Here is a 56469-nt window from a genome sequence, read left to right on the forward strand (position 1 = left end):
TCGGCCTCGGTGACCTCACGTTCTTCAGCAAGGTCGGTTACGGCGGCGGCGGTTCCTGCGCCACCGTCGCGCACCTGGCCGCCGCCATCGCCGCCGGGCAGGCCACCGTCGGCGTCGCCTGGCGGTCGCGCAAACGCGGCTCCGGCCCCCGCCCCTGGAAGAACACCACCGTCCAGCTCCCCACCCCGGCGCAGTGGACCCGCCCGTTCGGACTCCTGCGCCCCGCCGACGAGATCGGCATGCTCGCCCGCCGGTACATGCACGAGTACGGCGCCACCCGCGACCACCTCTTCAACGTCGCCCTCGCCTGCCGCAACCGCGCCAACCAGAACCCCGCCGCGATCATGTACGAACGCCCGCTCACCCGCGAGATGTACATGACCTCCCGGTGGATCAGCGAACCGCTCTGCCTCTTCGACAACTGTCTGGAGACCGACGGCGCGCTGGCCTGCGTCCTGGTGTCCGCCGAACGCGCCCGCGACTGCCGCACCCGGCCCGTCTACGTCCACTCCGCCGCCCAGGGCCTGCCCGCCCAGCACCACGGGATGGTCAACTACTGGAACGACGACCCGCTCACCGGGCCCGCCTGGACGGCCGCCCGACACCTGTGGAAACACGCCGACTTCACCCCCGAGGACGTCGACGTGGCGCAGATCTACGACGCCTTCACCCCGCTCATACCGCTCTCCCTGGAGGGCTACGGATTCTGCGCGCGGGGCGAGGGCGCCGCGTTCACGGAGGGCGGCGCGCTGGAGATCGGCGGGCGGCTGCCGGTCAACACCGGCGGAGGCGGGCTCAGCGAGGCGTACGTGCACGGCTTCAACCTCATCAACGAAGGGGTGAAGCAGCTGCGCGGCACGAGCACCGCACAGGTACCCGGGGCCGCGACCTGCCTGGTCACCGCGGGGGAAGGCGTCCCGACCTCCGCCCTTCTGCTGAGGAGCTGAGATGTCCGACAGCCTGCTCTCCCCCGTGCCCGACGACGACGGCGCCCCCTTCTGGCAGTACGCCGCGCACGGCGAACTGCGCGTCCAGGCCTGCGCCGACTGCGACGAACTCCGCTTCCCGCCCCGGCCCTGCTGCCCGCACTGCCACTCCTTCGCGAGCGAATGGCGCAGGATGAGCGGCCGGGGGCGCGTGTGGTCGTACGTCGTCCCGCACCCCCCGCTGCTGCCCGCCTACGCCGAACAGGCGCCGTACAACGCGATCGTGGTGGAGCTCGCGGACGCTCCGCGGATCCGTCTCGTGGGCAATCTGGTGTCCGCCCCCGACGCCCCGCTGAACTCCGTCCCCGCGCAGCGGCTGCGGATCGGTGCGCGGGTGCAGGCGGTCTTCACCGAGGTCGACGGGGTGTCCGTGCCCCGCTGGGTCCTGGAGCGGCCGTGAGCGGCGGCGGACTGCGCGTCAGCGCCGACAAGGACACCGGTGTCGCCGTCGTCACCATCGACCGGCCCGCCCGGCTCAACGCCATCGACCTCGGCACCGCCGCCGAACTCTCGGCCGCCTGGCGGGACTTCCGCTACGACGACGGTGTGCGGGCCGTCGTCGTCACCGGCGCCGGGGAGCGGGCCTTCAGCACCGGGATCGACCGGGACGCGGCGGTGCCGCAGCCGGGCTCCCCGTTCATGGTGGACGACCCCCTCCTCACCATCGGGCCGAAGGCCAACGACCTGTGGAAGCCGGTGATCGCCGCCGTCAACGGGATGGCCTGCGGCGGCGCCTTCTACCTGCTGGGCGAGGCGGAGTTCGTGGTCGCGGACGAGACGGCGACCTTCTTCGACCCGCACACCACCTACGGGATGGTCAGCGCCTACGAGTCCGTCCACATGGCGCAGCGGATGCCGTTCGGCGAGGTGGCGCGGATGGCGCTGATGGGGACCGCCGAGCGGATCTCGGCGCGGCGGGCCCACGAGGTGGGCCTGGTGTCCGAACTCACCCCGCCCGGTGCCGCGCTGGACGCGGCCGTCGAGTGCGCCGCCGTCATCGCCTCGTATCCGCCCGAGGCCGTGCAGGGGACCGTACGGGCACTGTGGCTCGCCAAGGAGGCGGCCCGCGCGCAGGCCCTCGCGCACGCCCCGCAGCTCGTCTCGCTCGGCAATCTGCCGACGGAACGGCAGGCGGGGCTCTTCACCGGACGAAGGCCGGGGTTCCGGCTGCGCTAGCCCTTCTCCCGGGGGGAGTCGGCGTCGCGTGGCGGGGTTCCCGGACCGGGCGTAGCGTCTGCTGCGACGGCCGCCGTCCGGACTCCCTTCCGTGCCCGGCACGACGGCCGTCACCGACCGCCGGGCCCGGCGCGCGCTACGTCGTGCGGGCCGTGCCCGTCCCCTTCTCCGCGTCCAGGGCGTACACGCAGCGGTCCTTGCTGCAGGCGTAGACGACCCCGTCCCTGACCACCGGGGCGCCGGTGATCTCGCCGCCCGTGGCGAGCTTCCAGCGCAGCCGGCCGTCGTCGGCCTTCAGGGTGTACAGCAGATGGTCGGTGGAGCCGAAGTGGATCCGGCCCTCGGCCACCGCCGGGGCACCCACCAGGTCGCCGCCCGCCTGGAACCGCCACTTGGGCGTACCGGTGACGGCGTCGAGGGTGTACAGGCCCTTGCCGCTGCCGACGTGGACGTGGCCGGCGGCGACGAGCACCGGCTCGACGGAGGCCCGGGACTCGGTGGCGATACGCCAGCGGTCGCGGCCGTCGGTGGCGTCGAGGGCGTAGACCGTGCCGAGGTAGTCGGCGAGGTAGACGCCGCCTCCGGTGACCGCGGGGCCGGGGGCGAAGGTGGGCGGGCAGAGGAAGACCGCCGGGGCCTCGAAGTGCCAGCGGACGTGTCCGCCGGCCACGTCGACGGCGAGCACGCGGGTGCCGGCGCAGACGTACACGTAGCCGTCGGGGGCCTGGGTGATCCGGACCGGTACGCCGCCGCAGGAGGCCGCGTCGCCGACCGGGTAGGACCAGCGCTCCTCACCGGTGCGGGCCTCCAGGGCGCGCAGCCGCGCGTCCTTCCAGACGTAGACCGTGCCGTCGTGGAGGGCCGGTCCGGCCTCCGGGGACTCGAAGTCGGTCTGGGCGCCGGTGATCTCCCACAGCTTCTGGCCGCTGGACGCCTCCCAGGCCTGCACGCCGCCGCCGCGGGTGCCGGTGACGACGGTGCCCCGGTCCGCCTTGAGGGAGTACACCCAGGCGTCCGTCGACAGGCGCCACAGGTCGCCGCCCTCGCGGGCGTCGAGCGCGAACAGCGTGGGCCCGTCCGAGGCGTGGATACGGCCGTCGGCGACCGCCATGGACCAGGCCACGTCCCGGGTCTTGAACCGGCGGCGCCCGGTGGCCACGTCCAGCGCGTGGACCTCGAAGGAGGTGACGTAGACCAGGTCGTCGGCGACCGCGGGCGTCCCCCACACGTCGTTGGACATGCGGAAGCGCCAGGGCCGCCAGCCCGAGGCCGACTCGGCGGGCGGGGCCGGCGCCACGGTGGGCACGGGATCGGCGCCGTTCACCCCGGCGTGCGGCCGGGACCAGGACGCGGCCAGGCCCGCCTCCGGCGGCGGCGCCTTGACGGCGGCGGCACGGGCGTCGGCGACGCGCGGCCCGGGGCCGATGGGCACCTGGGCGCCCGCGAGGCGCACCGGACCGGTGTCGGGCGCCCCGACGGGCACGGGGGCGTGCGAGGGCGGCGCGGGCACGGCGGAGCGGCCCCCTGCGCTGCGTCCGCCGCCGGTGGCGGGCTTGGGGGCCGGACGACCCCCGCGGCGCGTCTCGATGAGGCCCACCGCCCGCTCGGGCAGCCAGGCCGACGCGGTACCGCTGTCGTCGGAGCCGGAGCCGAAGAGGTGGGGGGCCAGCTGGGCCTGGAGGTCGGCGGGGTTCGGGCGTGCCGTGGCCTCCATCTGCATGCAGGACTCGATGAGGGGGCGCAGTTCGTCGGGCAGCCCCTCCAGGTCCGGGCCCTCGCGCAGCAGCATGAAGACCGTCTCGACGGGGTTCGCGCCGTGGAAGGGGGCGTGGCCGGTGGCGGCGAACACGAGCATCGAGCCGAGCGAGAAGACGTCGCTCGCGCCGGTGACGCTGCGGGAGTCCTTGGCCTGCTCGGGCGACATGTAGGCGGGTGTGCCGACGGCGACGTTCGTCATGGTCAGGCGGGTGTTCGAGACGCCGGACGCGATGCCGAAGTCGATCACGCGCGGCCCGTCCTCGACGACCAGGACGTTGGAGGGCTTGAGGTCGCGGTGGACGAGACCCGCGCCGTGGATGGACTGGAGGGCCTCCGCGACGCCCGCCGCCAGCCAGCGCACCGCCTGGGCCGGGAGCGGCCCGCACTCGTTCACTATTTCTTCGAGGGAGGGCGCGGGCACGTAGGCCGTGGCCAGCCAGGGCACCGCGGCGCGCGCGTCGGCGTCCACGACGGCCGCCGTGTAGAAGCCGGACACGGCGCGGGCCGCCTCGACCTCGCGCGAGAAGCGGACCCGGAACAGCTGGTCCTCGGCGAGTTCCGTCCTGACCGTCTTGATCGCCACGCGCCGGCCGGACGCCGAGCGCGCGAGATAGACCAGCCCCATGCCGCCGGCACCGAGCCGCCCCAGCACCTCGAACGGCCCGATCCGCCGCGGATCGTGCTGCGTCAGCTGATCCACCACTTGCCTGCCACCTCCCCGTACGGGCCGCGCCGTCCACGTATGAACGCGACCCCCGTGCAGCGTCTCACCACCGCACCGCCGCGGCGGCACGCACCCCGATTCTTCCTGGCCGAGCCAAAGGTTGCGAACCAGGGGGCGAATCGGGGTGTCTCATGATGTATCAGGACAAAGGGGCAGGGTTTTCCGGTGGTGGACCGCCGCGCCACCCGCGACCGGTGGCCGATTCACCTCTCCAGTAGGGCGAAGGAGGCCCCCTGGTTGTCCGTGACCACCGCCACCCGCCCGTACGAGGTCTCGAAGGGCGCGGCCTGGACACGGCCGCCGAGCCGGCTCACCGTCCGCAGTGCCGCGTCGCAGTCCTCGACCCCGAAGTGGACGAGGAAGTGGGGTGGCATTTCGGCCGGGAAGACGTCGGAGACCGGGGCCCGGCCGAAATCGGGGGTGGCGTCGGGGCCGAAGAGGGCGTCGTGGAAGAGGGAGCCGTAGAACCGGTCGACGGTCGTGGTGTCCCGGGCGTACAGCTCGGCCCAGCAGAAGGAGCCGGGCTCGTGGCGCCGCCCGAAGCCGGGATGCGTGCCGGTCTGCCACAGGCCGAACACGGCGCCTTCCGGATCGGTCGCCAGAGCGGCGGTGCCCAGGGTGTCGACCGGCTCGGGGGCGGTGATGAGCCGCCCGCCCGCCTCCATGACCTGGCGGGAGAGCGCGATGACGTCCGGCGCCGCGAAGTAGATCGTCCACACGGTGGGCATCCGGCCGTCCCGCTTGGGCGTGAGGGCCGCGACGGCCTCGCCGCGGAGGCGGGCCCAGCCGGCCGGGCCGTACCCCTCGGCGAAGGTCCAGCCGAAGAGCTCGCCGTAGAAGCGCTTGCCCGCGCCCACGTCGGGGAGCTGCGCGTCGACCCAGCAGGGCACGCCCTCGGAGAAAACGGCTGATTCGGCCATGCGGCCAAGCTAACGGCCCTCCCCGCATCCCGCAGAGCGGGCGCGCCCACCCCCGTGAACTCCCGTGGCGGGCCCCCGCACCCCATTTGCAGTCGGCCGAATCGCGCTCCGATCACCCCTCGGTAAGCTGACGGCATGACAGGACAAGTGCGTACCGTCGACGGCCGCGTGGCCGGACGGCGTGGGCAGGCGACCCGGCAGAAGCTGCTCGACTGCCTCAGCGAGATGCTCAGCTCCTCGCCCTACCGGGACGTCAAAGTCATTGATGTCGCCCGGAAGGCGGGCACGTCGCCGGCGACCTTCTACCAGTACTTCCCGGACGTCGAAGGCGCCGTCCTGGAGATCGCCGAGCAAATGGCCGCGGAGGGCGCGGCGTTGACCCAGTTGCTCGAAGGACGTTCCTGGGTCGGCAAGGCCGGCTGGCAGACCGCCCAGGAGCTCGTGGACGGCTTCCTGGAGTTCTGGCGCAAGAACGACGCGATCCTGCGAGTCGTCGACCTCGGCGCCGCCGAGGGCGACAAGCGGTTCTACAAGATCCGCATGAAGATCCTGAACTCCGTGAACAACTCCCTTACGGACACGGTCACCGAGCTCCAGTCCAAGGGCAAGGTCGACAAGGACGTGAACCCGGCGGCGATGGCCGGCTCCCTCGTCGCCATGCTCGCGGCGGTGGCCTCGCACCAGAAGGGCTTCCAGTCCTGGGGCGTCAAGCAGGCCGAACTCAAGCCGAACCTGGCGCTGTTGGTGCACCTCGGCGTGACCGGGAAGAAGCCGACGAAGTAGCGTCTGCCCTTTTCTCGCTCAGATTTCCTGCTCAATTCCTGTCATGCGGGCGGCAGTCCACCGGTGTGGGCTGCCGCCCGCTGCGCTGTGCGCGCCCCTGTGCCGGGCGCTACGAGGGCAGCGGGCGGTCCGTGACGACGTGCTTCATCACGAGCGTCGACGTCAGCCGCTGCACGCCCGGCAGCGTCGCCAGCCGGTCGTCGTAGAGCCGCTGGAAGGCCGCGAGGTCGGCGGTCGCGACCCGCAGCAGGTAGTCCGGCTCCCCGAAGAGCCGCTGCGCGTCCAGGACGTGGGGGATGTCCGCCAGCGCCCGCTCGAAGTCGGCGACGGTGTCCCGGTCCTCCTGACGCATCGAGACGAAGACCAGCGCCTCGAAGGTGAGACCGACGGCGGCCGGGTCCACGACCGCGCGATAGCCCCGGATGGCGCCGGACCGCTCCAGCTCGCGCAGCCGCCGGTGGCAGGGCGAGACGCTCAGCCGCACCCGGGCGGCCAGCTCGGTGACGGTCAGCCGGCCGTCCTGCTGGAGCTCGGCAAGAATTTTCTGGTCCACGGCATCCATGAGGCAGATTCTTCCCTCAAAGGCGCGATCATGAGCAAACTTCGAAAACACCTTTGGGGCGATCGCGCCTAATGTCCCTCTTATGGATTGGGGACTGGTCACGGCGTTTCTGGCCGTGGATCTGCTGCTGGTGTGCGTGCCGGGCGCCGACTGGGCGTACGCGATCTCGGCGGGGCTGCGGGGCTCGGTGCTGCCCGCCGTCTCCGGGCTCGTCGCCGGATACGCACTGCACACACTGCTCGCGACGGCCGGGCTCGCGGTGCTGGTCGCGGGGTCGCCCGCGCTCCTCACCGGGCTGACGGTGGCGGGGGCGGGCTACCTGCTGTGGCTGGGCTGGGGCGTGCTGCGCAGGCCGGCGACGCCGGGAGCGGCCCAGGACGCCCCCGCGGCTCCGCCGCTGCGCACGTTTCTGCGCGGGTCCGCCATCAGCGGTCTCAACCCCAAGGGCCTGCTGCTCTACCTCTCCGTGCTGCCGCAGTTCCTGCGACCGGGCGGGGTTCCGGTGGCCGCGCAGACCGGCCTGCTCGGGGCCGTCCACATGGCCGCCTGCGCCGCCGTCTATCTCACCGTCGGCCTGCTGGCCCGTGCCGTGCTGCGGGCCCGCCCCGCCGCGGCGCGTGCGGTGGCCCGCACCTCCGGCGCCGCGATGCTCGGCATCGGCGGGTTCCTGCTGGTGGAGCGCCTGGCCACACTGTGACGCGGGGCCCCGCCGACGGGTGCGGTCAGCGCGCGGGCGGGCGGCGCTCGATCCGGAACAGCCGGATCTCCCGGTCGACCCGCGCCTGATAGGTGGCGTACGGCGGCCAGAACGTCAGCGCCGCCTTCCAGGCCGCGGCCCGCTCCTCCCCCGCCAGCAGACGGGCGGCCACGGGGATGTCCTCACCCTTCCAGCTGATCACGGCGTCGGGATGGGCGAGCAGGTTGGCCGTCCAGGCGGGGTGGCCTGCGCGGCCGAAGTTGGACCCGATGAGGAGCCACGTGTCGGGACCGGGCCCCTCCGGCATGCACGCCAGCGGAGTACGCCGCTCCAGCCCGCTCCGGGCGCCGCGCGCGGTGAGCACGACCCCGGGCAGCATCTGCGCGCTGAGCAGCACCTTGCCCCGGGTCAGCCGGTGCACGGCGCGGTCGAGGGCGGGCACCACGTGCGGCGCGACCCGGGCGAAGGCGCGGGTCGAGGACACCTTCTGCACCAGCCGGACGCCGGGGACCCGGCGCGGCCCCTGCCCCTGCCCCTGCCCCTGCCCCTGCCCCTGCCCCTGCCCCTGGGTCGTCATACCGCCACCTCCCCGCCGTCGAAGAGCCGTGCCGCGTCCGCCGCGTGCCCGCGCAGCCGGTGCACGGGCCCGAAGAGCAGCTCGTCGCCGGACGCCCGCTTGAAGTACAGGTGGGCGTCGTGCTCCCAGGTGAACCCGATGCCGCCGTGCAGCTGGATCCCCTCCGCCGCCGCGGTGCGCAGTGCTTCCAGGGCCTGCGCGAGGGCCAGGGGCCCCACCCGTTCCCCCTTCGCCGCGGCCCAGGCCGCGTAGTACGCCGCCGAGCGCGCCGCCTGCACCGCCACGTAGACGTCCGCGAGCCGGTGCTTGACCGCCTGGAACGATCCGATGGCCCGCCCGAACTGCTCCCGCTGCCGCACGTACTCGACGGTCCGTTCCAGGGCGCGGTCCGCGGCGCCCACGGCCTCGGCGGCCAGCACGGCGGCGGCCGTGTTCCCGACGGCGGCCAGCGCGCCCGGAACCCCGGAGCCGGCCGCGCCCCGCCGCTCGCTCCCGGTCTCGTCCCCGCCCAGCAACTCGGCCTCCACGTCCCGCAGTTCGACGCGGGCCTGCGGCCGGGTCTCGTCCAGCGTGGTCTGCCGCGCGCGGACGAGCCCTTCGGCCCCCGCCCGGACGAGGAACAGCAGCGTGCGCGAGCGGGCGAACCCGCCCGTGTGCGCGGCCACCACGAGCAGCCCCGCGCTGTGCCCGTCGAGCACCTGTGCCGCCTGCCCGTACAGGCGCCACACGCCGTCGGCCCGGCGCGCCTGCACCCCGCCGGCCCGGCCCCCGCCGGACCAGTCGCCCCGGTTGTCGCCCACCAGGCCGAGGGCCGTCGCCAGGGCCGTGCCCGGCACGGCGAGTGCGGCGGTCAGCTCACCGGAGGCGAGGCGGGGCAGCAGCGCCGTGCACTGCGCCTCGGTGCCGAGCGCGAGGACGAGCGGCGCGGCGAGCACCGCTGTCGCGAGCAGCGGGCCGGGGGTCAGCACCCGGCCCGACTCCTCACAGGCGAGGGCGAGTTCGGTCACCGAGCAGCCGACACCGCCGTACCGCTCGGGGAGGGCGAGTCCGGGCAGTCCCAGCTGCCGGCCGAACGCCTCCCAGAGCGCCGTGTCGTACCCGGCGGGTGTGCCCACGGCGGCCCGCAGCTCCTCCGGGCCGCAGCGTTTGTGCAGCAACTCCCTGAGCGTGCGGCGGATCTCGTCCTGTTCAGCGGTGAAGCTGGCGTCCATCGGCGGGCTCCTCCTGCGGCGGCCACGTGGCCTCACGGGACACGCGTATCCGACGGGCCCTGCATGAAAGACCCATCTGACGGCCCGTCATGTTAGGGCGGAGGGGGTCGAATGCACAGGCCCGCGACGACCTCCCTTTCCCGACCCGATCTGATGTACCGTCAGATTCATGACGCCAGGGAGCCGGAAAGTCGCCGTCGTCGGCGTGTCCCTCTCGGACTGCGGGCGCGTGGACGGCGTGACGCCGTACGCGCTGCACGCCCAGGCCGCACGACGGGCCCTCGCCGACGCGGGGCTGGACCGCGGGGCCGTCGACGGCTTCGCCTCCGCCGGCCTCGGCACGCTCGCCCCGGCCGAGGTGGCCGAATACCTCGGCCTGCGCCCGGACTGGGTCGACTCCACCTCGGTGGGCGGCTCCACCTGGGAGGTGATGGCCGCCCACGCCGCCGACGCGATCGCCGCAGGTCACGCCAACGCCGTCCTCCTCGTGTACGGCTCCACGGCACGCGCCGACATCAAGGCGGGCCGGCGCAGCGGGAACCTGTCGTTCGGGTCCCGCGGCCCGCTCCAGTTCGAGGTCCCGTACGGCCACACGCTCATCGCCAAGTACGCGATGGCCGCCCGCCGGCACATGCACACGTACGGCACGACGATCGAGCAGCTGGCGTCGGTGGCGGTGCAGGCGCGGGCGAACGCGGCGGCGAACCCGGAGGCGATGTTCCGGGACCCGATCACCGTCGACGAGGTACTGGACGGACCGCTCATCGCGGACCCGTTCACCAAGCTGCACTGCTGCCTGCGCTCCGACGGGGGCGCCGCGGTCCTGCTGGCCGCCGAGGAGTACGTACGCGACTGCCGCACGGCTCCGGTCTGGATCCTCGGCACCGGGGAGCACGTGTCGCACACCACCATGTCGCAGTGGGAGGACTTCACGGTCTCGCCCGCGGCGGTCAGCGGGCGGCACGCCTTCGCACGGGCGGGCGTCCGCCCCGAGGAGGTCGACCTCGCCGAGATCTACGACGCCTTCACCTACATGACGCTGGTGACGCTGGAGGACCTCGGGTTCTGCGCGAAGGGGGAGGGCGGCGCCTTCGTCGAGAAGGGCCGGCTGACCCTGTCCGGCGACCTTCCGGTGAACACGGACGGGGGCGGCCTGTCGGCCCAGCACCCCGGCATGCGCGGTCTGTTCCTGCTGGTGGAGGCGGTGCGACAGCTCCGGGGGGAGGCGGACGGGCGGCAGGTGCGCCGCCGGGACGGCACGTTGCCGCGGCTGGCCGTGGCCTCCGGCACCGGCGGCTGGTTCTGCTCCTCGGGCACGGTGGTGCTGGGGCGCGACTGAGCGGCCCGCCGTGTCCGGCCGGGGCCTGGCGCGCGATCAGGGTGCGACGGTGACCAGGGCCGAGTCGTCGGTGGGGTCCGGGTCCCGGCGGTCCGGCCGGCCGACGTCCGGCCCCTCGATGCTCCGCAGCGCGATCCTGCCCGTCCCGGGCTCCCCGAGGTGCAGGGTGAAGTCGAAGGCGCGGCTCTTCCCCGGCGCGAGCTCGCCGACGTCGCAGATGTACGTGGAGTCCTTCTCCTCGCAGTAGGGCTCGAAGTAGCCGTCGTCGACCTCCGCCATGGGCTGCTTCACCACACCGGAGCCGGGCGGGGGCTCGAACACCAGCCGGGCGGACCGGCCGGGATCGCCGGGCCCTTCGTTGTGGACGGTGAGACGCACCGTGCGCTCGTCCCCCGGGTCGCCGTGCACGGTGACGTCGGAGAGTTCGTAGTCGGCGCGGGTGTCGAGGCGGACCTCGGTGCTCACGATCCGCTGGGCGAACCTGCCGTGCCCGCCCCGGACGGTCTCGGCCCGCAGGGCCGGCCCGTCACCCGGATCGCCGCCCTTGGGATAGCTGCCGTACTGGCCCGGTCCCATGTCCAGAGCCCAGGCCTCCTGGGTGAAGTAGCCGTACATGGACGCGGCCGAGGCACGCATGCGCAGCGCCGGGCGCAGGACGACGGTCTCGCCGGGGGCGATGCGCAGCCGGGGGAACCGGCAGACCGCGGTGTGCCCGTGATGGGTCTCCGGATAGCGGCAGTTGGAGTAATGCCGCGTGAACTCCTGTGTTCCGGAGCCGATTTCGAGCCCGAGTCCGACGACCGGCACCTCGCCGGCGTTGTGCACGACGACCGGCGCGCTGATCTCGGCACCCGGGCGGACGTCCTCCAGCGGCGCGGCGGTGCGCACCTCGACCACGGGCTCCCCGACCACCACCCGGGTGCGGGCGGAGAGTTCCTTCCCGTCCTTCGTCGTGTAGGTGACCCGGACGGTCCCGGTGTCGCCGGGCCCGCTGCCCTCGGCGGCGACCGGCAGGACGCGTTCGCCGTTCACCCAGTTGTTGTAGGAGGAGTCCACGTCACAGGTGACGTGCAGGGTGTCGCCCGAGCAGTGCCCGTGCCTGCGCAGCCGGACCGCGTGCTCGGAGCCGGGCAGGACGTCCACGGTCAGCCGGCGGGCGCCCGCTCCCGTGTCGTTCCCGACCGTCACGTGGTACGGCTCCTTGTCCTCCGGGCCGGACCGGTCGCCGGTGGGGCGCACGTAGAAGAGGCCGGGCGCCGAGAGCGTCGGCTTCGGGGGCTTCTCCAGGGGGCCGCACCCGGCGAGCCCCAGCAGCAGGGTGCCGCCGAGGGCGGCGGCGCTCACGCGCCTCACCGGACGGCCCGGCCGTCCGGGCGGACCGCGCCCCCGAGGCGGCCCCGGACCGGCCGGCGCGAGGCCGCCCCGGACAGGACCCTTCGGAACAGGGCCGGTTCGGTCGCGCGCACGGATCCCCCGCCCTCCCCTCGCTGAGCTCCGGCAGGCGGCCCAACCTACTGCCGCCGGGCACGGGGGCGATACTCACAGGCATGGAACCGGATCTTCATGAGCTGCTCAGGTCGCTGCGGGTGTGGGACACGGAGCTGCCCGGCTTCGCGCCGGACGAGGCGCCCGAGGAGCCGCTGCCCCTCTTCGTGAGCTGGTTCGCGGAGGCGGTGGCGGCCGGTCAGCCCGAGCCGCACACCATGTCGCTGGCGACGGCGGACGAGGAAGGGCTTCCGGACGTGCGGACCGTGATGCTGCACGGCGCGGACGCCGACGGCTGGGCGTTCGCGAGCCACGCGACGAGCCGCAAGGGCCGCCAGCTCGGGACCCGCCCGTACGCGGCCCTCGGCTTCTACTGGCCTGTCCAGGGCCGCCAGATCCGGCTGCGCGGGCCCGTCACGGCGGCCCCGCCCGAGGAGGGCCAGGCGGACCTGCACGCCCGTTCCACCGGCGCGCTGGCCGCCGCGCTGGTGGGCCGCCAGAGCGACGTACTGCCCTCGTACGAGGAACTGGAGCGCGCGTCCGACGCCGCCTGGGACCGGGCCGGCCGGGAGCCGGACGCCCCGGCCCCCACCTGGACGCTGTACCGCCTCCGCCCCGAGGAGGTGGAGTTCTTCCAGGGCGACGCCCGTCGCCGCCATGTGCGCCTTCTCTACCGCCGCACGACCTCGGGCGACTGGCTGAAGGAGCTGCTGTGGCCGTGAGGTCCGGGCGGCCGCCGCGGCCGTGCGGGTCGGGGAGCGGCTGTCGCCGTGCGGCTCAGGCGGTCGCCGCGGCCGTGAAGTCGTACACCGCGAAATCGGCGACGGCGCGATAGCCGATGCGCCGGTACAGCCCGGTGCTGGTCGGGTTGGCGAGATCGGCGAAGAGCAGGACGTCGTCGGCGCCGGAGTCCCGCGCGGCCCGGCTGACCTCCGCGGTGGCGGCGCCCGCGTAGCCACGGCCGCGCTGCTGCGGCGGTGTGAAGACGGGGCCGACGCGGACCTGTCCGGCGATCAGGGGGGTAACGCTCGCCATGGCGACCGGCCTGCCGTCGTCGGTCTCCCAGAGAGTGACGCCCCCGTAGGCCGCGCGGTCGTCGGCCCAGGCCCCGTGGTCCCGGTCGGCGTCCTCGCCGAGGAACTCGGCGAACTCCGCGCTCCACCGGACGACCTGCTCCCGGTCCGCCGCGGTCGCGACCCGCGCCCTGCCCGGCGGTGCCGGCGCCGGCACCGCCAGCGTGCCGAGGCGGTACAGCCGCTCGCTCCGGCGCAGCACGGCGCCGGCTCCCGTGCGCCGCTGCCAGGCCTCGGCGAACGCGGCCGCGGTGGTGCTGTCCCCGATCACGCCGGGCAGCCGGTGCCGCTCGTCGACGAGCCGGGCGGCGAGCGCGTCCGCGTCCCGGGCGGACAACCGCGTCAGGCTCAGCCCGTGCGGCGGCGTGCGGAAGAAGGCCGCCCGCACCGCCCCCTCCCGCTCCAGGAATCCGAAGACGGGCGCCTCCTGTCCGAACGCCCGGTGTCCGCGTCGGCGCAGCGCCGCCGTCACGGACAGCGCCACGGTGTGCAGCGCGGGCTCGGAGCGCAGGAAGTCCCCTGCCCGCCCGAGGAAACGCTCCAGGTCGTGGGTGACCTGCCAGTCGCGGGACGCGGCGGATGCGGCGGAGGAACGGGAAGCGGGGTCCATGCCCCATGGTCCCGCGGGCCGGCCACGCCCCGCCTCCGGTTTTCCGCGGCCCGCGGGCAGCGGCGGTGCCCCGGGGCGGATCTCACCGCGCGCCCCGCGCCAGGTCCGGGACCTCCGGTTCCGGATCGGTCGCGAGGCGGGCGTGCAGATGGCAGTCGCGGAAGGCGTCGTGGCGGCCCGCCTCGAACATCGCGCCGCGCAGCGTGCCCTCGTACCGGTAACCGCAGCGTTCGGCGATGTGGCAGGAGGCGTCGTGGCCGGCGGCATGGTCCAGTTCGAGGCGGTGCAGGGCCAGTTCGGTGAAGGCGAACCGGGTGGCCAGGTGCAGGGCGCGGGTGGCGACGTGCCGGCCGCGGGCCTCGGGGAGCACCCAGTAGCCGACCATGGCGCGGCGCATCACGTGGTCGATGGCGTTGATGCCGATGTGGCCGAGCGCGTCCCCGGTGTCCGGGTCGGTGACGTGGAAGGCGACGCCGGTGCCCTCCCGCGCGCTCTCGGCGCGCGAACGCAGCGATTCCCGGGCCGCGTCGACGTCCCGCACGAACTTGAGCGGCGTGTTCCAGCGCTGGAACTCCGGATCGGACAGCCCGCGGAGCCACGACGCGGCGTCGGCGTCGGACTCCGCGTCCCAGGGGCGCAGCCACAGGCCGTGACCACGCAGCTCGGGAAAGGGGTTCACTGCGTACTGCTGGTGGACGTTGCTCATCGGGCCATTCAATCCCCTCGCTCCGCACGGAGTCGTGGGGTTTGCTCGGATCCCGGTCCGTGCGGCCAGGGCCGCGGCGACCGGGGGCCTGGCACCCGTGGCCTCGGCGATCGCATCCGTGGTGACCAGGACCGTGGCGGCCACGACGGCGGCGACCCGGACCGTGGCGGCTGCGACGGGCGACCGGGACCGGGCCGGGCCGTCGCCGCCTCCGTCGGCGTCGACGTCGCCGCCCGCTCACACCGGGGGCCGGAACACGGGCACCCGCACCGCCCCCGCGTCCCGGAACGTCACCTCCAGCTCCATCCCCACCCGCAGGGCCGCGGGAAGGCACTGGACCACCTCGGTCATCATCCGCGGGCCCTCGGCGAGATCCACGACGGCGGCGGTGTACGGCACACGTCCGCCGAAGGGCGGGAGGTCGTTGCGGTGCACGACGGACCAGGTGTAGAGCGTGGCGCGCCCGCTCGCGGGCCGCCAGGCGACGTCCTCGCTCCAGCAGTGCGGGCAGAACTCCCGGGGATAGTGGTGCGCCCGGTCGCAGGCGGCGCAGTGCCGCAGCAGCAGCCGGCCCTCGGCCGCCGCGTCCCAGTACGGCCGGGTGAAGGCGTCCACCTCGGGAAGGTCGAACCGCGCGCCGGACGCGCCGCTCTCCGCCCCGCTCACCGGAAGAGCCCGAACGCGTCGTCCAGCGACCACGTCTGCCACGACATCCCGAACAGGGCGACCAGGGAGATCAGCGCCATCATCGAGTTCTGCCCCTGCTCGGCCCAGTCGTGGATCATGAGGACGAGGTAGAGCAGGTTCAGCAGGAGTCCGCCGACCAGCGCGACCGGCGTCAGCAGGCCGGTGACCAGCCCGAGTCCGAGGGCCAGTTCGGCGTAGACGACGACGTACGCCATCGTGCGCGGGCGCGGCGCGACGACCACGTCGAAGCCGGAGCGCACGGCGTTCCAGCGGTGCTTGGCCGCGACGTCCGCCGCCCAGGCGATCCCGGTGCCCCGCTCGAACCAGCCCTTCCTGTCCTTGTGCCGCCAGCTCTCCAGCCACCACAGGCCGAGCCCGATCCGGAGCACGGCCAGCCATTCCGCGCCACTGAGCCAGATGGTGTCCATGGCCGATCCTCCCGCCGCCCGCCCAGATCTGACGGTACGTCAGTTCAGCGCAAGCGTGCGGACCGCGCAAGAGGCGTGCACCGGCTCCGGCACGCAGTCCGCCGGACCGGCGCGACGCCGTCACCCGCTCCACACCCCCGCCACAACGAGGCCGCCTACGCCACCGGCCCCACCCACTCCTCCTACAGCCGTGATCAGTTCGCAACCGATTCCGGTCTTGACCGAGACCTATCAAGCTAAGTCGTGATTACGCTCGCGCTCATGGCCGACTCGACTGCTTCCTCGACACCCCGCACGGTGCCGTCCCACGAAGACCGCCCCGTGTACGTGATCGGCGGCGGCCCCGGCGGACTCGCGGCGGCGTACGCGCTGCGCGCCCAGGGCGTACGGGCCGTCGTGCTGGAGAAGTCCGACAAGGTCGGCGCCTCCTGGCGGCGCCACTACGACCGGCTGCACCTGCACACCACCCGGCGGCTGTCCGCGCTGCCCGGACTGCCCATGCCGCGCTCCTTCGGGCGCTGGGTGTCGCGCGACGACGTGGTGCGCTACCTGGAGAAGTACGCCGAGCACCACCAGCTGGAGATCGTCACCGGTGTCGAGGTCTCGCGCATCGAGCCCGCGCCGGGCGGCGACGGCTGGCTGCTGCGCGCCACCGGCGGACGCGAGCTGACCGGCAGCGCCGTGGTCGTCGCCACCGGCTACAACCACACGCCCCGCCTGCCCGACTGGCCCGGCCGGGACGACTACACCGGCGAGCTGCTGCACGCCGGGCAGTACCGCAACCCCACGCCCTACGCCGGCCGTGACGTCCTCGTCGTCGGCATCGGCAACACGGGTGCCGAGATCGCCGTGGACCTGGTGGAGGGCGGCGCCCGCCGGGTACGCCTGTCGGTCCGCACCGCACCGCACATCGTGCGCCGCTCCACCGCCGGGTGGGCCGCGCAGTTCACCGGGATCCTGGTCCGACGGCTGCCGGTGCGGCTCGTGGACCGGCTCGCCCGGCCGATGGCCCGGCTGAGCGTCCCCGACCTGTCGGCCCAGGGGCTGCCCCGCCCCGAGACCGGGCTCTACTCCCGCGTCAACGAGGGCTCCATCCCGGTCCAGGACGTCGGCCTCATCGACGCCGTCCGCAAGGGCAAGGTGGAGATCGTGGCCGCCGTGGACGGCTTCGAGGACGGCAAGGTGATCCTCGCCGACGGGCAGCGGATCGGCCCGGACGCGGTGATCGCCGCCACCGGTTACGTCCGCGCGCTGGAGGACGTCGTGGGTCACCTCGACGTACTCGACCCGCGCGGCCGCCCGGTCGTGCACGGCGCCCGCTCCCCGAAGGGCGCGCCGGGTCTCTACTTCACCGGCTTCACCAACCCCATCAGCGGCATGTTCCGCGAACTCGCCCTCGACGCCCGGAAGATCGCCAAGTCGGTCGCCCGCCACACGGCCACGGCGCGAGGATCCGCACCCGCCGCCCGCTGACCCGCCCACCCCGCCCGACGGCCTGGCCCCTGCCCCGGCGGTGCAGTCGAAGCCCGGCACCCGACGCCCGGCCCCTGCGCCCGCCGCTTCGCCGTCGCGTCCGCCCTCCGGGCCGCTCCGGCGTGCGGCAGCGGATGGGGAAGCAGCAGCAGGATCCTCAACTCCCCCACACACCAACTGTGTTACCCGCGCGTCAGATGTGGCGCCGGCGCTGTACCGATCCAGCCACGCGGGCCAGAATGCGAGCACTGCTCACTTTCCGGTTCCGGCTCCATCCACCTCTCGTGTTCGACTCGCATCGACGGAGGATGAACGTGGCACGTGAAAGACAGCTCACCCCCCGCCCGGCGGCCCGGCTCTCCCGGCGCTCGATCCTGGGCGGCGCCGCCGCGACGGGCGTGGCCCTCACCGGCGTGACCGCGGGCCCCGCCGCTGCCGCCACCACCGCCCGCGAGGCCGACGTCGCCGTCGTCGGCGGCGGGCTCGCCGGACTGACCGCGGCCCGCGACCTGGTGGCGGCGGGCCGGTCCGTGGTCGTCCTGGAGGCCCGCGACCGCGTCGGCGGCCGGGTGGTCAACCTGAAGCTGCCGAACGGCGGTGTCACCGAGGGCGGCGGCGAGTTCATCGGCCCCACCCAGGACCGCATCAAGGCCCTCGCCGACAGCCTGGGCGTGACGACCTTCACCACCTACAACACCGGCAAGAACCTGCTCTACAAGGACGGGAAGCGGACCCCGTACGCCACCGACGGCCTGCTCGGCTCGGTCCCTCCGGTCGACCTGGCGGGGCTCGCCAACGCCGCCGTCGTACAGGCCGAACTCGACGACATGGCCAAGCAGGTCCCCGTCGCCGCGCCGTGGACAGCGGCCAAGGCCGTGGAGTGGGACAAGCAGACCTTCGAGAGCTGGCTGAACGCCAAGGCCGTCGTCCCCTCGGCCAAGTTCCTCATCGACGTGGCCTGCACCTCCGTGTTCTCGGCGCAGCCGCGCGAACTCTCCCTGCTGTTCGTGCTGTTCTACATCGCCGCCGCCGGGAACGAGTCCAGCCCCGGCACCCTGGAGCGCCTGACCGAGACCGCGAACGGCGCCCAGGAGTCCCGCTTCGTCGGCGGCTCGCAGCAGGTGCCGGTCAAGCTCGCCGCGACCCTGGGCGACCGGGTGGTGCTCGGCGCCCCGGTACGCTCCATCACGCTCTCCGGCGGCAGATACCTGGTGGCCGCCGACGGGACGACGGTCACCGCGCGGCGCGTCGTCGTGGCGCTCCCGCCGCCGCTGGCCGCGCGCATCGCGTACGACCCGCTGCTGCCCGCCGACCGCGACCAGCTCTGCCAGCGGCTGCCGATGGGGTCGATCGGCAAGGCGATCGCCGTGTACGACACCCCGTTCTGGCGCGCCGACGGCCTGAACGGCCAGGTCGTCAGCGACACCGGCACCGTCCGCTCCACCTTCGACAACTCGCCGCCCGACGCCTCCTACGGCGCCCTGATGGGCTTCATCGAGGCCGACGAGATGCGCGCGTCCGACAGCGCGACGGTCGACGAGGTGAAGGCCGCCGTACTGAAGGACTACGCGGTGTACTTCGGCGACAAGGCCAAGTCCCCCACCTCCTTCGTGCTCCAGCGCTGGGACAACGAGGGGTACTCGCGCGGCGGCCCGGTCGCCTACGCCCCGCCCGGGGTGCTCACCGAGTACGGCCCGGCCCTGCGCAGGCCCGTCGGCGGCATCCACTGGGCCGGCACCGAGACCTCCACTTACTGGAACGGCTACATGGACGGCGCCGTCCGCTCCGGCGAGCGCGTGGCGAAGGAGGTCCTGGCGGCGCTGTGACGGTTCCGCCCGGCCGGGCGGCGGGTACGAACCACGTACCCGCCGCACCCCCGCACGCGCCTCCCGCCGAGCCACCAGGTCCGAGGCCGCACCATCGCACCCCGTCCTCGCGCACAGCCTTTGCCTGCACAACGGTTCCTGACGCGGCGTCAGTTGCGTAATCTGACACTGCGTCAGTTAGAAGTTGGCTGTCACACAGGAGCGGGCGGACCGATGCTTGGATCAACCCACGGCACCCTCACCACCGACTCCCGCCGGGCCCGGGTCATCGCCTGCGGCGAGCAACCCTCGCCGGTCGTGCACGGCCGGCCGGCCGAGGTCGACGACCTGGACGTCAGCGGGCGTCCGCTGTACGCCGACGTCCCCGATCTGGACCGCTTCTTCCGTCCCGAGTCCGTGGCCGTGGTCGGCGCCTCGGACACCGAGGGACGGCCCAACACCGGCATCACCAGGCAGCTCATCGCCTGGGCGGAGCGGGTCGGCGCCCGGCTGCACCCCGTGCACCCGACCCGCCGGTCCGTCTTCGGCATCCCCTGCTTCCCCTCCGTCGCCGACCTGCCCGAGCAGGTCGATCTCGCCGTGCTGCTCGTCGGCGACCCCCTCCCCGTCATCGAGGAACTGGCCCAGGCCAAGGTGAGGTTCGCCGTCGCCTTCGCCTCCGGATTCGCCGAGACCGGGGCCGACGGCGCCGAGGCGCAGGACCGTCTCGCGGACGCCGTCCGACGCTCCGGGCTCCGCCTGCTCGGCCCCAACACGAACCTCAACGCCTTCGAGAACTTCCGCGAGGACCTCGCGGGTCCGGCGATCGCGCTCATCACCCAGTCGGGGCACCAGGGACGCCCGGTGTTCGCCATGCAGGAGCTGGGCGTCCGGCTCTCCCACTGGGCGCCCACCGGCAACGAGGCCGACCTGGAGACCGCCGACTTCATCTCCTACTTCTCCGAACAGCCCGGCATCGGGGCCATCGCCTGCTACGTCGAGGGCCTGAAGGACGGCCGTTCCTTCCTGCTCGCCGCGGACCGCGCGGCCCGGCGCGGGGTGCCCGTCGTCGCGGTCAAGGTCGGCCGCACCGAGACCGGCGCCCGCACGGCCGCCTCGCACACCGGCAAGCTGACCGGGGCCGACGCCGTGGTGGACGCGGCCATGCGGCAGTACGGAGTGATCCGCGTCGACGGGCTCGACGAGCTCCAGGACACCGCCGCCCTGCTGGCACGGGCGCGCACCCCGCACGCCGACGGCGTCGTCGTCTATTCGATCTCGGGCGGCACGGGCGCGCACTTCGCGGACCTGGCGAGCGAGGCCGGGCTCGCGCTGCCCACGCTGTCCGAGGAGAAGCAGGCCGAGCTGCACCAGTGGATACCCGACTACCTGAACGTCGCCAACCCCGTCGACAACGGCGGACATCCCGTGGGCGACTGGCGCGGCCGGAAGATCATCGACGCGATCCTCGCCGACCCTTCCGTGGGGGTGCTCATCTGCCCCATCACCGGCCCCTTCCCGCCGATGAGCGACAGGCTCGCCCGGGATCTGGTGGACGCTGCGGAGCAGACGGACAAGCTGGTGTGCGTGGTGTGGGGGTCGCCGGTCGGAATGGAGGCCGCCTACCGCGAGACGCTGCTCGGGTCCTCGCGGGTCGCCACCTTCCGCACCTTCGCCAACTGCATCACCGCCGTCCGCGCCCACCTGGACCACCACCGGTTCGTCTCGGCCTACCGCTCCCCCTTCGACGAGGCGCCCCGCACGCCCTCGCCCTCCTTCCGCAAGGCGCAGGCGCTGATGCGCCCCGGCCAGCAGCTGAGCGAGCACGCGGCCAAGCAGCTGCTGCGCGCCTACGGCATCAGGGTGCCGCGCGAGCAACTGGTGACCAGCGCGGCGGCGGCCGTACGGGCGGCGAGTCTGGTCGGCTACCCGGTCGTCATGAAGGCCTCCGGCGCGCAGATCGCCCACAAGACCGAACTCGGCCTGGTCAAGGTGGGGCTGACCTCCGCCAGCCAGGTCCGCGACGCCTATCGCGAGCTGACCGACATCGCGCGCTACGAGGGGATCTCGCTCGACGGTGTGCTCGTGTGCCAGATGGTCGAGCGGGGTGTCGAGATGGTCGTCGGCGTCACCCACGACCCGCTCTTCGGGCCGACCGTGACCGTGGGACTCGGCGGTGTGCTCGTCGAGGTGCTGCGGGACACGGCCGTGCGCGTGCCGCCCTTCGGTGAGGACCAGGCGCGGGCGATGCTGTCCGAGCTGCGGGGGCGGGCCCTTCTCGACGGGGTGCGCGGTGGGCCGCCGGTGGACGTCGACGCGCTGGTCGAGGTCGCTCTGCGGGTGCAGCGGATGGCCCTCGAACTCGGCGACGACGTCGCGGAGCTGGACATCAATCCGCTGATGGTGCTGCCGCGCGGTCAGGGCGCGGTGGCGCTGGACGCCATGGTGGTCTGCCACTGACCGGCCCGCCGCACGGCCCACCGTCCCCCGCACGCATCGGAGCACCCCCATGTCCGACTCCCCCCGCCGATCCCCGGCATCCCGTCGGTCCGCCGGGCCGCGTGAAACGCCTGAACCGCGCGAGGCACGCGAACCGTCGAAAACAGCCGACCCGTCAGGAAATCCCCTCGACTCATTGATACTTCACTCCACTGACAACGCCGTCTCGTGGATCACCCTCAACCGGCCCGAGGCGATGAACGCCCTCACCTGGGACCAGCGGGAACGGGTGATCGCGCTGCTCACCGGGGCGTCCGCCGACCCCGCCGTGCGGGCCGTCGTGATCACCGCGCGGGGGCGCGGCTTCTGCGCGGGCGCGGACCTGCGCGGCGGCCCGCCCGCCGGGGAGCGGGTCGCCGGCGACGTCGCCCGGACGATCCGGCTCGGCGCGCAGCGCCTGATCGCCGCCGTCCTCGACTGCGAGAAGCCGGTGATCGCGGCCGTCAACGGCACGGCGGCCGGGATCGGCGCGCACCTCGCCTTCGCGTGCGACCTCGTGCTCGCGGCGGAACCGGCCCGGTTCATCGAGGTGTTCGTGCGCCGCGGTCTAGTCCCCGACGGCGGCGGCGCCCATCTGCTGCCGCGGCTCGTCGGTCCGCAGCGCGCGAAGGAGCTGATGTTCTTCGGCGACGCGCTGACGGCCGCGGACGCGGAGCGGATCGGGCTCGTCAACAGGGTCGTGCCGCCGGACGACCTGGAGAAGACCGCACGCGAGTGGGCGGAGCGGCTCGCCGCCGGCCCGACCCGGGCGCTGGCCCTCACCAAGCAGTTGGTCAACGCCTCCCTCGACACCGACCGGGCGACGGCCTTCGCCGCGGAGGCGGCCGCGCAGGAGATCAACATGACGACGGCGGACGCCGTCGAAGGCGTCACGAGCTTCGTGGAACGGCGCGCCCCCCGCTTCGAGGGCCGCTGACCCGCCGGCATCAGCCGTCGGCCGCTCAGCATCAGCCGTCGACCGTCTCGGCATCCGCCGTCGGCCCGGCGGCGGACAGCCCCTCCCTTAGTCGCGGGTCAGTATGCGCAGGTCGCCGCTGTCCGGGTCGCCGAAGAGCACGAACAGTTCGGGGCCGCTCTCGCTGCCGCCGATGGTCCAGTAGGTGTCGTGGCCGCAGTCCTTGACGCGTACGACGACGCCGTCCCGCACCTCGGGCCCGTTCTCGCCCGCGTAGGGGTCGTAACGGCCCTCGGTGTCCAGGAACCAGCTGCCCGTCCCGTCGCAGCGGGTGAAGTCCCGCTTCGCGACGTCGTCGAACTCGGGCTCGGCGGGCAGCTTCGTGAGGTCGGCGCGGCCGTCGGACCGCAACCGCAGCACCGCGCCGCCGTCGCCGTGCCAGACCCCGACGAGCTGTGCGGTGGTCAGCGTCGGGGGCTCGTACTCCTCGATGAGGCCCGTGGACAGCCCCACCGCTCCGGCCGTCGCGACCAGGGCGCATGCCGCGAGGGCGGCGAGCGCGGAGCGGGACCAGACGCGACGGACGCGTGACGCGCGGCCGGTGGCGCGCGCCCGCCGCCGGACGTGGCCGACGCCCAGCGCGGGCAGGATCCCGGAGGCGGCGAGGAGCAGGACCGGTGCGCCGGTGGGTGAGAGGCCGCCGAGAGTGACGGCGACGGCGGCCCACAGGGCGCCCAGGAGGATCACGGACGCCAGGTGCCGGACGGTCTCGCGACCGGGGGCGCGCCGGGTCGTCAGCCGGGCCAGCGTCGCGGCCGGCATCGTGTGCACGGCCGCGTGCAGCATGCCGAGCGCGGCGAGCAGCAGCGGGCCGAGGACGACCATGCACAGCAGGCCCGCGGCGGCGAGTGCGCCGCCGGTCCCGGCCCCGTGACTGTCGTCGTCGAACGTCCCGACCCACCAGACCGTGGCGGCCACCGCGAGCTGTACGGCACAGACCGCGGCGGCGGCGTTCAGTTCGGCGTTCTCCCATGTCAGCCGCGGATGCCTGGGCCGACCCGTGTCTCCCCACCCCATGGGCGAAAGATACGCGCCCGGTGCGTGACGGCACACGAGGGGTTCGCCGACCGCCCCGGCCCGCACGCCGGCCCCCACCGGACCCGCCCACCCGGCCCCGCCACCGTTCGGCATCGCTCCCCGGCCCCTGTCCGCCCCCCGCGCCTCCCGTCCCGTCCCCCCTTCCGTCAGCCCACCCCTTCCAATCTGACGAACCGTCAGCTTCAATGGGGAATGTGATGGGACACGCAGGGATGGCCGCAGCCGCCGTCCGCTACCTCCGGTCGGCCGGGGCCCCTACCGCCGCGGGGCCCGTCGAGGCGCTGCCGCGCCCGGACCTGCGCGCGGTCGGCGACGACGAACGCGCGTCGGTCGACCAGTCCGAGTTCCGCCGGGTGCTGGGGAACTTCGCGAGCGGCGTCACCGTGGTCACCGCCCCGGACGCCGGGGCGACGGATCACGAGGCACCGGCGGGGCCCGCGGGTTTCGCCTGCCAGTCCTTCGCCTCGCTCTCCCTCGATCCCCCGCTGGTCTGCTTCATGGTCGGCCGTACGTCGACGACCTGGCCGCGGATCGCCCGCGCGGGAGTCTTCTGCGTGAACGTCCTCGGGGCCCACCAGGGCGAGCTGTGCCGCGGCTTCGCGGTGAGCGGCGCGGACAAGTTCGCCGGGGTCGCGTACGACGCGGCGCCGGTCTCCGGCTCGCCGCGGCTCGCGGGGGCCGCGGCCTGGATCGACTGCACGATCCACGCGGTGCACACCGGCGGGGACCATCTGATCGTGGTGGGCCGGGTGGACGCCCTCGGCACCGGCGACGACGACGCGGCACCGCTGCTCTTCCACAAGGGCCGCTTCCTCTAGAACACGACCGGTACGCGAACGCGACCGGCATACGGCCCACGGCCGGCACGCGGACCGCCACCGACACCGGAGCCGCGGCCCTCCCATGGGACCGCGGCTCTCAGGCACCCCCGACCGTCACGCGAGCGCGGCTGCGGGTGCGCCCGTCGCCGGACGCCTGCGCCGGATCACCAGCGCCATCAGCGCCGCCGCCGCGCACAGCGCGCCCGAGGCGTACCAGACCACGTCGTACGAGCCGAAGGTGTCCCGCGCGACACCGCCGAGGAAGGCGACGAGGGCGGCGCCGACCTGGTGGGAGGCGAGGACCCAGCCGAAGACGATGGCACTGTCCTCGCCGTACTGCTCGCGGCACAGGGCCAGCGTGGGCGGGACCGTGGCGACCCAGTCGAGGCCGTAGAAGACGATGAAGAAGATCATCGGCGGGTGCACGTTCGGGGCGAGGAGCATCGGCAGGAACAGCAGCGAGATGCCGCGCAGCGCGTAGTACACGGCCAGCAGCCTGCGGGGCTCGAAGCGGTCGGTGAACCAGCCCGAGGCGATCGTGCCGACGACGTCGAAGACACCGATGACCGCGAGGAGCGAGGCGGCCGCCGTGACGGGCATGCCGTGGTCGTGGGCCGCGGGCACGAAGTGGGTCTGCACGAGGCCGTTCGTGGAGGCGCCGCAGATCGCGAAGGTTCCGGCGAGCAGCCAGAAGGGTCCCGTGCGGACGGCGGAGAGCAGGACGGCCACCGCGCGCCGGGCGGCTCCGCGCACCGGCTCGGGCTTCGGCACGAACTCCGTGGCCCCGTACGGCTTCTGGCCCACGTCCGCCGGATGGTCGCGCAGCAGCAGCCACACGAAGGGGACGACCGCGAGGGCGGCGAGGGAGACGGTGACCGCGGCCGGACGCCAGTCGTGCTCCTCGACGATCCAGGACAGCACCGGCAGGAAGATCAGCTGGCCGGACGCCGAGGCGGCCGTCAGGATGCCCGTCACCAGGCCCTTGCGCGCGGTGAACCAGCGGTTGGTGACCGTCGCGGCGAAGGCCAGGGCCATCGAGCCGGAGCCCAGGCCCACGAGCAGGCCCCAGCACAGCAGCAGTTGCCAGGCCGCCGTCATCCACACGGTGAGACCGGAGCCGAGCGCGATCACCGTCAGCGCGACGGCGACCACGCGCCGGATGCCGAAGCGGTCCATCAGCGCGGCGGCGAACGGCGCCGTCAGCCCGTACAGCGCGAGGTTGACCGAGACGGCGGCTCCGATCGTGCCGCGCGACCAGTGGAACTCCTGGTGCAGCGGATCGATCAGCAGTCCCGGCAGCGAGCGGAAAGCCGCCGCGCCGATGATCGTCACGAAGGTGACGGCGGCGACGAACCAGGCGCGGTGGACGCGGTGGGTGCCAAAGGGGCGTGCGGGTCGGGGGTCCTCGACGGGCGCGGCGGCTTCGGTTGTCTGGGTCACGACATAGAGCTTCGGGGACGGGCTGCGCGCGAACCACTGGCCCGAGAGACAGCATTCGTTAGGATCGGGCCATGACCGAACAGCAGGCACCGCACCGGCGGCACCGCGTCGCCATCCTCGCGCTCGACGGCCTGATGCCCTTCGAGCTGGGCATCCCGCAGCGGATCTTCGGCAAGGCACAGGACGCCGAGGGCCGGCCCCTGTACGAGGTCGTCACCTGCTCGGTCCGGGCGCCCGGCCCGATCGAGACGGACGCCGACTTCGCCGTCCTCGTCGCGAACGGACCGGAGGCGCTCGACACCGCCGACACCGTGGTGGTCCCCACGTCGTACGAGCTCGGCCCGGTCTACGAGGACGGCGTCCTCACCCCCGAGCTGGCCTCGGCCTTCGCCCGCATCCGCCCCGGCACCCGGCTCGTCTCCATCTGCATCGGCGGCTACGTCCTCGCCGCCGCCGGCCGGCTCGACGGGCGCCCCGCCACCACGCACTGGATGCACGCCGACCACTTCCAGCAGCTCTTCCCGAGGATCCGGGTCGACCCGGACGTCCTGTTCGTCGACGACGGCGACGTCCTCACCTCCGCCGGGGTCGCGGCCGGGATCGACCTCTGCCTCCATCTCGTACGCCGGGACCACGGTGCCGCCGTCGCCAATGAGGTGGCCCGCCGCACGGTCGTACCGCCGCACCGCGACGGCGGCCAGGCGCAGTACATCCAGCGCCCGGTCCCGGAGGCGCAGGCGGCCACCACCACCGCGGCCCGCGCCTGGGCGCTCGGCCGCCTGCACGAGCCGATCCAGCTGCGCGACATGGCCGAGCAGGAGGCCATGTCGGTGCGCACCTTCACGCGCCGCTTCCGCGAGGAGGTCGGCGTCAGCCCCGGGCAGTGGCTCACCCAGCAGCGCGTCGAACGGGCCAGGCATCTGCTGGAGTCCAGCGACCTGTCCATCGACCAGGTGGCGCGGGACGCGGGCTTCGGCACGGCGCAGTCGATGCGCCAGCACCTCCAGACGGTGCTCGGGGTCACGCCCACCGTGTACCGGCGGACGTTCCGGGCGGGGAGCACCGGGCCCGGCGGCGACGGCGACTCCCTCACGCCGTCCGCGCCGGGCCGGTGAGCGGGGCGGCGGCCGACGCCCGGTCGCGGCGCCCGGGGCGCTAGAAGGTCAGCACCGCCCTCGCCACCCTCCCCTGGTGCGCGTCCTCCGCGGCCTTGTCGAAGTCCTCCACCGGGTACGTCGCCGTGACCAGCTCGTCCAGCAGCAGGCGGCCCTCGCGGTACAGCTCCGCGTAGAGCGCGATGTCGCGCTGCGGGCGGGAGGAACCGTAGCGGCAGCCCAGGATCGACTTGTCCAGGAACAGGGACGAGACGAGGAAGGACGCCTCGGCCGTCGCCGGCGGCACCCCGAGCAGCACCGCCTGCCCATGGCGGTCGAGCAGGTCGACGGCCTCGCGGACGAGTTCGACCCTGCCGACGCACTCGAAGACGTGGTCGGCGCCGGTCGGCAGGATGTCCTTCACCCGCTCCGTCGAGGACAGGAAGTGCGTCGCGCCGAACCGGCGGGCGGCGGACTCCTTCGCCGGGTTGGCGTCGACCGCGACGACCTTCAGGGCGCCCGCGATCCGCGCACCCTGCAGCACGTTGAGACCGATGCCGCCGGTGCCGATCACCACGACGCTGTCGCCCCGGTCCACCCGTGCGCGGTTGAGGACCGCGCCGACACCGGTCAGGACCCCGCAGCCGATGAGCGCGGCGGACGTCAGCGGGATGTCCTCGGGGATCCGGACCGCCTGCACCGCCTTCACGACCGTGCGTTCCGCGAAGGCCGAGTTGGCGGCGAACTGGTACAGCGGCCGCCCGGCCCGCGTGAACGGCTGCCGCGGCATCCCGATCGCCTTGCGGCACATCGTCGGCCGCCCCCGGTCGCACTCCGCGCAGGCACCGCAGTTGGCCAGCGTGGACAGTGACACATGGTCGCCCGGCCTGACGTGGGTGACGCCGTCGCCGACCTGCTCCACCACGCCGGCGCCCTCGTGGCCGAGCACCACGGGCACGGGGAACGGGATGGTCCCGTCCACCACGGAGAGGTCGCTGTGGCAGAGTCCGGCCGCGGAGAGGGCGACCCGCACCTCGCCGGGACCCGGCTCCCGTACCTCCAGGTCGTCCACGACCTGGGTCTGCTTCCCGTCGAAGATCACGCCTCGCATCGCGCCGTGCTCCCCTCTGTCCCGGGCCGCCACCGGGTTCCGGTCCCGGGGCCGTCCCGTGGGTTCGTGTCCCGGGGCTATCCCCTGGGCTCCTTCGGCAGGCCGAGCACGCGCTCGGCGATGATCGTGCGCTGCACCTCGTCCGAACCGCCGTAGACGGTGTCGGCCCGGCTGAACAGGAACAGGTGCTGAAGCGCGTCCAGTTCGTACGGTGCCGCCGCCGACCAGTCCACCGGCCCCACCGCCGCCGCGGCCCCCCGTACCCGCACCGCCAGTTCGCCGAGCCGCCGGTGCCAGCCGCCCCACAGCAGCTTCGCCACGCTGGGCGCCCCGGTGCCGCCCGCGTCCGGCCCGCCGAGCGTGCGCAGGGCGTTCCAGCGCATGGTGCGCAGCTCGGCCCACTGGCGTACGAGCAGGTCGCGCACGACGGGATCGGTGGCCGCTCCGGTCGCCACGGCCGTCTCCACCACGCGCCCCAACTCCTCGGCGAACCCGATCTGCTGGGCCAGTGTGGAGACTCCCCGCTCGAAGCCGAGGAGGCTCATCGCGACGCGCCAGCCGTCGCCCTCGCCGCCGACCAGGTGCTCGGCGCGCGCCACCGCCCCGTCGAAGAAGACCTCGTTGAACTCGCTCGTGCCGGTGAGCTGCCGGATGGGGCGGACCTCGACACGGCCGGGCTGGTCCATCGGGACGAGCAGGAAGGACAGGCCGTGGTGGCGGACGGAGCCGGCACCGGTACGGGCCAGCACGAAGCACCAGTCGGCCTCGTGGGCCAGCGAGGTCCAGATCTTCTGCCCGGTGACGCGGTACGAGCCGCCGTCCCGCACGGCCGCGGTACGCACGGCGGCGAGGTCCGAGCCCGCGCCCGGCTCGCTGTAGCCCTGGCACCAGAGTTCGTCGCCGCGGGCGACGGGCGGCAGGAAACGGGACTTCTGCTCCGGTGTGCCGTGCGCGACCAGGGTCGGGGCGAGCAGGTTCTCCCCGATGTGCCCCGAACGGGCGGGCGCCTTCGCGCGGGCGTACTCCTCGGCCCAGACGACCTGCTGGATCAGGCTCGCCCGCCGATTGCCGTACCCGTCCTCGCCCCAACCGAGGCCGATCCAGCCGCCCCGGCCGAGCTCCCGCTCCCAGTCCCGGCGCTCGGGCCGGCCCGTGAGGTGCGCCGCCAGCCACGCCCGCGCCTCGTGCCGGAACTCCTCTTCCTCGGCGCCGAATCCGAACTCCATGCGCGCTCCCCCTCTCCGGCCGCCAGGGCCCTCACGCGTTCGGCCGCGCCTTGTCGGCCGCCGCCCGCGCCATGGCCTCGACCTGTTCCAGCAGCGGCATCGGGTCGACGCCCACGGTGCCCGGCAGGAAGTCGGCGATCCGCTCGGGGGTCCAGGTGCCGTCCGCGTACCCGGCGCGCAGTTCGCGGGGCTGCGCCCACACCGCGATCTTGGGACCGGCGATCGTGTACACCTGGCCGGTGATCCGGGCCTCGCGCGCCCGGTCGGACAGCAGGTAGACGACGAGCGCGGCGACGTCCTCCGGCTCGCCGATCTCCTTGAGTTCCATGGGGACGCCCGCGGACATGCGGGTCCGGGCGACCGGCGCGACCGCGTTGGCCGTCACTCCGTACTTGTGCAGCCCCAGCGCCGCGCTGCGGACGAGCGAGATGATCCCGCCCTTCGCGGCGCTGTAGTTGGCCTGCGAGACGGACCCCTGGTGGTTGCCGCTGGTGAAGCCGATCAGGGTGCCCGAGCCCTGTCTGCGCATCACCGCGGAGGCGGCCCGGAACAGCGTGAACGTGCCCTTCAGATGGGTGGCGACCACCGGGTCCCACTCCTGCTCGGACATGTTGAACAGCATCCGCTCGCGCAGGATGCCCGCCACGCACACCACGCCGTCGATCCGTCCGTACGACGCGAGCGCGGTGTCCACGACGCGCTGCCCGCCCGTCATGGTCGAGATGTCGTCGGCGACCGCCACCGCGTCCCCGCCGGCCGCCTCGATCTCCTTGACGACGGCCTCGGCGACCGAACTGGTGGGCTCGGCGCCCTCGACGGACACGCCGTAGTCGTTGACGACGACCCGCGCGCCCGCCGCCGCGGCGGCGAGGGCGACGGCCCGGCCGATCCCCCGTCCGCCGCCCGTGACGGCGACGACCTTGCCTGCCAAGAAGTTCCCCACGCCCGGCCCCTTCCCGCAGTTTCTGACGGTCCGTTAGATTCAACTCGGATTCTACGACCCGTCAGATACCTGGAGACAAGCCCCCGGGGAGGACTCATGTCGCAGCCGGCGCTCCGTCCGGAGTTCCACGAGATCTCCAAGCGCGTGAACAACTGGGGCCGTTGGGGGTCGGACGACGAGATCGGGACGCTGAACCTGATCACCGACGAGGTCGTACGACAGGCCGCCGCGACCGTGCGCTCGGGACGCCGTGTGCCACTGGCGCTGCCCCTGAGGCAGGACGGCGTACAGACCGGCATGATCCCGGGACGTGTCAATCCGCTGCACGTCATGGTGCAGATCAACCAGGAGCTCTTCGGCCCCGGGACCGTCGCGTGCAGCGACGACGCCGTGACCATGGGACTCCAGGCGGGCACCCACTGGGACGCGCTCACCCATGTCTCCCACTCGGGGAAGATCTACAACGGCCGCCCGGCCGACACGGTCACCCCGCACGGCGGCGCCGAGTTCGGCGGGATCGACAAGCCGCGGCACATCGTCTCCCGGGGTGTCCTGCTCGACGTCGCGCGGGCGCGGGGCGTGGAGCGCCTCGACGGCGGGCACGCCGTGACGCCCGACGACCTGGACGCCGCCGAGGAACTGGCGGGCACGCGGGTCCGGGCGGGCGACATCGTCCTGGTGCGCACGGGCCAGATCCAGGTGTATCTCGCCGGGGACAAGCACGCGTACGGCTATCCCTCACCGGGTCTGTCGGTGCACACCCCGGAGTGGTTCCACGCACGCGACGTCGCGGCGGTCGCGAACGACACCCTCACCTTCGAGATCTTCCCGCCCGAGATCGAGGACCTGTGGCTGCCCGTGCACGCGCTCGATCTGGTCGAGATGGGGATGCTCCAGGGCCAGAACTGGAATCTCGAAGAGTTGTCCACAGCCTGTGGAGAAGAAGGGCGCTACGCGTTCCTGCTGTCGGCCATGCCCGAGCCCTTCGTCGGCGGCACGGGGACTCCGGTGGCACCGGTCGCGGTGCTCTGAGGGCCGTCCGTCACACCGCACGGCGGCCGGCCACCGGCCGCCACCGCGAAGCGAGACGCCCCGAGGCAGGCCGGTAACCGCCTTCGACCTGCGCCGGCCGCCGTCGGGAACCACCCTCCGCCCGCGTCGACCGCCGTCCCGAACCACCGCGGACCTGGATCGGCTGGCGGCGCGTCACTGCGCGCCCCGAGCACGGCACTGCGCGCCGCCATCCGGCTCCGGCGTACCCGCCCTGCTCCTCCTGACCCGGGGAGGAGCCGACGCCGAATGCGACTCACACTCGCCGAGGGCTCCCGTCACCGGAACCCTCGCCGTCCCCTCGCGGCGAATCGCTGACCACAAGCGTGATCAAACGGACATGACACGTCAACACCCGTTCGGCGGTTCATCCCTGTACATCCCTGTTTGCGACAGCACGAACGGAAGCACACCCCGGCGCATTCGGCCGCGACCGCGGCCCGGCACCGCGGGTCCGTGCGCATGTGCCCGCATCGTGCTCCCCGCGCTCCGGACGGGGCGGACCGGCCGCGTCGGACCGGCGAAGCCGGCGATACGGAGCATCGAGGGGCACGGCGGCGCGGCGGCGGCACATCACGGCACGGCGAGCTCGGCACGACGAAGGTGCTCACGGCCCCGCAGCCCCGACGCGACCCCGGCTGCGCGCAGTGGGCGGCACGGGTGGCCCGGGAGACGGACCCTGGACCGTCGTCCGGCCCGGGAGGCAGACCCTAGACCGCCTCGTACGCGAAGTCCTCGTAGCCCGGATAGGCGGCACCCGACGAGGCTCCCGGTGCGCAGCGGTCCACCTCGCACCAGATGCGCTTGCCTGCGCCTTCGGGGTTCCAGCCCCAGCGGTCCGCCAGTCCGTCGACGAGTTCCAGGCCGCGGCCGTTGGTCTCGTCACCCTCGGCATGGCGGGGGATCGGGGGCCGGGCACTGGTGTCGGCCACCTCCAGGCGGACGGTGGCCGCCTCGCACCCGCCCGGCAGGGACAGCCGCAGCACGGCCGGACAGCCGGTGTGCACCACGGCGTTGGTGACGAGTTCGGAGACGAGCAGGATCAGCGTCTCGGCGAGCGGTTCATCGGCCCCTATGCCGGACCCGGCGAGCCTCGACCTGGCCCATCGCCGGGCTCGCCCCACCTCCGCGGGGTCGGGCCGGATCTCCAGCTGCACTTGAAGCACCTGCACCGCTCACACCATCCGAACCGGCGGACACATCGCCTCGCGCCTCACAAGGGCCACGATCGTAGCCATTTTCTGCATGGCCAGAACAAGGATCACGGAACGTGATTCCCTTACGAGACAGCATGGTTGACGTACAGTCACCCCAACAAGCGCTTCGGGCATATTCCAGCGCGAAGGAGTACGCGTGCGGCATACTGTGCGACGCTCGCCATGGGGAGTCGAACAGGCGGGCTCGGGGGCCCGACCCGCCTCACGAGCGGCATGCATCGCCGGATCCGGCGCCGCCTCGCGGGCAACACCGGGATGGCTCGGCCTCAGAACCACTCGCATCCCACACAAGGTACCCGAGCCCGGCGCCGACTCCAGGCCGTGACAAGTCACGCCTAGGACACAACCCGATATCAACGCTCCGTAATTCCGGTATGCCACGATCCGCGACATTTCTTGGCCTCTTCCCGTGACATGCCTGCCCAGGGGGCCTTTCAGGCGATCGTCGCGGAAAGGTCACCGGACAGAATCTCCTCACTCTCGGTAGCGCCGCCCGCACGGTACGTCCGCACCCAGGCCCGCTTCAGATGGAGGTGGACGTCGGACTCCCAGGTGAAGCCCATGCCGCCGTGCACCTGGAGGCAGTCGCGGGCGCCGCGCACGGCGGCCTCGTCGGCGAGCAGCCGAGCCGCGGCGACGTCCACCGGATCTCCGGTCACGGCGGCCGCGTAGACGGCCGCGCGCGCCACCTCCGTCCGCACCAGCATCTGCGCGCACAGGTGCTTCACCGCCTGGAAGGCGCCGATCGGCTGTCCGAACTGCTCGCGCGTCCGGGCGTGTTGCACGGCCAGCTCGCAGGTGCGGGCGGCGCTGCCCAGCTGCTCCGCGGCGGTGAGGAGCGAGGTGAGGAGCCGCGCGACGCCGTCCCGGCCCGCCTCGCGGCCGTCCGCACGGTCCCGGCCCGGGGACGCGGGCACCCGGTGCAGCGGGGTGAGCGGGTCCACCGAGGCCAGTGGTTCGGCGCCCGCCGTGTCCCCGCGTACCGCGTCGGCCGCCTCCAGCCACTCCACGAGACCTCCGTCGACGGCGGTCACCACCGTCTCGCCGGCGGCGGCACCGGCCACGGACCCCGCCGCGAGGTGCGTCGCGATCAGTGGTCCGGGCAGCAGCACCCGTCCCGCCTCCTCGAAGACGAGCACCGCTTCCGGAAGGCCCAGCCCGACACCGCCCTCGGCCTCCGGCAGCCGCAGGGCGAAGAACCCGGCCTCGCCGAGTTCGCGCCACAGGGCCCGGTCCAGGCGCGGCGGCCCGTCGTCGACGGCGGCGCGCAGTGCGTCGCGGCCGAAGCGTGCCGCCAGCCGCTCCCGTACGCCGGACCGCAACGCCTGCTGGTCGTCCGTGAGTTGGAAGTCCATGGCGCGCCGCTCACCGTCCCTTGGGGAGGCCGAGGATGCGCTCGGCCACGATGTTCTGCTGGATCTGCGAGGTGCCCGCCGCGATCGTGTACGACAGCGACGAGAGCCGGTCGAGGGTCCACTCCTGCCCGAGGTCGAGCGCCTCGGGGCCGAGCACCTCGGCCGCGGCGTCGTACAGCTCCTGGCGCGCGTGCGAGTAGCGCAGCTTGAAGACCGAGCCGCCTACGCCGGGCACCGCCCCCGTCCGCTGCGCCTCGCCGACGTTCCACTGGGTGAGCCGCCACAGTGCGCGGAACTCGGCGTTCAGCCTGCCCAGGCGGCGGCGCAGCACGGCGTCGTCCCAGCGCCCGTTCTCGCGTGCCCGGCGGGCCAGGGCGCCCAGCACCCGGCGGCAGGCGACGACCTCTCCGACGAAGGCGGTGCCCCGCTCGTAGGACAGCGTCACCATGGTGACCCGCCAGCCGTCGTTCTCGGCGCCGACGCGGTGGCCCACGGGGACGCGCACCTCGTCGAGGAAGACCTCCGCGAACTCGGTGGAGCCCGCGAGGGTGCGCAGCGGCCGGACGGTGATGCCCGGCGCGTCCATGGGCAGGGCGAGCCAGGTGATGCCCCGGTGCCTGGGGGCGTCGGGGTCCGTGCGGACGAGCAGCTCGCACCAGTCCGCGACCTCCGCGTGCGAGGTCCAGATCTTGGACCCGCTCACCACGTACTCGTCGCCGTCGCGCCACGCGCGGGTGCGCAGCGCCGCGAGGTCGGAGCCCGCGTCCGGCTCGCTGAAGCCCTGGCACCAGACCTCCTCGCCGCGCAGCACGGGCGGCAGCCAGCGCGCCCGCTGCCCGGCGGTGCCCTCGGAGACGATGGTCGGCCCGGCGTGCAGCAGCCCGACGAAGTTGGCCCCCACGTAGGGGGCGCCCGCCTTCTCCGTCTCCTCCAGGTAGATGAGGTGCTGCGTCGGGGTGGCGCCCCGGCCGCCGGCGTCGACGGGCCAGTGCAGTCCGGCGTACCCGGCGTCGTACAGCATCCGCTGCCAGCCGAGGTCGTAGGCCCGTCTGCCCGGCCAGTCGTCGGGGGACGGCTTCGCGGGCAGGGTCGGGAGCGCCTTGGCGAGCCACTCGCGCAGCCGGGCCCGGAACTCCTCCTCCTCGGGAGTGTGGTCCAGGTCCACTACAGGTCCAGGTCGAGCATGCGGATCGCGTTGCCGCGCATCAGTTTGTGGATCGTCTCGTCGTCCAGGCCCTTCACGTGGTCGAGGGCGACCTCCTTGGTGTGCGGGAAGGTCGAGTCGACGTGCGGGTAGTCGGTCTCGAAGGTGGCGTTGTCCCGTCCGACGACGTCGAGGGACGCGACTCCGTGCTTGTCGCGGAAGAAGCAGCAGAAGATCTGCCGGTAGTAGTACGTCGACGGGGGTTCCGGGATCGTGTCCCGGACGCCGCCCCAGGCGCGGTGTTCCTCCCACACGTCGTCGGCGCGTTCCAGGGCGTACGGGATCCAGCCCATCTGGCCTTCGGAGTAGGCGAGTTTGAGCTGCGGGAACTTGACGAGGACCCCGGAGAAGAGGAAGTCCATCATCGAGGCCATCGCGTTGTTGAAGGACAGCGAGGCCTGCACGGCGGGCGGGGCGTCCGGGGACGCGGCGGGCATCTGGCTGCTCGACCCGATGTGCATGTTCACGACCGTGCCGGTCTCCTGGCAGACGGCGAAGAACGGGTCCCAGTAGCCGGAGTGGATGGACGGCAGTCCCAGGTAGGTGGGGATCTCGGAGAAGGTCACGGCCTTCACGCCGCGGGCGGCGTTGCGCCGGATCTCGGCGACCGCGAGGCCGACGTCCCACAGCGGGATCAGGCAGAGCGGGATGAGCCGGCCGCCGCTGTCGCCGCACCACTCGTCGACCATCCAGTCGTTGTAGGCGCGCACGCAGGCCAGGGCCACCTCCTTGTCGTGCGCCTCGGCGAAGGTCTGACCGCAAAAGCGCGGGAAGGTCGGGAAGCAGAGGCTGGCCTCGACGTGGTTGAGGTCCATGTCCCGGAGCCGTTCGGCGGGGTCCCAGCAGCCGCGCCGCATCTCCGCGCGGGTGATGCCCTCCAGCGTCATCTCGTCGCGGTCGAAGCCGACGGCGGCGATGTTGCGCTTGTACGGGAACTTGAGGTCCTCGTAGATCCACCAGTCGGTGGGCGGGCCGTCCGGGTCCATCGTGATCTGGTACTTGCCGCCCACGTAGGCGAGTTCACCGATGCCGGCGGTCAGCGGCTTCGGCCCCCGGTCGTGGTACTTCCGCGGCAGCCAGGTCTCGAAGAGGTGCGCGGGCTCGATCACGTGGTCGTCGACGCTGATGATGCGGGGCAGTTCGGTCATGGTTCCCCTCCGCCTGGCGAACTTATCTGATGACCCGTCAGATCTCTCGACACAAGCAGGCTAGCCCCGCACCTATGGACCGACAAGGCGGCGAGCCCTACGCTCTGCCACGATCTGACTGACCGTCAGCTGAAGTCGGGCCGGCGAGACCCGGCCGAAGGAGGGCCGACGTGAACGACACCGCACACGCCCTGGGTTCCGCGGGCACGCTCTGGGAACTGGTGGACCGCCGCGCCGCCCTCACCCCCGACCGGCCCGTCCTCCTCCAGGACGACCGTTCGCTGAGCTTCGGAGCGCTGCGCGACCGCGCCGAGCGGGTGGCGGCGGGCCTGTACGACATGGGCGTACGCCCCGGCACCGTGGTGGCCTGGCAGCTGCCCACCCGCATCGAGACGGCGCTGCTGTCCTTCGCGCTGGCCCGCCTCGGCGCCGTGCAGTCCCCGGTCATCCCCTTCTACCGCGACCGCGAGGTGGGCTTCGCCCTGCGCGAGTCCAGGGCGGAGTTCTTCGCGGTGCCGGGCCAGTGGCGGGGCTTCGACCACACCGCGATGGCACGGCGGCTCGGCGCCAAGGGCGTCTTCGAGGCGTACGACGCACTGCCGGACGGCGATCCGGCGGTGCTCCCGCCGCCGCCCGCCGACGGCACATCGGTGCGCTGGATCTACTGGACCTCCGGCACGACCTCCGACCCCAAGGGCGTCCTGCACACGGACCGTTCGCTGATCGCGGGCGGCTCGTGCCTCGCGCACGCGCTGCGTCTGACGGCCGACGACGTGGGCTCGATGGCGTTCCCCTACGCGCACATCGCCGGGCCCGACTACACGGTGATGCTGCTGCTGTACGGCTTCCCGGCCGTGATGTTCGAGCACTTCGCGCTGCCCGCCGCCCTGGAGGACTACCGCCGGCACGGGGTGACGGTGGCCGGCGGCTCCACGGCGTTCTACTCGATGTTCCTCGCCGAGCAGCGCAAGCAGCCCGGGGTGCCCGTCGTCCCCACCCTGCGGCTCCTCGCGGGCGGCGGCGCGCCCAAACCGCCCGAGGTCTACCACTCCGTCGTACGGGAGATGGGGGTGCAGCTCACCCACGGATACGGGATGACCGAGGTCCCGATGATCACGATGGGCGCGCCGGACGACACCGCCGAGAACCTGGCGACCACGGAGGGCAGGCCCCCGGAGGGCATGGAGATACGGATCGTGGACGGCGAGGTGCGGCTGCGCGGCGAGGCCGTCTGCCAGGGGTACCTGGACGGCGCGCAGACCGCCGCCGCGTTCGACGCGGACGGGTTCCTGGTCACCGGGGACGTCGGGCATCTGACGGAGAGCGGACATCTCGTCCTCACCGGGCGGCTGAAGGACATCATCATCCGCAAGGGCGAGAACATCTCCGCCAAGGAGATCGAGGACCTGCTGCACCGGCACCCCGGCGTCGCCGACGCCGCGGTGATCGGGCTGCCGGACGCCGAACGCGGCGAACGCGTCTGCGCGGTGGTCGAACAGCCGCCGGGCGCGGACGTGCTGACCCTGGACGCGGTGACCGCCCACCTGCGCGGGGAAGGGCTGTCCGTGCACAAGCTGCCGGAGCAGCTGGAGGTGGTGGACGCCCTTCCGCGCAACGACACGCTGCGCAAGGTGCTCAAGTACAAGCTCAGGGAGCGCTATTCGGCACCGTCCGTGCCGGGCGGGGGCCCGGCGGCACGGGACGGTGCTACTCCGGCACCGTGAAGTAGCCGGCGAACGCGGTCACGATCTCCGCCTCGCCGATCCGGCCGTCGGAGTCCGTGTCGAGCGCGGCCGCGGCCACGACGGCGACCTCGTCGCGCACGCCGAGCGCCTTGAGGACGCGCTCGGCCTCCTCGACCGTGGCCGCGCCGTCCCCGTCGGAGTCCGCGACGGCGAGGGCCGCGTGCAGGAAGGGACGGGCGATCTCCGCGAACCGCTCGGGATTGTCGCGCAGCCGCTTGACCGCGCCGCTGACGAACTCCTCGCGGGTGATGCGCTGGTCGCCGTCCCGGTCCGCTATCCCCGCCATGCCCTGCCAGAACGCCTCGGCGCCGCCGTACAGGGCCTGGCCCTTGTCCGACCGGGCCGTCGTACCGAATTCGGCGAGGACCGCCTTGGTCGCGGCGCTGAAGTCCTCACGGTCGATGTAGCCGTTGCCGTCCTGGTCGAAGCCGGCGAACCGGTCGGCAATCCTGCGTTCGTACTCGGTACTGACCATGGTGTGTTCGGACCGCCTTACATCTCAGCCGGTCTCCTGTCTGACCGGGCTGGGGTTCATCTGGGACGGAGCGTACGACGCCGGACCCGCCGCGGGCACGGGAAAACGACGGTTGTACCAAGACCGCGGGAATTCTGGGACAACTGTGTGGCACCGGAGGGCCGCGGGGTGGAACACGTCACGCCGACAGGGGGCTGGACTCCTCGTCGACGGCGGAGGTCACGTCCGGGTACACGTCGAAGAGCCGGCGCACGCCGAGGGCGCCGAGGACCCGGTTGACGTGGGAGCCGTCGAGCGCGCCGCGCGCGGGCAGGATCAGTCTCAACCGGCCCCGGCAGGAGCGGATGAGCCGACGGGTGGCGATGAGGACGCCGACACCGCTGGAGTCGCAGAAGAAGACCTCGGAGAGGTCGACGACGAGACTTCGCCGGCCCTCGGCCACCGCGTCGTGCACCCGCTGGCGCAGGACCGGTGACGTGAGGAGATCCAGCTCGCCCGACACCCGGAGCACGGCCCACTCGCCCTGTACGCCGTCGGTCACCTTGAGCGTCACCGCCACGCCTCTCGCTCGCCTCGCCCAACAGAAACGGAAGCAGTCGCTTCGCTTCCTTCCAGCGCGGCTGCCCAGCCGTCGTTCCATGAAACACCGGTCCGCACAGGAAGAAACGTCGGTCCACGGTCGAAAATGTCAGCCGAGCGCGCTTTTTCGGACGACTGCGGTCTACTTCGGTCGCGTTTTGATCGGATTCGATGGGGAAGATGATGGGCTTCTACCATCTGGGGCCTGTCCAGGGGCGCGTATTGACGCAAAGGGGCGTGCGCCGTCAGACGTGCCGACTACATTCGAGACAGCCGTGCACACAGGCTGGACAGGAGCAGGACGCACACAGGCACACGCACGGGCGACAGGGACGGGCGCCGGCACGACCAGGGGTGAGGGGGGCCGCATGGCGAAGAGGGACACACCGCCCCGCTGGGACCGCAAGATGCAGCAGCGGCTCGCACGCGGGGAGGCCGCGGCGCTCGGTGAGCTCTACGACCGGTTCGCCTCGCTCGTGCACGGTCTGGCCCACCGCGTGCTCGGAGACGAGCGCGCGGCCGACGCGATCACCCGCGAGGTGTTCACCCACGTCTGGGAGAACCCCGAGGCGTACGACCCCAAACAGGGCCCGCTGCGCTCCTGGGTGGCCACGCTCACCCACCGCCTCGCCGTACAGCGCCTGCGGGTGAACGAGACCGCCGCCCTCGCCCGGGGCGGCCACGGCACCACTGAGGAGCTGGAGCGGAAGGTGCGCAGCGCGTCCGTCGCGGCCCGCGCGGACTACATCGTGACGTCCATGCCGGCCCCGCTGCGGGCCGCGCTGGAGCTCGCGTACTTCCAGCGCCGGGACTACCGCCAGGCGGCCGCCGACCTGGGCGTCACCGAGGACGAGGCCCGCCGCAGGCTCCGTCTCGGGCTCCAGCTCCTGTCCACCGCCCACGACGCCGGCCCCACCGGCGCCCCGCCCGAGTACGGGGGTGCGCGGTGAACGGACGACCCGACCGGTTCGAGGCCTTCGACGAGCACGAAGCCCACGGGCCCGACGCATCCGGGCACGACGGACGCGACGAACGCGACGAGCACGGACTCGGCGCGCTCGAAGCACACGCCGCGCACGACGGAGGCGTCGGAGGCGACGACCGGGAAGAGGCCCCCGGCACCAGCCCCTGGGAGGACGCGCCCGACGAGCGGTCGGACGCCGGGCACGGCACGGACGACGGCGCGGCACCGCACGACGGGCCCGGCTCCCCCGCGGGCGGCGGCTCCGCCGGTCCGGGCGGCCCCGGTTCCCCGGAGCACGGCGGCGCCGCCGGACAGCCCGGCGGGCCCCCGCGCATACCGCTGCCCCGCTCCTCCGTCGAGGACACCGGACTCCCGCTGCCCGCCCCGGCCCCCGCCACCGCCCCGGCGCCGCTCGTCCTCGACCACCGGGTGCTGAAGTCCCTGCTCGGCGCATGGGCGCTGGCCGCCTGCTCGGCGGAGGAGACGGTGGCCGTCGAGGAGCATCTCGGGGACTGCGGCTCCTGCGCCGACGAGGCGCTGCGGCTGCGCGAGGCGGTCGGGCTGCTGCACCCGCCCGAGAGCCTCGACCTCGATCCGACGCTGCGCACCCGTGTCCTGGAGAGCTGCCTCGACCGGCGCCCGCCGCGCATCCCGGTGCCCGACTGGGCGGCTCCGTACGACGCCGAGACCGCCCGGCTCGACGCACTGCTCCAGGACATCGGGGGCGCCGAGTGGCATGCGCCGGTGCGGCTGCGCTGGTTCGCCGCCGACCGGCCGGTGAGCCGCCGTACGACGGTCGCCGGGGTCATCGCGCACCTGCTGAGCGTCGACGGGCTCGTCGCGACGGCGCTCGGTCTGGAGGACCCGCTCGGTCCGGCCGTCCCCGAGTCCGCGGACCCCGCCACCCCGGAGGGCCGCACCGAGGCGTACTGGCGTGCCTCGCACTTCCCGCCCACCCGGGCCGTGCGCCTGCCCTGGCGGGAGCAGAGCCACCATCTCGTCCGTACGGTGTCGTTCGCCGTCGAGGGGACCTCGGCGGGCGAGGCCGGAACCGGCTCGGGCGGGCTCACCGTGGCGTACGGCGGCTTCGGGCTGCCGCTGAGCGACGCGATGCTGGACCGGGCCTTCGAGTGCTGGGTGCACGCGGGCGACATCGCGGAGGCCGTCGACTACCCGTACGAGCCGCCCGCGCCCCGGCATCTGCACAAGATGATCGACCTGGCCGCGCGGATGCTGCCCGCGACGCTCGCCGGGCGGCGGCGGGCGGGGCTCTCCGAGGCCCCGGCCCGTCATCTGGTCGCCGCGGGGGCGCCGGGGCGCAGCCTGCGCCTGGAGATCGAGGGGTCCGGGGGCGGTGAGTGGATGATCCCGCTCGACTCGCCGGGCGCGGTCGGTTCCGCGGAGCGGGAGGTGGCCCATGTCGCGCTGGACGGCGTGGAGTTCTGCCGCCTCGCCGCGGGACATGTCTCCCCGCAGGAGGCCGCCGCCGGTCAGGACGGCGACCGCGAGGCGATCAGGGACGTGCTCTTCGCCGCGGCGTCACTGAGCCGGATGTAGTCGCCGGGCCGGGTGCAGGGGGTGGTACCCCCGAGCCGGATGCAGGAGGGAGACCCTTTGCGGTGGCTCGGACCGCCCCTAGGCGAAGACCACCGTCCGGCGCCCGTTCAGCAGGATCCTGCGCTCCGCGTGCCACTTGACGGCCCGCGCCAGCGCCTGGCACTCGACGTCACGGCCGATGGCGACCAACTGGTCGGGCGTCACGTCGTGGCCGACGCGCTCGACCTCCTGCTCGATGATCGGGCCCTCGTCGAGGTCGGCGGTGACGTAGTGCGCGGTCGCGCCGATCAGCTTGACGCCCCGGGCGTGGGCCTGGTGGTAGGGCTTCGCGCCCTTGAAGCTCGGCAGGAAGGAGTGGTGGATGTTGATGATCCGCCCGCTGAGCTGCTTGCACAGATCGTCGGAGAGGACCTGCATGTAACGGGCCAGGACGACGAGTTCGACGTTCTCGCCGCGGACCAGTTCGAGGAGCTGGGCCTCCGCCTCCGCCTTCGTGTCCTTGGTCACCGGGATGTGGTGGAAGGGGACGTCGTACGACGCCACGAGCTCGGCGAAGTCGGTGTGGTTGGAGACCACGGCGGCGATGTCGACGGGCAGTGCGCCGATCCGTGCGCGGAACAGCAGGTCGTTCAGGCAGTGGCCGAACTTGCTGACCATGAGGACGACCCGCATCCGGTCCTCGGCCCGGTGGATCTGCCAGTCCATGTGGAAGGAGTCACCGATCGCCGCGAAACTCGCCCGCAGTTTGTCCACGGTCACCGGCGCCTCGGCCGAGAAGTGGACCCGCATGAAGAACAGTCCCGTGTCGTGGTCGCCGAACTGCTGGCTGTCCTCGATGTTGCAGCCGGTCATGAACAGATAGCTCGACACGGCGTGCACGATCCCCTGCTTGTCCGGGCAGGAGAGGATCAGGACGTACTGCTCGGCGGCGGGTGCGGCCCCGCGGACGGACTGCTCATTCATGCAGCACAGGGTCCCATATCAGACCCCCGGAGCGGGCAGCCGTCCCGCCACCCGGACGCCGTCGGGGCGTGGCGGCCGCTAGGCCGAGCGCGTCAGGATCCGCAGCACTTCGAGCGTGCGCGGCGGGGCGTCGGGGTCCTCGCCGTCGCTCGCCGCCAGCCGCACGTGCGCGTCGCGCGCGGCGCGGACGGCCTCCGGCCACGCGTGGTGATCGAGGTACGCGGAGACCGGCGCGTCGGGCCCGACCTGGTGCATGATCCGCAGCACGCGCAGCACCGCGGTGTCGACGAGGGCCGCCTCCTGGGAGTCCCGGAATATCGTGCCGACGTACTTCTCGGCGGACCAGTTGTCCAGCCAGGTGTCCTCGACCAGGCGGTACACGGCGTCGGTGACGTCCCCGTACCCGTCGATGCCCGCGAGCCAGACGTCACGCTGGAAGGCGGGGTCGGAGAGCATGTGCAGCGCGGAGCGCACATTGCTGCGCCAGCGCCACCACGGCATGTCGTTGAGTGGCATGCCGCCCATGGTGGATGAGCGACGGCCGCGACGGGAAGAGTTCTCCGAACCTTGCACGGTCATCGATCGTACGTTCCCCGTGAAATCCGGATCACCGGCCCCCGCAATTCACCTCTGTGTCACCTTCCATTGACCACGGGTCACTCGAAGGTTAGTGATGTGACGGAATCGTGCGTGTCCATGACCGGCAGTCGGCGTACGCGCATCAGCTCCTCCGTCCTCCCCCGGCCCCTGAGGGCCACGCTGCTGTCCGCGGGCGCGCTGGCCGCGTGTGCGTCGATCGCCGTCGGATGCGGGGTCATCCCTGGTGCCACGGGGGGCTCCGGGGACGACTCCGTCACCGTCATGACCTGGGCGCCCGAGAAGACCTCGGCGACCAACAAACCCGGCATGCCGGCCATGGCGAAGGCCTACGCCCGCTGGGTCAACGCGCACGGCGGGATCAACGGCCACCCGCTCAAGGTCCTCACCTGCAACGACCACAACGACGCCGTGTTCGCCGCGCAGTGCGCGCAGCGCGCGGCGAAGGAGAACGTCGTCGCGGTCGTCGGCTCCTACAGCCAGCACAGCCGGGACTTCCTCGCTCCGCTGGAGAGCGCGGGCATCCCTTACATCGGCGGCTACGGCGTCACCGACGACGAGTTCACCAGCCCGCTGTCCTACCCCGTCAACGGTGGCGAGCCCGCGCTGCTGGCCGGGCTCGGCGAACAGCTCGGCAAGAACTGCGGTCCGGTCGCGCTGATCCGTCCCGACACCATCGCCGGCGACCAGCTCCCGGTGCTGCTCGACTCGGGCCTGAAGTCGCGGGCCCACTCGGCCGCGGCGGACCAGCGGGCCGCCGAGGACGCGACGGAGTACGCACGGCAGACGCAGCAGGCGCTCACCCACGCCACCTCCGACCCGGCCGAGCGGGGCTGTGTGGTGCCCGCGCTCGGCGACCGCACGGACACCTTCATGGACTCCTTCCGGCGCGACCGCCAGAACTATCCGAAGGTGAGCACGGGCACGGTGCTCGGCAGCGTCGACCAGTCGCTGATCGACGCCACGGGCGGCAGGTCCAGCCCGTACGAGGGCTCCTTCGTCACCGGCTGGTACCCGACCTCGAACGACTCCCGCTGGGACCAGATGCGCTCCGTGATCAAGGAGCAGGCTTTCGGCGACAACCGGATCGACCCCGCGGACGCCGGAGTGCAGACCACCTGGATCGCGTACACCGTGCTGAAGGCGGTCCTCGAGTCGCTCGGCGACGAGAAGGTGACCTCACTGGCCATCCGGCGCGCCCTCGACAACGGACTGAAGGTGACCACCGGCGGGCTCACCCCGACGCTCAGCTGGCGCTTCGAGGACCTGATCGCGGCCGTCGACTTCCCGCGCCTGGTCAACGCCGACGTCACCTTCCAGGTCGTGCGCCAGGGGCTGCTGACCGCGCAGCGGCGCGGGTTCGTGAACGTGTCCAGGACGCTGGAGAACGCGGACTGAGATCACCCGCGCCCTCCCGCGATCAGGGACGGCTCACAACTGGATCCGCGTCCGCTGCGTCAGTCCGTACTTGGACGCGATGGAGTTCCACAGCCGGGCGGCCTTCTCCTTCTCCGAGGAGGCCGTGCCGCTGGCCCGGGTGGCCGCCTGGGTCTGCCCGGTCTCGCGGGCATGGCCCTTGCGGCAGCCCTTCTTGCCGCCGACCTGGTCGGCCCAGGCCGCGTAGTGGTTGTCGGCCGACTGCGAGGCCTTCCAGGCGTTGGTGAGCGCGGTGGACAGCGCGGCGTGGTTCGGAAGCTTGTCCGTGGACAGCGCGCCGAGCCGGGTGACCAGCTCGCCCCGCTGCTTGGCCGCGTCGCGCAGGTCACTGGCCGCCTGGTCCAGGTTGTTGCACGCCCGCACGTTCGCCACGGCCTTGATCACCGAGTCACGGCTGTTGCTGCTGTCCGCGAGGAGCTTGTCCAGCTCGACGGCCTGCGCCTTGACCGGGTCCGCGGCCGGCGACGCCGATTCCTGCGTGGCCGGAGCCGTCGCCGACACGGTCTTGCTGCCGTCGTCCTTGGAGTCCCCGCCGCCGCTGAGCAGCGCACCGGCGCCGACACCGAGCACGACGATGCCGATGCCGATGGCCGCGATCACCGGGATGCGCGAGCCGCTGCGCCCACCGCGGCCGCCGCCCTGCTCGAAGTCGGGGGTGCCGCCGCGCCGTGCGGCGGCCCGGCCGCCCGGGGCGGGGGACGCGTACGGGGCCTGCGCACCGTGCGGGGCCTGCTGGGCCGAGGGGTCGAAGCGCGGCATCTGCTGCGTCGACGCCGGCCCCTCCGGCTCGCTGCGGAAGAGGTTGTCGAACTCCGCCGGGGGCTGCCGGTCCTCCGGACCGCCCGGACGTATGCCGTACGGCTCAGACCCGGACTGTGCGGGAACGGGGGCGATGAACTGGGTGGCCTCGGCGTCCGGGTGTCCGCCGGTGGGCAGCGTCCCCGCCCCGGGTCCGCCCTGCGGCGCCCGGCCGAGGAACTGCGTGGCGTCGCCGGCCAGCATCTCGGGCGGCAGTGCCCCCGGGGCGACCGGCGGGATGAACTGGGTGGCGCCCTCGTCGGGCGTGGCGGGGACGGGCGGGATGAACTGGGTCGCTCCCTCGTCACCGGCCGGGGCGGGCGGTATGTGAGGTATGTACTGCGTGGCACCGTCCACGGCAGCCTGCGGCAGCGGCGCGGAGGCCGGAGCCCCGGGGTTGCCGTAGCCGTCCGTGGCCTGTGGGAGAGCCGCGCCGGGGTTGCCGTACCCGCCCGTTTCCTGCGGGAGAGCCGCGCCGGGGTTGCCGTACCCGCCCGTTTCCTGCGGGAGAGCGACGCCGGGGTGCTGCACCGGGGGCGGGTAACCGTACCCGTTGCCCGCGTGCGCGCCCGGCGCCTGCGGAGCGGCGCCGCCCGGCACACCGAACGGGGCCTGCGCGCCCTCGGGCGGCAGCGGGCCCGCAGCGGCCGGCGGCTGCGGCGCGAATCCCTGCGGCTGCTGAGCCGCGTGCGCGCCGGAGGCGGCCCAGCCCTGGGAGGAGTCGGAGGTCCCCCAGTCGGAGGCGGGCGCGGCCGGTGCCGGCGGCTCGGCGGCTCCCCATGCCTGGGCCTCGTTCTGGGGCGCTCCCCAGCCCTCGGCGCTGCCGGGCGCGGGCGCGGCCGACTGGTCCGGGCCCCACGGCCGGCCCCAGGCCTGGCCGCCCGCCGGGGTCGCGGCGTCGCCCGCCGTACCGGGCAGCAGGGGCGCGCCACCGTCGGAGGGCAGCACGATGCCTTCGCGCGCGGGCCGCGCCGAGGGCTCCTCGCCCTGTCCGCTCTGCGTCACCGGGACTCCTACGAATGGGGGACCTTCGGAATCGTCGGCTCACGCTACCGGGTCCCCACAACCCGGTGCCACGCAGCACGGGACGTGACGCCCGCCCCCTGTGACCCGGGTAACGAATCCGTCCCGCGCGGCGCTGTATATGGCTCCCTTCTTCACCGCCGCGTCCGTTTCCCCGCCGTTCACGCCCGGGCGGACCGTGCGTTCATGTCGCCCGCGTGCCCGCCCCCGGGCTCAGGCCGCCGCCTGGAGGTCCATCCGCGCGCCGAACTCCCGGACCACCGGCTCGTCCCGGTACGGCTCCAGCCGCTGCTGGAGATCGTCCAGATACTCCGCGCCCCGGTTGGAACGCAGCGTGCCCAGCAACTCCACGGCGCGCATCCCGGTGTGGCAGGCCTGCTCCACCTCGCGCTGCTGCACCTGTGCCGTGGCGAGCAGCACATAGCCGATCGCCCTGCGCCGGGCCCGCGACTCGGGGTGCCCGGCGAGAGACTCCTCCGCGCATCGCGCCGCCGCCTCCGCCTGCCCCAGGTCGCGGTGGCAGTGCGCCAGCTCGTCGGCGAGATACGCCTCGTCGAAGTGCGCGATCCACGTCGGATCGTCCCCGGAGGCCGCGTCCGCACCCTCCAGTGCGGTCACCGCGCGTCCGGACGCCAGCTGGGCTGCGCGCGCGTCGCCCATCAGCGCGTGCCCGCGCGCCTCCGCGGCGTGGAACATCGCCTCGGCGCGGGGCGTCACCCGCCCCCGCGCGCCCTCCTGCGCGGCGCGCGCCAGCTGCGCGATCTCACGCGGGTTGCCGAGCTGCGCGGCCAGATGACTCATGGACGCGGCGAGCACATAGCCGCCGTACCCGCGGTCGCCTGCCGCCTGGGCGAGTCGCAGGGCCTGGATGTAGTAGCGCTGGGCGAGCCCCGGCTGGCCGGTGTCGACGGCCATGTACCCGGCGAGTTCCGTCAGCCGTGAGACCGCGGCGAACAGGTCGCGCCCGACCGCCTCCCGGTAGGAGCCGGCGAGCAGTCCCGACACCACGCTGTTCAGGTAGTGCACGACCACCGGGCGCACATGCCCGCTGCCGTACTGGTGGTCCAGGTCGACGAGCGCCTGGGTCATCGCGCGGACCGCCGCCACGTCCGAGAGCCCCACCCGCGGGCCCGCCGAACGCGCCACCTGGGCGTCCGGCGCGGAGATCAGCCAGTCCCGGCTCGGTTCGACGAGTGCGGAGGCGGCGACCGAGGAGCCGGACAGGAAGTCCCGTCGTCCCACGTCGCTGCGCCACAGCTCGCAGACCTGCTCGATGGCGCCCAGTACGGTCGGCGAGAACTGGAGGCCCACGCCGGACGCGAGGTTCTTGCCGTTGGCCATGCCGATCTCGTCGATCGTGACCGTACGGCCCAGCTTGCGTCCGAGCGCTTCCGCGATGATCGCCGGGGCCCGCCCGCGCGGCTGCTGTCCGCGCAGCCAGCGCGCCACGGACGTCTTGTCGTAGCGCAGATCGAGACCGTGTTCCGCGCCGCACATGTTGACCCGGCGCGCGAGCCCGGCGTTGGAACAGCCCGCTTCCTGGATGAGCGCCTGGAGCCGTTCGTTCGGCTGCCTGGCGATGAGAGGCCTTGCGGCCATGGCTACCCCCTGCTCTCCGGCGGTTCGCCTCCGGGGCGCGCCGACCGGTGCCGAGCGGGCGATCGCGCTCGGGCCCCGCGGGCCCTTGCGCGTCGCCCCTCGCACCGGCACGCCCCTTCGACTCACCCGCCCGTGGCTGCGGTGCCTGCCCGCGCACCGACTTGACGTGTCTTCAGTGGCCGACCGCACCGAAAGAAGTCGGCCAGGAAGATCAATGCCCCGCAGACATGCCGAAGATGCGAGACATGTGAGGTTTGCCGGGGTAAAGGCGGTTGCCGACCCCACCGCTGCCTACCCACTCCCCGCGGCCGTTTCTCCCGCGCGCCCCCACACGTGCATCCATGCGCCCCAGACGCGGAATCGATGCTCCTCCCCCGCGCGTGTGTCCCCCGTAACCCGAGGTGGACACGGGAGTTGAGTTCCACGTGGAAAAGACCATGGCAGGCACCGAGTCCGCACATATCCCCCAGCAGCGTGGCGAATCGCTGCAGGAAACCGCCGTGCGCTATGCCGATGAACGCCACTGGGACGTCGTCCCGGGCACCTGGCTGGAAGCCGCCGACGGGGTGCAGCACTGCTCCTGCGGCGAACCCGCGTGCGCCTCACCCGGCGCGCACCCGGCGCGCGAGGACTGGGCGACTCAGGCGACGGGCAGTGCGACCGTCGCGCGCCGGCTGTGGTCGAAGCAGCCGACGGCGTCGATCCTGCTGCCCACGGGGCGGACGTTCGACGCGATCGACGTCCCGGAGACGGCCGGTTTCCTCGCCCTGGCCCGCATGGAGCGCATGGAGCTGACCCTCGGTCCGGTCACCTGCACCCCGGACCGCCGCATGCACTTCTTCGTGCTCCCGGGTGCCGCCGCGAAGGTCCCCGACCTGGTGCGGAAGCTGGGCTGGCCGCCCGCCTCCCTCGATCTGCTGGCGCTCGGCGAGGGCGCGTACGTGGCCGCCCCGCCCACCCGCTTCGGTTCCCGCGGCGCCGTGCAGTGGGCCCGCCGCCCCACGCCCGCCAACCGGTGGCTGCCGGACGCGGAGGAGCTCATCTCGCCACTGGCGTACGCGTGCGGACGGGACCGGTAGCGCCGCCGACCGCCTCACCCGTCACCGCCGTTCGGTGTCGGCGGGCGCACGGCCGTCCGCGGTCGCCGTGCGCCCGCCCGCCGGTCTCCGGACTTCCGGGGACGGCACCGCACCCACGTAGGGTTCTCGCATGACCGAGGGAGCAGGGGCCGGTGTGCCCGCCGTACGCGTACAGGGGCTCTGGAAGCGGTTCGGGGAACAGATCGCCGTCGCGGGGATCGATCTGGAACTGCCCGCGGGCCGGTTCATCGGGCTCGTCGGCCCGAACGGGGCCGGCAAGACCACCACGCTGTCGATGGTGACCGGGCTGCTCAGGCCCGACCAGGGCACCGTCGAGGTCGTCGGCCACGACGTGTGGCGCGACCCGGTGGAGGTGAAGGCGCGCATCGGCGTGCTGCCCGAGGGACTGCGGCTGTTCGAACGGCTCTCGGGGCGCGAACTCCTCGCCTACACGGGTCGGCTGCGCGGTCTGCCCGGCGCCGAGGTCGACAAGCGCGCCACCCAGCTCCTCGACGTGCTCGACCTCGCGGGCTCCCAGCACAAACTCGTCGTCGACTACTCGACCGGCATGCGCAAGAAGATCGGCCTGGCCTGCGCCCTCCTGCACAACCCGGAGGTCCTCTTCCTCGACGAGCCGTTCGAGGGCGTCGATCCCGTCTCCGCGCAGACGATCCGCGGTGTCCTGGAGCGCTACACCGGCTCCGGCGCCACGGTCGTGTTCTCCTCCCATGTGATGGAGCTGGTGGAGTCGCTGTGCGACTGGGTCGCCGTGATGGCCGCGGGGCGCATCCGCGCGCACGGCCCGCTCACCGAGGTCCGCGGCGGCGCGCCCTCCCTCCAGGAAGCCTTCCTCGAACTGGTCGGCGCGCAGGGCCGCACCGCCGGGGCCGATCTGGACTGGCTGGGCGGCGGGGCACGATGAGCGCCGCCACCGGAGTCTCGGCCGCGTCGATCACCCCCGTCGTCGTACGGCTGAAGCTGTCGCTGCTGCGCAACGGGCTGCGCCAGTCGGCCGGCCGGCGGGCCGCGTACATCTCCTCCGTCGTCCTCGTCCTGCTCTTCGCCGCCCTCCAGCTGATCGGCCTGATCGCGCTGCGCGGCAACACGCACGCCCCCGCCGTCGCCCTGCTGCTGGTGGCGCTGCTCGCACTCGGCTGGGCCGTGATGCCGCTGTTCTTCCCCAGCGGCGACGAGACCCTCGACCCGACGCGCCTGGTGATGCTGCCGCTGCGTCCGCGGCCGCTGGTACGGGCGTTGCTGGCGGCCTCCCTGGTCGGCGTCGGGCCGCTCTTCACGCTCTGTCTGCTGCTCGGCTCGGTGATCTCCGTCGCGCACGGCGCGGCGGCGTACGTCACCGCCGTCGTCGCCGTGGCCGTCGCCCTCCTCGTCTCCGTGGCCCTCGCACGGGCCGTCGCCGCCGCCAACATCCGGCTGCTGTCCAGCCGCAAGGGCCGTGATCTGGCGGTGCTCAGCGGTCTGGTGATCGCGGTCGGCGCGCAGTTGGTCAACTTCGGTGCGCAGCGGCTCGGTTCGGCGGGCGGCCTGTCGCAGCTCGACCCCGTGGCGGACGTACTGCGCTGGGTGCCGCCCGCCTCCGCGATCGGTGCGGTGGACTCGGTGAGCGACGGGTCGTACGCGACCGGCACGGTCCAACTGCTGTTGGCCGTGGCCGCCCTGGCGGGGTTGCTGGCACTGTGGTCCCGTCATCTGACCCGTCTGATGACCTCGCCGGACGGTTCGACCCTTCAGGCGGCCGAGCCGGCCGCGCGGGAGAAGGGGGCGTCGGGAGCGGCCCGGCTGCTGCCGCCCGGGCGCACCGGGACCGTCATGGAGCGCAGCCTGCGTTATGTGTGGCGCGATCCGAAGACCAAGGCGGCATGGGTGACGTCGCTGGCCATCGGGCTGATCGTGCCGGTGTTCAACGCTCTCCAGGGCACCGGTTCGATCTACTTCGCGTGCTTCGCCGCGGGGATGCTCGGCATCCAGATGTACAACCAGTTCGGGCAGGACACGTCCGCGTTCTGGATCGTCGCGATGACGATCTCGTCCACCCGGGACGCGTACGTCGAGCTGCGCGGACGTGCGCTGGCGCTGCTGGTGATCACCCTGCCGTACGCGACGCTCGTGACCGTCCTGACGACGGCGATGCTCGGCGACTGGCCGAAGCTGCCGGAGGTGCTCGGTCTGTCCTTCGCGCTGCTCGGCGCGATGCTGGCGACCGGCGCGTGGTCCTCGGCGCGCTTCCCGTACTCGATCCCGCAGGAGGGCTACAAGAACGTGGCCCCGGGGCAGGCGGGCCTCGCCTGGATCTCCGTCGTCGGCGGCATGGTCTCGGCGGCGCTTCTCGCGGCCCCCGTCATCGCGCTGACCATCTGGCTGAACGTGACGTCGGGCGGCGACGACTGGAGCTGGCTGGTGCTGCCGCTGGGCGCCGGGTACGGGGCCCTGATCACGGAGCTGGGGCTGCGGATGGCGGCACCGCGGACGGCGGGGCGACTGCCCGAGATACTGGCGGCGGTCAGCAAGGGCTGAGCCACGGGCCGGGACCGGTCCCGTGCGGGCCGAAGCGGTGCCCCGAGGGGCGCCGGGCGCGGACGCTCCGCCGCCGAGCACGGACGGCGGCCGACGCCAGGTCCGGGGCGCGGCCCCGTCATGGAGCCCAGACGCGGGCCGGGATGCGGGCCGGGGCGAGGTCGTGGGTGCGGGACCGCCCTGGTACGGGCGCCGCCCGGGTGCGGGCGCCGCCCGGGTGCGGGCGCCGAGGTCGGCGCGGGACCTAGCCGGTGAGGACGCCGTCGAGGAACGGCTCGATGGCCGCGCGCCAGGACTCCGGCTGGTCGTAGTGCACGAGGTGCCCGGCGTCGGCCACCTCCGCGTACTGGCCACGCGGCAGGACGCGGACCATCTCCTGGGACTCGGCCCGGCCCAGTTCGCCGTCGAGGCCCCGGACGACCAGGGCGGGGCACCGGACCTGCGCGAGCTCCTCCCAGTGGGCGTCGTACACCCAGGTCTGGCGGGACTTGAGCATCTGCTCCGGTTCGAAGACCGGGCGCCAGCCGTCCGGGGACTCGTGCATCACTTCGGCGTAGAACTCGCCGCGGGACGGGTTGGGGCGCTCCACCCAGGGGTCGTCCTCACCGAACCACTTCCGCACGTCGGCGAGGGTGGCGAAGGGCACGGGCCAGGCCTTGAACCAGTCCTCCCACTCGCGCTGGGACGCGGCCCCGAGCGCGGAGGCCCGCATGTCGCAGATGATCACTCCGCGGACGAGGTCGGGGCGCTTGGCGGCGAGCTGCCAGGCGGTCAGCGCGCCCATGGCATGGCCGATCAGGACGGCGGGGGCGAGACCGAGCTGTTCGAGAGCGGCCTCGGCGTCCTCCACATAGGCCTCGCGGGTGTACTCGGCCTCCGGCGGCTTGTCGCTCTGGCCGTGGCCGCGCTGGTCGAGCGCGACGGCACGGTGCCGCTCGGAGAGCCAGCGGGCGGTGGACGCCCAGTGCGAGGCACGGCCCATGAGGCCGTGCAGTAACAGCACGCCGGGCGACTCCTCCGAAGCCCTGGGCGGGTCGGTCTTCGGCGGGTCGGCGAACTCCCAGGCGGCGAGGCGTACGCCGCCCGTCCCCCTCACGTCGATGCGCCGCACCATCGGGCACCCCCCTAGCTCGCTCGGACCGGCTCGCTCCCGCTCGAACCGGCCGGTCCACTCGTACCGCTTCCTGCCGCTGCTCCTGCTGATGTGCTGCTCTACATGTACCCCTGACGCACCGCCACGTTATCGAATGGGGTTTCGAAAATGGGCCTCCTGGCTGCAACACCCCTCATTCGAGTGACCATGTCCCAGGATTGACCGCCGCCGCCGAGGGGAGATCTTCAGCGGGAGGCGGACCGCTCGGGGAAACCGGTCCGAGGGGATTGACCCTGAGAGCTCGGGGCTCCGGGTCAGCACAGGGGAGGACAGGCCCCGGCGCCATGCGGCGCCGGGGCCCTCTCCACGACTACGGCACATCCTTGCGCCCCCTCCCCGACCGCGCACCATCGCTCTCGGACACGGTCAAGAGCCCTCAGGTCATATGCCTCACGCGACAGCCTCGCACGCATACGGTCCCACCGCTGCGATTCCGCACACTGAATCTTGGTTTCGGCGGGATCGCGGAGACACCACAACTGCCCCTGGCGCCGCGGGAGTTGACATGTCCCAAGCAGATCGGCCGGAATGCGCGGTACACGGGACGGCGTGCGCCCGGGAACCGGCGCGGGACCGGCCGATGCCGTCCCCGCGCCGGCCCCCGGGAGCTGCCCCTCGCGGGTACCGGTCACGCCGACGCCTCCGGTGGGCGGCGCGGTCGGCCCGTCACGGGCACGGGCCCCGCAGCGCCGCCCGGGACACGGGCGCTAGCGCTTGGCGACGAACACGTGGGAGGCGACGTCCGCCTCCAGCTCGGCGGCCTCACCGCCGCTGCCCACGAGGACCCCGCCCGCCGACTCGGTCACGCTCACCACGGAGCCGGGCTGCACGCCCGCGCGCCGCAGCGTGTACATCAGCTGCGCGTCCGTCTGGATCGGCTCGCCGATCCGGCGGACCACCACGGTCTTGCCGTCCATGCCCGGGTCGAGCTCGGACAGGGACACCATGCCCTCGTCCAGGAACGGGTCGGCGCCGTCCTTCTCGCCGAGCTCCTCCAGGCCGGGGATCGGATTGCCGTACGGCGACTCGGTCGGGTGGCGCAGCAGCTCCAGGACGCGCCGCTCGACGGCCTCGCTCATCACGTGTTCCCAGCGACACGCCTCGGCGTGCACCTGCTCCCACTCCAGACCGATCACGTCGACGAGCAGGCACTCCGCGAGACGGTGCTTGCGCATCACCCGGGTGGCCAGCCGCCGCCCTTCCTCGGTGAGTTCCAGATGGCGGTCGCTGGCGACCGCCACCAGGCCGTCGCGCTCCATGCGCGCCACCGTCTGGCTGACCGTGGGGCCGCTCTGGTCGAGCCGCTCCGCGATCCGGGCGCGCATGGGGACCACGCCTTCCTCCTCGAGTTCGAGGATGGTGCGGAGATACATCTCCGTGGTGTCGATCAGTCCGGACATTCGTGCCCCTCGATTAGCTCTGCCGGAGACTCGACGGCCCACCGGCGTGTGCGCTGGCCCTGAACTCAATTCTGACGCATACCACTGACAACCGTGCCCGGCCGTCGAAACCGGGCGGTCACGCCTGCCCGCCGCGGCGGTGCGGGCACGGATCGGGCCGGAGCGACGGACCCGCCCGGACGGGCGGGCGTTGTTGACAGCACAGTGGTCCAGACCGCAACGTGATCCGCGACACGACAGGAGTACGGCCGCACCGGAACTCCGGTTCAGCCGCCCTTCGGCCGTGCGCGTCGACCCCGACGATACGACGAGACGTGGAAAGGGCTTCGCCGATGAGCGACAGCAAGTTGGCCGGGCAGTTCTTCGACGCCGCGATCGGCCTGCTCCAGCGGGTACGGGACGAGGACGCCGCGGACATCGAGGCGGCCGGCACCCTGATCGCCGACACCGTCGCGGACGGCGGGCGGCTGTTCGCCTTCGGCGCCGGGCACTCCTCGCTCGCCGCGCAGGACGTCGTGTACCGCGCGGGCGGCCTCGCCCTGATGAACCTGCTGACCGTGCCGGGGGTCGTGGGCGTCGACGTCATGCCCGCCACGCTCGGCTCCGCCCTGGAGCGGGTCGACGGGCTGGCGAGCGCGGTCCTCGACTGCAGCCCGCTGCGCTCCGGCGACCTGCTCGTGATCATCTCGCTCTCCGGCCGCAACGCGCTCCCGGTGGAGATGGCCATGAACGCCCGCGCGCTGGGGGTGAAGGTCATCGGCGTCACCTCGGTCGCCTACGCCACCGAGACGACGTCGCGGCACGCCTCGGGCACCTATCTGCTGGACCACTGCGACGTCGTCCTCGACTCGAAGATCGCGGTCGGTGACGCGGAACTCACCCTCGACGCGATCGAGGCGCCCTTCGCCCCCGCGTCCACCGTGGTGACCACGGCCCTGCTCCAGGCCGTCATGGCGACGGCGGCGGGCACGCTCGCCGGCCGCGGCATCGAGCCGCCCCTGCTGCGCTCGGGCAACGTGGACGGCGGCCACGACTGGAACGGCCGGGTGATGACGGAGTACGGGGACCGGATCTTCTACCGGCGCTGACCCGGCCCGCCGGAGCCCGGGACGGCCTGCCACCGGCACCGCCGTGGCCCGGCGGCCTCCCCGGGCAGGCCCGGCAGCCCTGAGAGCCTCCCGGCAGTCCCGGGGCCGGCCCTGCGGGCACGCACGGGGAGCAGAGGCGGGCCCGCCCGGCAGCTGAGGCGCCGGACGCCTCGTCCCGGCGGGCACGCGCGCGACGGGACCGGGCCCGCCGGGCAGTTCAGGCGCCAGGTGCCTCGTCCCGGCGGGCACGCGCGGGCGGCGGGGCCCTACTCGCTCCCCAGCAGTCCCTCCAGGTCCAGCGCCATCGCGATCCGTACGGCCACGTCCTCCGCGTACGTGGCGTCCGCGCGCTCGAACTGGCTGCGTCCCGCGCCCCGCAGGAACGTCACGACGCCCAGGGTCCGTCCCCGGCTGCGCAGCACCACGCACAGCGCGTGCACCGAGTCCGGCGGCCACTGGCGGGCCACGGCCCACTCGCGTGCCTGCTCGGTCCCGGCGGCACCCACGCTGGCCCGCACGGACCCGGCACGGTCCACGCACTGGAGAGCGGGATGCCCGTCCCCGTAGCGCACGGGCAGTCCCGCCTTGCCGGTCGGCATGCTCGGGCCGGGCGCCCCCGAGGGCGTGGCGGCGGCCCTGACGAGCCGGACGGGTCCTTCCCCGTCGCGCAGCGAGCCGCCCGCCACCCGGTCGATCAGCGCGTGGTCGGCGAAGCCGGCGAGCGCGAAGTCGAGGTGGACGGTGGCGGCCTCCGCCGGGTCCTCGCACTCGGCGGCGGCCCGTGCCGCCCGGTGCAGCTGGATGGCGCGGAAGCGCAGCTGAGCCGCCTCCTGCTCGGCCTGCTTGGCATCCGTCACGTCCTGGAAGAGCCATCCCACGCCGAGCGGTACGGGCTCCTCGGCGAGCGGTGAGGCGAGACGCAGGAACCCGCTGCGCCAGCAGCGCCGCTTCTCTCCCTCCGGGGTCCGCAGGCTCACCCACATCTCGGCGGGCGCCGGCGGGGCGCCCTCGGCGAGCACATGGGTGAGCGCGCCCTCCAGGTCCTCGACGCCCTGGGAGAGCAGTTCTCCGAGGGGGCGGCCGAGCAGGGACGTACGTCCGGTCCCGAGGGCTCGCGCGGCGTGGGCGTTGACGACGGCGGGCCGCAGGTCGGCGTCGACGAGGACGACGCCCCAGCTGGCGTCCTCGAACAGCGCCTCGCTGAGGGCGATGGACCGTTCGAGGTCGATCTGGGCGTGCACCTCGCTGAAGGCGCAGTACACGCCGGCGGGTTTGCCGTCCGGTCCGCGCACGGCGGCGGACTGGGTGCGCACCAGCACCCGGCCGCCCTCCTTGGTCAGCAGGGCGAACTCGTGGACCTGCCGTCCGGGTGCCTGCAT

At 73.3% G+C, this 56469-nt stretch carries 50 protein-coding genes (2 of these 50 running past the window's edge); 22 read left to right on the top strand and 28 right to left on the bottom strand.

The annotated features are described in order from the left end of the window. The 3 genes in view from ABEB03_RS12295 to ABEB03_RS12305 are tightly spaced (at most 13 nt apart) and all read left to right on the top strand, a layout consistent with a single transcriptional unit that may run on beyond the window. Window positions 1-947: the 3' portion of a lipid-transfer protein gene (locus tag ABEB03_RS12295; RefSeq protein WP_095935011.1), read on the top strand. The gene continues 202 nt to the left of window position 1, outside the view; only the last 947 of its 1149 coding nucleotides appear in the window; its start codon lies beyond the left edge, outside the window; its stop codon occupies window positions 945-947. Window positions 948-960: 13 nt separating this feature from the next. Continuing rightward, a complete protein-coding gene (locus tag ABEB03_RS12300; RefSeq protein ID WP_345647001.1) occupies window positions 961-1386 on the top strand; it encodes a Zn-ribbon domain-containing OB-fold protein in 426 nt (141 codons plus the stop codon). Then, entirely contained in the window at window positions 1383-2162 is a 780-nt protein-coding gene (locus tag ABEB03_RS12305; RefSeq protein WP_345646307.1) for an enoyl-CoA hydratase/isomerase family protein, read from the top strand. Before ABEB03_RS12300 ends, ABEB03_RS12305 begins: the two co-directional genes overlap by 4 nt. 136 nt (window positions 2163-2298) lie before the next feature. Here the strand turns inward: ABEB03_RS12305 and ABEB03_RS12310 are convergent, their stop codons facing one another. Beyond that, entirely contained in the window at window positions 2299-4623 is a 2325-nt protein-coding gene (locus ABEB03_RS12310) for a serine/threonine-protein kinase (RefSeq protein WP_345646310.1), read from the bottom strand. 224 nt (window positions 4624-4847) lie between these two features. Next, complete coding sequence (locus ABEB03_RS12315; RefSeq protein ID WP_345646312.1) at window positions 4848-5564, bottom strand: VOC family protein; 717 nt, start codon at window positions 5562-5564, stop codon at window positions 4848-4850. 135 nt (window positions 5565-5699) lie between these two features. Here ABEB03_RS12315 and ABEB03_RS12320 point away from each other — a divergent pair, with 135 nt between their 5' ends. Next, window positions 5700-6347 carry a TetR family transcriptional regulator gene (locus ABEB03_RS12320; protein WP_037765222.1) on the top strand — a complete coding sequence of 216 codons (648 nt, stop codon included), beginning with the start codon at window positions 5700-5702 and terminating at the stop codon, window positions 6345-6347. Window positions 6348-6456: 109 nt separating this feature from the next. Here ABEB03_RS12320 and ABEB03_RS12325 read toward each other — a convergent pair whose 3' ends face one another. Next, window positions 6457-6909, bottom strand: coding sequence for an Lrp/AsnC family transcriptional regulator (locus tag ABEB03_RS12325; RefSeq protein WP_095935015.1), 453 nt, complete (start codon window positions 6907-6909; stop codon window positions 6457-6459). An 82-nt stretch (window positions 6910-6991) separates the two neighbouring features. On the opposite strand from ABEB03_RS12325, the gene ABEB03_RS12330 reads away from it, so the two are divergent. Further along, on the top strand, window positions 6992-7606 hold the full coding sequence (locus ABEB03_RS12330; RefSeq protein ID WP_028802776.1) for a LysE family translocator: 615 nt from the start codon (window positions 6992-6994) through the stop codon (window positions 7604-7606). A 25-nt stretch (window positions 7607-7631) separates the two neighbouring features. On the opposite strand, the gene ABEB03_RS12335 is transcribed toward ABEB03_RS12330, so the two are convergent. After that, window positions 7632-8183, bottom strand: coding sequence for a nitroreductase family deazaflavin-dependent oxidoreductase (locus ABEB03_RS12335; protein WP_345646323.1), 552 nt, complete (start codon window positions 8181-8183; stop codon window positions 7632-7634). Continuing rightward, window positions 8180-9394, bottom strand: coding sequence for an acyl-CoA dehydrogenase family protein (locus tag ABEB03_RS12340; protein WP_345646326.1), 1215 nt, complete (start codon window positions 9392-9394; stop codon window positions 8180-8182). Before ABEB03_RS12340 ends, ABEB03_RS12335 begins: the two co-directional genes overlap by 4 nt. Before the next feature lie 169 nt (window positions 9395-9563). Between ABEB03_RS12340 and ABEB03_RS12345 the strand changes: the two genes are divergently transcribed. Further along, window positions 9564-10733, top strand: coding sequence for a thiolase C-terminal domain-containing protein (locus ABEB03_RS12345; RefSeq protein ID WP_345646329.1), 1170 nt, complete (start codon window positions 9564-9566; stop codon window positions 10731-10733). 36 nt (window positions 10734-10769) lie between these two features. Here ABEB03_RS12345 and ABEB03_RS12350 read toward each other — a convergent pair whose 3' ends face one another. Continuing rightward, the gene (locus ABEB03_RS12350) at window positions 10770-12077 is read right to left on the bottom strand and encodes a COG1361 family protein (protein ID WP_345646332.1); all 1308 of its coding nucleotides are present in this window, start codon (window positions 12075-12077) and stop codon (window positions 10770-10772) included. A gap of 203 nt (window positions 12078-12280) precedes the next feature. Between ABEB03_RS12350 and ABEB03_RS12355 the strand changes: the two genes are divergently transcribed. After that, the gene (locus tag ABEB03_RS12355) at window positions 12281-12940 is read left to right on the top strand and encodes a pyridoxine/pyridoxamine 5'-phosphate oxidase (RefSeq protein ID WP_345646335.1); all 660 of its coding nucleotides are present in this window, start codon (window positions 12281-12283) and stop codon (window positions 12938-12940) included. A 55-nt stretch (window positions 12941-12995) separates the two neighbouring features. On the opposite strand, the gene ABEB03_RS12360 is transcribed toward ABEB03_RS12355, so the two are convergent. The 4 genes from ABEB03_RS12360 to ABEB03_RS12375 form a co-directional block, all read right to left on the bottom strand. Then, window positions 12996-13901: a GNAT family N-acetyltransferase gene (locus tag ABEB03_RS12360; RefSeq protein ID WP_345646339.1), complete on the bottom strand. Its 906-nt coding sequence runs from the start codon at window positions 13899-13901 to the stop codon at window positions 12996-12998. A gap of 82 nt (window positions 13902-13983) precedes the next feature. Continuing rightward, window positions 13984-14607, bottom strand: coding sequence for a GNAT family N-acetyltransferase (locus ABEB03_RS12365; RefSeq protein ID WP_345646342.1), 624 nt, complete (start codon window positions 14605-14607; stop codon window positions 13984-13986). A 237-nt stretch (window positions 14608-14844) separates the two neighbouring features. Continuing rightward, complete coding sequence (locus ABEB03_RS12370) at window positions 14845-15273, bottom strand: Zn-ribbon domain-containing OB-fold protein (RefSeq protein WP_345646345.1); 429 nt, start codon at window positions 15271-15273, stop codon at window positions 14845-14847. Further along, window positions 15270-15722, bottom strand: a complete 453-nt coding sequence (locus ABEB03_RS12375) for a DoxX family protein (RefSeq protein ID WP_345646348.1) — start codon at window positions 15720-15722, stop codon at window positions 15270-15272. The genes ABEB03_RS12370 and ABEB03_RS12375 overlap by 4 nt, the downstream gene beginning before the upstream one ends. Before the next feature lie 261 nt (window positions 15723-15983). Here ABEB03_RS12375 and ABEB03_RS12380 point away from each other — a divergent pair, with 261 nt between their 5' ends. From ABEB03_RS12380 to ABEB03_RS12395, 4 genes are all read left to right on the top strand, one after another. After that, a complete protein-coding gene (locus tag ABEB03_RS12380; protein WP_345646351.1) occupies window positions 15984-17195 on the top strand; it encodes a flavin-containing monooxygenase in 1212 nt (403 codons plus the stop codon). 308 nt (window positions 17196-17503) lie between these two features. Then, window positions 17504-19021, top strand: coding sequence for a flavin monoamine oxidase family protein (locus ABEB03_RS12385; RefSeq protein WP_345646354.1), 1518 nt, complete (start codon window positions 17504-17506; stop codon window positions 19019-19021). A 213-nt stretch (window positions 19022-19234) separates the two neighbouring features. Then, complete coding sequence (locus ABEB03_RS12390; RefSeq protein WP_345646357.1) at window positions 19235-21460, top strand: acetate--CoA ligase family protein; 2226 nt, start codon at window positions 19235-19237, stop codon at window positions 21458-21460. Window positions 21461-21635: 175 nt separating this feature from the next. Beyond that, the gene (locus ABEB03_RS12395; protein ID WP_425589223.1) at window positions 21636-22415 is read left to right on the top strand and encodes an enoyl-CoA hydratase/isomerase family protein; all 780 of its coding nucleotides are present in this window, start codon (window positions 21636-21638) and stop codon (window positions 22413-22415) included. A gap of 87 nt (window positions 22416-22502) precedes the next feature. Here ABEB03_RS12395 and ABEB03_RS12400 read toward each other — a convergent pair whose 3' ends face one another. Continuing rightward, window positions 22503-23471: a hypothetical protein gene (locus ABEB03_RS12400; protein WP_345646363.1), complete on the bottom strand. Its 969-nt coding sequence runs from the start codon at window positions 23469-23471 to the stop codon at window positions 22503-22505. A 218-nt stretch (window positions 23472-23689) separates the two neighbouring features. Between ABEB03_RS12400 and ABEB03_RS12405 the strand changes: the two genes are divergently transcribed. Beyond that, complete coding sequence (locus ABEB03_RS12405) at window positions 23690-24310, top strand: flavin reductase family protein (protein ID WP_345646366.1); 621 nt, start codon at window positions 23690-23692, stop codon at window positions 24308-24310. Window positions 24311-24427: 117 nt separating this feature from the next. Here ABEB03_RS12405 and ABEB03_RS12410 read toward each other — a convergent pair whose 3' ends face one another. Beyond that, window positions 24428-25753: an MFS transporter gene (locus ABEB03_RS12410; protein WP_345646369.1), complete on the bottom strand. Its 1326-nt coding sequence runs from the start codon at window positions 25751-25753 to the stop codon at window positions 24428-24430. A 71-nt stretch (window positions 25754-25824) separates the two neighbouring features. Here ABEB03_RS12410 and ABEB03_RS12415 point away from each other — a divergent pair, with 71 nt between their 5' ends. Beyond that, complete coding sequence (locus ABEB03_RS12415; RefSeq protein WP_345646372.1) at window positions 25825-26868, top strand: GlxA family transcriptional regulator; 1044 nt, start codon at window positions 25825-25827, stop codon at window positions 26866-26868. A 40-nt stretch (window positions 26869-26908) separates the two neighbouring features. Here the strand turns inward: ABEB03_RS12415 and ABEB03_RS12420 are convergent, their stop codons facing one another. From ABEB03_RS12420 to ABEB03_RS12430, 3 genes are all read right to left on the bottom strand, one after another. Next, window positions 26909-27958 (bottom strand): Zn-dependent alcohol dehydrogenase, encoded by a 1050-nt coding sequence (locus tag ABEB03_RS12420; RefSeq protein WP_345646376.1) that lies wholly within the window; start codon window positions 27956-27958, stop codon window positions 26909-26911. 77 nt (window positions 27959-28035) lie between these two features. After that, on the bottom strand, window positions 28036-29184 hold the full coding sequence (locus ABEB03_RS12425; protein ID WP_345646380.1) for an acyl-CoA dehydrogenase family protein: 1149 nt from the start codon (window positions 29182-29184) through the stop codon (window positions 28036-28038). 31 nt (window positions 29185-29215) lie between these two features. Beyond that, window positions 29216-30127 carry an SDR family oxidoreductase gene (locus tag ABEB03_RS12430; protein WP_345646383.1) on the bottom strand — a complete coding sequence of 304 codons (912 nt, stop codon included), beginning with the start codon at window positions 30125-30127 and terminating at the stop codon, window positions 29216-29218. Window positions 30128-30223: 96 nt separating this feature from the next. Here ABEB03_RS12430 and ABEB03_RS12435 point away from each other — a divergent pair, with 96 nt between their 5' ends. Continuing rightward, on the top strand, window positions 30224-31159 hold the full coding sequence (locus tag ABEB03_RS12435) for a cyclase family protein (RefSeq protein ID WP_345646386.1): 936 nt from the start codon (window positions 30224-30226) through the stop codon (window positions 31157-31159). A gap of 728 nt (window positions 31160-31887) precedes the next feature. Here the strand turns inward: ABEB03_RS12435 and ABEB03_RS12440 are convergent. The 4 genes from ABEB03_RS12440 to ABEB03_RS12455 all read right to left on the bottom strand — a co-directional run bounded on the left by ABEB03_RS12440 (window position 31888) and on the right by ABEB03_RS12455 (window position 36101). Further along, window positions 31888-32349: an ATP-binding protein gene (locus ABEB03_RS12440; RefSeq protein WP_345646389.1), complete on the bottom strand. Its 462-nt coding sequence runs from the start codon at window positions 32347-32349 to the stop codon at window positions 31888-31890. 479 nt (window positions 32350-32828) lie between these two features. Beyond that, on the bottom strand, window positions 32829-33749 hold the full coding sequence (locus tag ABEB03_RS12445) for an acyl-CoA dehydrogenase family protein (protein WP_345646392.1): 921 nt from the start codon (window positions 33747-33749) through the stop codon (window positions 32829-32831). Window positions 33750-33759: 10 nt separating this feature from the next. After that, window positions 33760-34914 (bottom strand): acyl-CoA dehydrogenase, encoded by a 1155-nt coding sequence (locus tag ABEB03_RS12450; protein WP_345646395.1) that lies wholly within the window; start codon window positions 34912-34914, stop codon window positions 33760-33762. Then, a complete protein-coding gene (locus ABEB03_RS12455; RefSeq protein WP_095935040.1) occupies window positions 34914-36101 on the bottom strand; it encodes an amidohydrolase family protein in 1188 nt (395 codons plus the stop codon). The genes ABEB03_RS12450 and ABEB03_RS12455 overlap by 1 nt, the downstream gene beginning before the upstream one ends. Before the next feature lie 170 nt (window positions 36102-36271). Between ABEB03_RS12455 and ABEB03_RS12460 the strand changes: the two genes are divergently transcribed. Beyond that, window positions 36272-37825, top strand: coding sequence for a class I adenylate-forming enzyme family protein (locus ABEB03_RS12460; protein ID WP_345646399.1), 1554 nt, complete (start codon window positions 36272-36274; stop codon window positions 37823-37825). Here the strand turns inward: ABEB03_RS12460 and ABEB03_RS12465 are convergent. Further along, a complete protein-coding gene (locus tag ABEB03_RS12465; protein WP_345646402.1) occupies window positions 37809-38321 on the bottom strand; it encodes an EF-hand domain-containing protein in 513 nt (170 codons plus the stop codon). The two genes, ABEB03_RS12460 and ABEB03_RS12465, sit on opposite strands and share 17 nt — an antisense overlap. Window positions 38322-38499: 178 nt before the next feature. Further along, window positions 38500-38880, bottom strand: coding sequence for an STAS domain-containing protein (locus ABEB03_RS12470; RefSeq protein WP_345646405.1), 381 nt, complete (start codon window positions 38878-38880; stop codon window positions 38500-38502). 388 nt (window positions 38881-39268) lie between these two features. Here ABEB03_RS12470 and ABEB03_RS12475 point away from each other — a divergent pair, with 388 nt between their 5' ends. Both ABEB03_RS12475 and ABEB03_RS12480 read left to right on the top strand, forming a co-directional pair. Then, window positions 39269-39850, top strand: coding sequence for a sigma-70 family RNA polymerase sigma factor (locus ABEB03_RS12475; RefSeq protein ID WP_345646408.1), 582 nt, complete (start codon window positions 39269-39271; stop codon window positions 39848-39850). Continuing rightward, complete coding sequence (locus ABEB03_RS12480) at window positions 39847-41421, top strand: zf-HC2 domain-containing protein (RefSeq protein ID WP_345646411.1); 1575 nt, start codon at window positions 39847-39849, stop codon at window positions 41419-41421. The genes ABEB03_RS12475 and ABEB03_RS12480 overlap by 4 nt, the downstream gene beginning before the upstream one ends. Window positions 41422-41499: 78 nt before the next feature. Here ABEB03_RS12480 and purU read toward each other — a convergent pair whose 3' ends face one another. Beyond that, entirely contained in the window at window positions 41500-42384 is an 885-nt protein-coding gene (purU, locus tag ABEB03_RS12485) for a formyltetrahydrofolate deformylase (RefSeq protein WP_028802804.1), read from the bottom strand. A gap of 78 nt (window positions 42385-42462) precedes the next feature. Continuing rightward, window positions 42463-42963 (bottom strand): SCO4402 family protein, encoded by a 501-nt coding sequence (locus ABEB03_RS12490; protein WP_095935045.1) that lies wholly within the window; start codon window positions 42961-42963, stop codon window positions 42463-42465. Window positions 42964-43080: 117 nt separating this feature from the next. Between ABEB03_RS12490 and ABEB03_RS12495 the strand changes: the two genes are divergently transcribed. Beyond that, entirely contained in the window at window positions 43081-44379 is a 1299-nt protein-coding gene (locus ABEB03_RS12495; protein WP_345646420.1) for an ABC transporter substrate-binding protein, read from the top strand. Between the two features lie 33 nt (window positions 44380-44412). Here ABEB03_RS12495 and ABEB03_RS12500 read toward each other — a convergent pair whose 3' ends face one another. Then, the gene (locus ABEB03_RS12500) at window positions 44413-46221 is read right to left on the bottom strand and encodes a hypothetical protein (protein WP_345646423.1); all 1809 of its coding nucleotides are present in this window, start codon (window positions 46219-46221) and stop codon (window positions 44413-44415) included. A 231-nt stretch (window positions 46222-46452) separates the two neighbouring features. Further along, window positions 46453-47838, bottom strand: coding sequence for a transcriptional regulator (locus ABEB03_RS12505; protein WP_345646426.1), 1386 nt, complete (start codon window positions 47836-47838; stop codon window positions 46453-46455). A gap of 437 nt (window positions 47839-48275) precedes the next feature. Here ABEB03_RS12505 and ABEB03_RS12510 point away from each other — a divergent pair, with 437 nt between their 5' ends. The 3 genes from ABEB03_RS12510 to ABEB03_RS12520 all read left to right on the top strand — a co-directional run bounded on the left by ABEB03_RS12510 (window position 48276) and on the right by ABEB03_RS12520 (window position 51449). After that, window positions 48276-48917: a bifunctional DNA primase/polymerase gene (locus tag ABEB03_RS12510; RefSeq protein ID WP_345646429.1), complete on the top strand. Its 642-nt coding sequence runs from the start codon at window positions 48276-48278 to the stop codon at window positions 48915-48917. Between the two features lie 130 nt (window positions 48918-49047). Then, window positions 49048-49839: an ABC transporter ATP-binding protein gene (locus ABEB03_RS12515; protein ID WP_345646432.1), complete on the top strand. Its 792-nt coding sequence runs from the start codon at window positions 49048-49050 to the stop codon at window positions 49837-49839. Then, window positions 49836-51449: a transporter gene (locus ABEB03_RS12520; RefSeq protein ID WP_345646435.1), complete on the top strand. Its 1614-nt coding sequence runs from the start codon at window positions 49836-49838 to the stop codon at window positions 51447-51449. The genes ABEB03_RS12515 and ABEB03_RS12520 overlap by 4 nt, the downstream gene beginning before the upstream one ends. Window positions 51450-51693: 244 nt before the next feature. Here ABEB03_RS12520 and ABEB03_RS12525 read toward each other — a convergent pair whose 3' ends face one another. Both ABEB03_RS12525 and ABEB03_RS12530 read right to left on the bottom strand, forming a co-directional pair. Continuing rightward, the gene (locus ABEB03_RS12525; protein WP_345646439.1) at window positions 51694-52563 is read right to left on the bottom strand and encodes an alpha/beta fold hydrolase; all 870 of its coding nucleotides are present in this window, start codon (window positions 52561-52563) and stop codon (window positions 51694-51696) included. A 746-nt stretch (window positions 52564-53309) separates the two neighbouring features. Then, window positions 53310-54002 carry a metal-dependent transcriptional regulator gene (locus ABEB03_RS12530; RefSeq protein WP_028802813.1) on the bottom strand — a complete coding sequence of 231 codons (693 nt, stop codon included), beginning with the start codon at window positions 54000-54002 and terminating at the stop codon, window positions 53310-53312. A gap of 332 nt (window positions 54003-54334) precedes the next feature. Between ABEB03_RS12530 and ABEB03_RS12535 the strand changes: the two genes are divergently transcribed. Continuing rightward, window positions 54335-55090, top strand: a complete 756-nt coding sequence (locus ABEB03_RS12535) for an SIS domain-containing protein (RefSeq protein WP_345646444.1) — start codon at window positions 54335-54337, stop codon at window positions 55088-55090. Window positions 55091-55356: 266 nt separating this feature from the next. Here ABEB03_RS12535 and ABEB03_RS12540 read toward each other — a convergent pair whose 3' ends face one another. Continuing rightward, a protein-coding gene (locus ABEB03_RS12540) for a PAS domain-containing protein (RefSeq protein WP_345646446.1) crosses the window boundary here: on the bottom strand, window positions 55357-56469 show its 3' portion. The gene runs 270 nt beyond the window's last position; only the last 1113 of its 1383 coding nucleotides appear in the window; its start codon lies beyond the right edge, outside the window — the gene reads right to left on this strand; the stop codon is at window positions 55357-55359.

This window comes from Streptomyces siamensis (assembly GCF_039543605.1).
In the GTDB taxonomy this organism is placed as follows: domain Bacteria; phylum Actinomycetota; class Actinomycetes; order Streptomycetales; family Streptomycetaceae; genus Streptomyces; species Streptomyces siamensis.

What these genes read in the sequence shown, in the direction of transcription:
- ABEB03_RS12315 (WP_345646312.1), bottom strand. Translation starts at nt 5,564, where the DNA reads ATGGCCGAATCAGCCGTTTTCTCCGAGGGCGTGCCCTGCTGGGTCGAC.
- ABEB03_RS12330 (WP_028802776.1), top strand. Translation starts at nt 6,992, where the DNA reads ATGGATTGGGGACTGGTCACGGCGTTTCTGGCCGTGGATCTGCTGCTG.
- ABEB03_RS12400 (WP_345646363.1), bottom strand. Translation starts at nt 23,471, where the DNA reads ATGGGGTGGGGAGACACGGGTCGGCCCAGGCATCCGCGGCTGACATGG.
- ABEB03_RS12380 (WP_345646351.1), top strand. Translation starts at nt 15,984, where the DNA reads ATGGCCGACTCGACTGCTTCCTCGACACCCCGCACGGTGCCGTCCCAC.
- ABEB03_RS12425 (WP_345646380.1), bottom strand. Translation starts at nt 29,184, where the DNA reads ATGGAGTTCGGATTCGGCGCCGAGGAAGAGGAGTTCCGGCACGAGGCG.
- ABEB03_RS12505 (WP_345646426.1), bottom strand. Translation starts at nt 47,838, where the DNA reads ATGGCCGCAAGGCCTCTCATCGCCAGGCAGCCGAACGAACGGCTCCAG.
- ABEB03_RS12420 (WP_345646376.1), bottom strand. Translation starts at nt 27,958, where the DNA reads ATGCGAGGCGTGATCTTCGACGGGAAGCAGACCCAGGTCGTGGACGAC.
- ABEB03_RS12365 (WP_345646342.1), bottom strand. Translation starts at nt 14,607, where the DNA reads ATGAGCAACGTCCACCAGCAGTACGCAGTGAACCCCTTTCCCGAGCTG.
- ABEB03_RS12465 (WP_345646402.1), bottom strand. Translation starts at nt 38,321, where the DNA reads ATGGTCAGTACCGAGTACGAACGCAGGATTGCCGACCGGTTCGCCGGC.
- ABEB03_RS12325 (WP_095935015.1), bottom strand. Translation starts at nt 6,909, where the DNA reads ATGGATGCCGTGGACCAGAAAATTCTTGCCGAGCTCCAGCAGGACGGC.
- ABEB03_RS12495 (WP_345646420.1), top strand. Translation starts at nt 43,081, where the DNA reads ATGACCGGCAGTCGGCGTACGCGCATCAGCTCCTCCGTCCTCCCCCGG.
- ABEB03_RS12355 (WP_345646335.1), top strand. Translation starts at nt 12,281, where the DNA reads ATGGAACCGGATCTTCATGAGCTGCTCAGGTCGCTGCGGGTGTGGGAC.
- ABEB03_RS12320 (WP_037765222.1), top strand. Translation starts at nt 5,700, where the DNA reads ATGACAGGACAAGTGCGTACCGTCGACGGCCGCGTGGCCGGACGGCGT.
- ABEB03_RS12435 (WP_345646386.1), top strand. Translation starts at nt 30,224, where the DNA reads ATGTCGCAGCCGGCGCTCCGTCCGGAGTTCCACGAGATCTCCAAGCGC.
- ABEB03_RS12385 (WP_345646354.1), top strand. Translation starts at nt 17,504, where the DNA reads ATGAACGTGGCACGTGAAAGACAGCTCACCCCCCGCCCGGCGGCCCGG.
- ABEB03_RS12415 (WP_345646372.1), top strand. Translation starts at nt 25,825, where the DNA reads ATGACCGAACAGCAGGCACCGCACCGGCGGCACCGCGTCGCCATCCTC.
- ABEB03_RS12345 (WP_345646329.1), top strand. Translation starts at nt 9,564, where the DNA reads ATGACGCCAGGGAGCCGGAAAGTCGCCGTCGTCGGCGTGTCCCTCTCG.
- ABEB03_RS12530 (WP_028802813.1), bottom strand. Translation starts at nt 54,002, where the DNA reads ATGTCCGGACTGATCGACACCACGGAGATGTATCTCCGCACCATCCTC.
- ABEB03_RS12520 (WP_345646435.1), top strand. Translation starts at nt 49,836, where the DNA reads ATGAGCGCCGCCACCGGAGTCTCGGCCGCGTCGATCACCCCCGTCGTC.
- ABEB03_RS12535 (WP_345646444.1), top strand. Translation starts at nt 54,335, where the DNA reads ATGAGCGACAGCAAGTTGGCCGGGCAGTTCTTCGACGCCGCGATCGGC.
- ABEB03_RS12525 (WP_345646439.1), bottom strand. Translation starts at nt 52,563, where the DNA reads ATGGTGCGGCGCATCGACGTGAGGGGGACGGGCGGCGTACGCCTCGCC.
- ABEB03_RS12375 (WP_345646348.1), bottom strand. Translation starts at nt 15,722, where the DNA reads ATGGACACCATCTGGCTCAGTGGCGCGGAATGGCTGGCCGTGCTCCGG.
- purU (WP_028802804.1), bottom strand. Translation starts at nt 42,384, where the DNA reads ATGAATGAGCAGTCCGTCCGCGGGGCCGCACCCGCCGCCGAGCAGTAC.
- ABEB03_RS12360 (WP_345646339.1), bottom strand. Translation starts at nt 13,901, where the DNA reads ATGGACCCCGCTTCCCGTTCCTCCGCCGCATCCGCCGCGTCCCGCGAC.
- ABEB03_RS12405 (WP_345646366.1), top strand. Translation starts at nt 23,690, where the DNA reads ATGGGACACGCAGGGATGGCCGCAGCCGCCGTCCGCTACCTCCGGTCG.
- ABEB03_RS12445 (WP_345646392.1), bottom strand. Translation starts at nt 33,749, where the DNA reads ATGGACTTCCAACTCACGGACGACCAGCAGGCGTTGCGGTCCGGCGTA.
- ABEB03_RS12455 (WP_095935040.1), bottom strand. Translation starts at nt 36,101, where the DNA reads ATGACCGAACTGCCCCGCATCATCAGCGTCGACGACCACGTGATCGAG.
- ABEB03_RS12510 (WP_345646429.1), top strand. Translation starts at nt 48,276, where the DNA reads ATGGCAGGCACCGAGTCCGCACATATCCCCCAGCAGCGTGGCGAATCG.
- ABEB03_RS12390 (WP_345646357.1), top strand. Translation starts at nt 19,235, where the DNA reads ATGCTTGGATCAACCCACGGCACCCTCACCACCGACTCCCGCCGGGCC.
- ABEB03_RS12515 (WP_345646432.1), top strand. Translation starts at nt 49,048, where the DNA reads ATGACCGAGGGAGCAGGGGCCGGTGTGCCCGCCGTACGCGTACAGGGG.
- ABEB03_RS12335 (WP_345646323.1), bottom strand. Translation starts at nt 8,183, where the DNA reads ATGACGACCCAGGGGCAGGGGCAGGGGCAGGGGCAGGGGCAGGGGCAG.
- ABEB03_RS12475 (WP_345646408.1), top strand. Translation starts at nt 39,269, where the DNA reads ATGGCGAAGAGGGACACACCGCCCCGCTGGGACCGCAAGATGCAGCAG.
- ABEB03_RS12340 (WP_345646326.1), bottom strand. Translation starts at nt 9,394, where the DNA reads ATGGACGCCAGCTTCACCGCTGAACAGGACGAGATCCGCCGCACGCTC.
- ABEB03_RS12490 (WP_095935045.1), bottom strand. Translation starts at nt 42,963, where the DNA reads ATGACCGTGCAAGGTTCGGAGAACTCTTCCCGTCGCGGCCGTCGCTCA.